Genomic DNA, 57671 nt, shown 5'->3' on the forward strand with positions numbered 1-57671 from the left:
AGATGAAAATCCGTTCTAGAGGTACCAATGTCAGTGGTTCCGTTTGATGAGGAGCCGGATGATGTGAAAATGTCACGTCCGGTTCTGAAGACGAGTCGGTGAGGCGACTCACCGGCTTAGTTTAATAGTGGTTAGAGTATTTCGGCCAAAAGTTTGGTCGGATAACTGTCGCAGTTAATCCAGGCTACACAAGCCAAAATTGTTCCAGCTGTGGTGAAGTGGTCAAGAAATCTTTATCGACTAGAACCCATGCCTGTAAATGCGGGTGTCGGCTGGATCGTGATGTTCCTTCGGAACCGCTTCGCGAACACAATGCTGCTAAAAATATCCTAACCAGAGCCTTGGGTACCGTGGGGCACACGGGAACTTATCAAAACGCTTGGGGAGATCTGTCCTCTACTCTTCCTGGTTCCGGCCTGGTTGAGCAAGACGGGTCTGTGAGCCAAGAATCCCCTGCCTTCTAGGCATGGGGAGTGTCAAGAGATTTATTCCGCTGCCTACGAGAAGATCTGATCAGTAATGCAGAAAATTCCAGGGGCTTCTTCAAAATGGCGTGAGTTCACTAATATCTAACGACTAAAATAAACACAACAAGCAGTGACTTGCTAGAGCTTGTCAGCTGGTAGCGCCTTGTCTTTCGTAGTGATCCTGTAAAACATGGAAATTTTCTGCACCCGTCCTGGCTGCCCAAATCCCCATAATTACTTTGATGATCTAGATAACAGAACCACTCTAACCACCACGGAGCAAAGGTATTGTAATAGCTGCGGCATGCCCCTGATTGTAGCAAGTCGCTACATTCCCTCCCAGCTGCTGCGCAAAGGAGGATTTGGAGCGGCATTTCTAGCACGCGATCGCTATACCCCTACCTTGCGTCAATGTGTCGTTAAGCAGTTCCAACCGTCTGGGAGAATTAGCCAGAGGGAACTACAAACTGCCCACAGATTGTTTGAGCGGGAGGCAACGGTTTTAGAGAAATTGGGCAGGCGTCACCCCCAAATCCCCGATTTGTATGCCTACTTTCCGTTGACGGTGCCGAGTCGGAAACCGGGTAAACAAGACCAGTTTTTCTATCTGGTACAGGAATATATTGATGGACAAAACTTGGAGGAAGAACTCAACACCTTAGGAGCATTCTCTGAAGCCAAAGCCATAGAAGTGTTAACAGAAATTCTCAAAGTCCTCCAATTTGTCCATGACAATGGCTCCATTCATCGCGATATCAAGCCTTCCAATATTATGCGCGATCGCAATGGGCTTCTCTATCTATTAGACTTTGGTGCAGTTAAGCAACAGGTAAACCCAGGAACAACAGCGGCGAGGTCTACTGGTATTTATTCCATCGGATTTGCACCACCGGAGCAAATGACCGGTTCTCAAATTTACCCTTCAACGGATTTGTATGCTCTGGCAGTGACTGTGATGGTTTTGATGACTGGCAGAGAACCTAATGAACTCTACGAACCTGTTACCCATGAATGGAACTGGAGAAGTTATATCCAAATCAGCAATGAACTTGAGAGTATTTTCAATCGACTACTTATGCCAATGCCCAATCAACGCTTTCAGTCTGCTCAGGAGGTTCTTGATGCCATAAATAGTTTAAACATTGCTCAGACAACCCCTCAACCCCGTCACGGATCAGTTCTACCAGTATCCCCACCCTCCCGGCCCCACACCAGGCAACCACAAACCCACTCACCCCTATCCAAACCCCTTAGAGCAAAATTCTCTCTACTTGAGGTACTAGGGGCGGCTGCTTTTACTGGATTTGAGGGAGCTTTATTATTCCTTGCGGCAACTGCTTTTGCTACGCTGGTCTCCTCCAACCCACTCGGTATGCTTTTATGGGGAATGAGTTTGGGAGGGCTAATTTATGCTCAATATCGCAGGTTTATTGAAAAAATTGACCTAGTGATTATAGGAGGCATCAGCTTGGCACTGTTGATACTTTTCCCGGTGTTGCGAGTCCAGCAGTCAATCCAGTTAGTTATCATAATATCAGTTCTAGCAGCAGCAGCAGCGATCGCTCTGACGGCACTTTTCCGGCTGGTATATCAACTGTTATCTCGAATACTATAGCAGGGGCGTTGCTGATTAATGGAATGATGCAGGGTAACTGACAACGGAACTTATGTCCGATGAAAAACGAAACGAGTGTTCTTTTGCTATCGATGGTGATTACGGTAGCTATGGTGTTGGGAGGCTTATGGTGGCTTCAGAAAAGTCAGATAATCACACTGCCATTTCCGGAGGAAACGGAGGAAGATGAACCTAGGGCTAAGGTAACTCCAAAAACTACAAACATTAAGCCTGAGATAATCATCGCAGAGCACCTTAGTGCCGGAGATAGAACCTTAATATCAACAGAGGTAACACCAGCCAAACAGGCAGCAGTCAAAGCATTTGCTTCTGGGAATTATGGTAAAGCGGCTTCCTTACTGGAGGCATCGCTCAAAGCTAAGAAAAACGATCCAGAAGCTGTGATTTACCTCAATAATGCTCGGATCGGTACATCTAAGTCTTATACAATTGCGATCTCAATACCTATTGGTGTAGAGGTAAATGCAGCCAAAGAAATGTTACGGGGTGTTGCCCAAGCCCAACAGGAAATCAATGCTACGGGTGGTATTAATAATGTACCCTTAAAGGTGCTAATTGCTAATGATGACAATGATACCAAGGTTGCTAAAAAAATAGCTAAAGCTTTTGTGGATAATCCAGATGTTTTGGGGGTTATTGGTCATTTTAGCAGTGAGGTCACCCTGGCAGCCGCAGAGGTTTATCAAGAGAATCAGTTGGTGGTGATTTCTCCGACTAGTACCTCAGTAACTATTTCAAGACTGGGTAATTATGTCTTTAGGACTATCCCTAGCGATCGCTTTTTTGGTAGCGCCCTGTCTCGCTACATGCTCAATCAATTAAATGTACGCAAAGCAGCTGTCTTTTTTAATTCCCAGAGCAACTACAGCCAATCTCTTGCCGATGCATTTACCACTGCCTTGTTTGCTGATGGTGGCGAGGTAGTGGCAGAGTTTGACTTTGCTAAACCTAACTTTAATGCTGGTGTTGATGTCAAACAGGCGATCGACAACGGTGCAGAAGTGTTGATCTTAGCTCCCAATTCCGCCACCCTTAACCAAGCGTTACTAGTCGTGCAGGTCAATGATGGACGTTTACCCATGCTAGCAGGGGATAGTCTTTACAAACCCAAGACCTTGCAAATCGGTGCTAAGGATGCGCGTCGTATGGTGTTGGCAGTCCCCTGGCATATTTTGGGCGCTCCAAATTCCCCCTTTCCCCAAGCCGCCACGAAATTATGGGGTTCAGATGTGAACTGGCGCACTGCCTTAACTTACGATGCTACTCAAGCTTTAATCGCAGCCCTCAAACAGCAGCCAAGCCGTTCCGGTGTACAAAAAGCCCTATCCGGATCAGGTTTTCAGCCCCAAGGAGTATCCAGCAAAATTCGGTTTTTACCATCAGGCGATCGCAACCAGGCTGTCCAGCTTGTCAAGATTGAAGCAGGTAATCGTTCCAGCTTTGGTTATGACTTTGTGCCGATTCCTAGCAAGTAGAAACCGGGCAATATAGAAATAAGAGCGTTGCCCAATTTTGGAATAACTGATCAATATTTTTGCCATTTTGTCACCTGATCAGTGGTCAAATCTTGTACCATAAGTTATTTAGCTAAGTTATTTAGCTAAGTTATTTAGCTAAGTTATTTCCCTAATCAGGAGTATCCAACAAGGGCTTTTGTTAACTAGTTGTATTTAATTGTATTCAGTTGTATTCAGTTGTATTCAGTTGTATTCTACAGGGTCACTATGTGAACCACCGTTGATGGTTTTTCGTTGACCTTCAATTGTCAACGGTTAACCATCAACCATTCCACTCATCAATTACCTTGAAAGATTACAAAACAAATTAGTATTAAGCATTAGTCCGGGTAATCAACAGGGTTTGCCTGTATAAAAATTAGCACTAGCGTATGTATCAGAACAACGAAACTAAGCTTCTTGGGCTATCATTGATGATCTCCTTAGCTTTGGTATCTGGGTGTCTGTGGTGGTTTAAAGTGACCACATCTCCCTTATCTATGCTGGTATCGAAAAATACATCTTCAGAGAAAGCAAGCATACCAAATTACCTTAGTAGGGGAGACCATATTTTATTTTCTGATTCAACAACACTGGAAAAACAGCTAGGAGTAGAAGCGGTTACTGCTGTTAATTACGACGAGGCAGTGGTTAAATTCACCGAATCCTTAGACCTCCACGCTGATGATCCAGAAGCTCTCATCTACCTTAATAACGCTCGTATTAGGGACAAACCCTCTCACACCATTGCTGCTGTTGTGTCCATTAGTGATGACTTAAATACTGCCAAAGATATACTTCGGGGTGTGGCTCAAGCTCAACAGGAAATCAATCAAGCTGGTGGAATTAAAGGTATTCCTCTCAAAGTACTGATCGCTAATGATGATAATAATCCAAAGGTGGCAAAAAAATTAGCATCAAAGTTGGTGAGTAATCCAGAGATTTTGGCAGTTGTTGGTAATTTCACAAGTAAGGTGACCCAAGCGACAGCAGATAGTTATGAATCCGGTAAATTGGTAACAATTTCTCCCATTAGTACCTCAGTAAAGTTATCAGGAATTAGCGACTTTGTTTTTCGTACTGTCCCGAATGATTTCCTGGCAGGTAGAGCATTAGCTAAACACATGGTGCAAGACCTCAAGCAGCATAATGTTGCTGTTTTCTACAATTCTCAAAGTGAGTCTAGTCAGTCTCTTAAGTCAGAGTTTGTAACCGCTGTCTTCTTGGAAGGAGGACGAGTAGTTAGTGAGTTTGACGTGTCTGAGAAAAATTTTAGTGCTGCTAAAAGCTTTAAACAAGCGATTAATCGTGGTGCTCAAGCGTTGATGTTAGGTGCTGATTCTAGCAGCCTTGATCAGGTACTAAATGTGGTTCAGCTCAATAGCAAACACCGCAATAGTTTGGGTCAACAATTAGTTATTTTGGCGGGAAATCAAGTTTACAGTACCAAGACATTGACAGTAGCAGGTAAAGATGCTGAAGGTATGGTAGTAGCATTACCCTGGCATCCCCTAGCCAAGCCTGGTTCTGAATTTCCCAAAACCGCTTATCAGCTTTGGGGTATTGATGTTAACTGGCGCACAGCCATGGCTTATGATGCTGTGCAAGCCTTAAGTGCTGGGATTAGACGTAATCCTACTCGCACCGGAGTTCAACAAGAACTTTCAGCACCGAACTTCTTTGCTAGAGGTGCTGCTGCTCCGATTCGTTTTTTTCCATCAGGCGATCGCTATCAACCGGTCAAATTGGTGACAATTGAACCAAGTAATAGTTCTAGCTTGGAGTATGAATTTGTGCCAATTCCTTAACCCTGATACCAATTTTATTTATGCCTGCTAGGGATGATGATGGGGAGATGGGGAGATGGGGAGATGGGGAGATGGGGAGATGGGGAGATGGGGAGATGGGGAGATGGGGAGATGGGGGGATTATTAATCTGTAGGAATATTTTTTATAATTGGTAAGCTGATGTGTATTGAAATTGGTTATTTCCCGTTCCCTGTTCCCAGCTCCCCTGTGTGGAACGGGCATCTTGTGTGGAACGGGCATCTTGGTGGAACGGGCATCTTGCCCGTTTCAATTTATTGTTTATCTCAACTCCCCAATCTCATACTTAAATCCAACCAACTAGAGCGAGTAATGGGAGCACTGCTGGAGATGTAATCTACTCCTGTTTCGGCCACTGCACGAATCGTCTTTAAGGTCACATTACCCGATGCCTCAATTTTAATGTTGTTGTTGCTTACACGAATTAGCTTAACTGCTACCTCCATCTGCTCAACTGGCATATTATCCAACATGATAAGATCAGCATTGTGGGCGATCGCCTCTTCTACTTCCGCGAGAGTTGTTGTCTCTACTTCTATGGTCATAGGATAGGGAATAGTATTACGAATTCGAGCGATCGCTTCCCCAATTCCCCCAGCGGCTTGAATATGATTATCCTTAATCATCACCGCATCATCCAACCCCATGCGATGGTTAATGGCTCCTCCCACTTGAGTTGCATATTTTTGCAATAGTCTTAAGCCTGGAGTAGTTTTGCGAGTATCCACCAACTGAGTAGGCAAATCAGCAATTTTTTCGGCATACTGACGGGTTAGGGTAGCAATGCCACTCAGACTCATAGTTAGATTTAAAGCTACCCTCTCTCCCATCAACAAAGCATCAAAAGGTCCGTGAAAACGAGCGATGGCTTGGCTTGGCTGACAACTTTCTCCTTCTGCTACTAGCGGGATAAAGCTGACCTTTTCATTTAATAAATAGAACACCCGCGCTGCTATTGGCAATCCCGTGATTACACCTGCTTCCTTAGCGATCCATTGTCCGTTTCCAGAACTAGCTTCTTGAGTGAACAAACCTTGGGTGGTGCGATCGCCTCTACCAATATCTTCTTTGAGCCATTGATGCAGTAGAGGGTCTAACACTATTGGGGGAGGTAATATCGCCATAAGTCTTACCAAAAAACCTGGTTATTTTTTTTAGTTTTTAGTTTAACGAGTTATTATCTCAAGTTATCCAATAAATCATTTAATTTAATGTTTTATTAACTTCATCCTTGTTTTTTAAAATTTTTTCTACCCAAATTGTATCAGCTTTTGATAAACCAGGAATATTTTTTTGTTTGTAGTCAATCATTAAATCATAGCGCCCTTGGTCATAAACTTGATGTAAAATCATTTGTAAATCTAGAAGCATTTCTGGATCTTCTGGACATAAAGGTAAAGGAAAAACAGGAATCACATCTTGAAGGTTAAAAGCATATAGATAGGCTTGAGGCCGTTGATGACTAGGACTAACTAAAATGTGATAGTCACGCTCGATATTCTGATTTAAATTAATCAGTGAATTACCTTGACGTAGTAAATCTATTTCTACGAAATTTGTTTTACTATTTAAAATAAGCTGACGTTTGTTTTCATATTTTTTCCGACCTTCTCCTACATTTTTATTGATAGGAGAAATAATTTCAATAGCCGTAACCACTTTTCCGGTACCAACTCTCCTAACTTCTAGATATCCTTGCTTAATAGTTTCTGTCAGAGCAAGTTCTATCGTTAAAGGTTCGGTAGAAGGAACTGCAACAGCTACATTAGACTCGGGATATCTGATCGTATTTTCAGAGCTTTTAGCAATGACATTATCAGGAATACCAATAAGCGTGGACTTTTCTCCACTAGTTTCGTAGATTCGCACTTCTACCGCAACTACATATTTAGGGGCTAACTGTTGGTTTAATAAGCGAGCAATTTCCGTAATTAGCCAATGATGTACGCTTGACCAATAGGCTGAATCTTCTAAATAGGGATTCATTCCAGGGAATGGTGAGGGCATGGTTATTTATACTTAAACTTACGGGGTAACATAGAAGCTAAAAGGAAGAAGATAAAAAGACATGAAGGCTGTTAAAAAAAGGTTAGTTTTACTTAGTTTTGAACTTGGGATTGGTCACATCAAAATTGTAGAAGCAATGAACGCTCCACGCTCTGCCATAGTGTATAAACCAACGTGATGAGCAATTTTCTGGGGATGAATTGCCGTCTTTGGCAAACCCTGCTGGGCTGCCATCTCTGCCGAGAGGTCGAAGGTGGAACAGCCTTCGGTATAAACGGTAATGTCTTTTAACGTTGGTACCATATCATGATTGCGTGCTGATAGCATAGTAACCACGAAGTCCATGACGCAAATATCGGTACAGATTCCTACGACTACTAAGGCTTCCAGTTTGTGCTGGTTTATCCAGCTAATTAAACTATTGTTGCCAGTATCTACATCAATGGAACCGATAAAACCATTGATGCAGTCTTTTTGAATTAAAGTAGCGTGGGGATGAGTTTCTAGCCATTCCAGTTCAGGAACGAGCTTTTCTTCCCCAGACCCTTTTTCACAATGAGGAGGATAGGGAGGTTCTGGTTTGCCTGGTTCGTGGGTATCTAGAAAAGCTAAGACTGGCCAACCTTTGGCGGTGAAAGCTTTTGCTAGGCGATCGCTTTCTGATACCATGGTGGCTATTTGCTGATTTGGTTCTGTTGGAGCCAAAGGACCAAAACCAACAGTGCAAAAGCCATTGAGCACATCCACAACGATCAAACCGGTGGGACGATCGCCAATAGTATAGGGCTGAGGGTCAATGGGTAAGGCGGCTTCAATTGCTGCTAAGGTGGCATCGGGAGTAGTTAAAGAAGTTACCATCAAAACCTCCTGGTTATTCTTGGTATCGACAATTTAAAAAGCTAAGTTATGATTTCTTACCCTACCGCGAATTCAGTAAATTTCCTAAGGTAAGGGGCATGATAGGCCAGAACAATATCTTGGTGAGGGACACCGCGTTCAACTAAGACGTTGGCAATCCCAACTTCTGTACCATCATTTTGAATCCAAATCTTATTATCTTTAAGGTCAATGTGAATTGTGGAACCATAAATACGGCGACGATTACTCCATCCGGCATGGACAAGCTGGTAGCGGTCTCTTTCGGTATCAAAGATTAATTCCACTTCTACCTCACCATAAGCGGGTTTGTGGCTGCTGTATTCGGTTAGAATCTCTTTGACGAATTGCCGATATTGCTCTAGTTTTGCCATTGAACAATTTCCTCCTTAGTTGGCTCGAATACAATCAATTTTAGTTGATACTCTTGGGTAATAAGTTGAACGAAGCGACGGGCAAAGAAGGTCTCGTAAATTTCAAGAGGAATAGCTAAATACAAGAATCTATCTGGTTCTTCTGCTTTGAGGGCAAAGCGATAATTAAGGAATTGTCCCAAAACCGTATGGAATTCAGAAATTGCCGAAGGCTTGAGAAAGGTTTTAATTTCAACAGCTATTTTTGCTTCATCTTTTTCGGCTGCAATGAGTCTTTCGGCACCCAAATCGATGTAAATTTCAACTTCAGCAAAATTGATGTAGAGAGGATCGTGAGTAATACACCAGCCGTCCTTCTGTAAAGCTGATTTTACGGCTTCATGGAAGGTATCTCTGGCTGCCATTGTTGACCTCTACTTTAAAGTTGTGGGAATTAGCGATCACTCTAAATTATATCAATTAGATAGAGCCTCTTCTTGACTTATTACTTATTACAGGGTGACTTTAGGCAACTGCAAACCCTGTGTGCTTCCTGACTCCTGGTGATTTGAAGCCTAGAACAATACGCTCTTTAGGAATGCCTGCTTGTAGGAGTTCCCCAGCGATGCCATCCTCTGTCCCATCCCGATGAATCCAGATTTTGCCATCGATAATTTCCACATGAATGATACAGCCGTGAACTTGACGTACTCCCTCCCAACCAACTATCATTAATAGGTAGCGATCGCGATTAGAATCAAACACGCTATTTCGTTCAATTTCTCCATAAGAATAAGGAATTTGTGCGTAGTCAGAGATAATTTTTTGAATAATCTGCCGGTATCGCTCTAAAGTGTCCATCTAATAATATCCTCCGCTTCAGAATCAAAAACCAAAAGACGAACTCGATTGTTTTTTATCAACAGCTCACCAATAGGTTCTTCAAACAATCCACTGGCAACCTCTTGGGATACGGCTAAATAAAGCTCTCGGTCCGGTTCAACTTCGGCGAGAACGTCATGATATACAATATACTGACCAATTGCTTTCTCAAGATCGTTCATTTCCGATAGACCCAGAAAACTTTTAATTTCAACAGCGATTTTGCGTTCGGCTCTCTCGGCTGCTAAGAGTTGCTCTGCTCCCAAGTCAACATACATATCCTTCTTACCCCATTTTAAACTGAGGGGATCGTCGGTAATTGTCCAACCATCTTTAATGAGAGCATTTTTGACACACTCGTGGTAAATGTCTTTAGCTGGCATATCTCCTTAAACACCTCATCCACCTTCATATTACAGTGCGATCGCGTAGCGTAGCCCTTCGGGCTAATCGCCTTTGGCGCGCTCTGAAGAGCGATCGCTAATAGTATTGGGATTAGGGTCAATAGGATTTTATTTTTTGGATCGATTAACCAAGCTACAGCGGTTTTCAATTCGGTGAGGTACAAACTTCTGGGTTTTAGGGAGCAGGGAGCAGGGAGCAGGGAGCAGGGATGTATTCGGGGGCATCTCACTTTTGCAAAAATACGACCATTGAAGGCTAAAACACAACTCCTGTTCCCTGAGTTATAGATTTACAACTTTGAGATTCACCCTCTGTATTCTGGCATCAGCTTGATTTTTGAAAGTAAACGGCTCTGGAATTATGACTTAGATACTGTAAACTTTAAAGCTGCATAATCTCCATCTCTATTCAATCAGCGTTAAATTATCAATTAAGATTTCGCATTGATTTAAAGCCTACTGGCTGGTTATTTTGTTACTAATTTTCCAAGTCCAACAACGTTACTCTCACTTTAACAAATACTTTTTTGCTTCATCAAAACTTTACGAAAGTTATCCTGATATTTGACTGTGTATTGTGAAAAAGTAACTAAGTAAACATATTAAATTAAATCTGAGAGATATTTTAAATGCCAGTACCACAAGACTTACAAAATTATTTAACAGAGATTCAAGATTTCTTGGAATCACAGAAAAATAGATTAGAGGAAAAATACAAAAAAAAGAAAGGAAAGTCACCAACAAAAGATACATTCAAGGAATTAACTCAAGCTATCAACTGTGTCAACAATCTAAAAGAAATCCAAAACCAGATTTATAAATATTTGAATGATCTAGAAAGTTAGTTATTGTCCCTTTACCGAACTTGCTATGTAAAACTTTTATAAACTAATCATAATTAGTGGGCAATAAGTGTGTTTTTAGGCATACTAGATTCGGTATATATGTTAGTATTATTATACAGTATTAATTATTACATTAATTAATACTGTAATAACTTATTTCAATATTAGTCAGCAAAAGATACTGCTATTATTTTCTTATAATAGGGATCAATAAATCTATACAATTTTGAAGTTCCTTATAAGCAGAATGGCTTATTTGACCGCCAATGAGTCTGTCCTTAATATATATGAGTACATCCACATATTCTTTACTACATACACTCTTTGTATCTTCCCTAAAAGAACGATCAGATTCAATACCCCTTCCTGATTCTAGCATTATAGTTAAACGTTTTAAATACTGTTCTGTACTCTTTTTAACTTCCTTTTTAACTTCCTCATCTGTACTATTTTTAACTTCCTCAGGAGGTGCATCTGTTCTCTTATCCAAGATATATTCTGCTACTGAAGTTACTAAATAATCACATTGTCTGTCTAGCCAATCCGCTGCTTCAAAACGAAACTTCTGGCTATCAACTAAGCCCACTTTAATTTCCATTTCCAGATATTCTTGCATCTTTTTTACCTCTTCACTTAAAGCATCATCCTTATCCCGGACTCGATTTTCTATATATTTCAGTAATAGTTTAAGCTTTTCTAAGATAGTAGTTCCTTTGTCTATATCTGCAAAGTTTATAGCATAAAAACTCTCCATTCTTTTGATTCTGTTTTTGAGATGTTTTATATCAAATTCTTTTTGTTTTAATACCAGTTCAAGAGCTCTTTTTTCTGCTTCATAAGATTTTTTTACACTATCCAAATTTCTATCAAATCCTTTTGTGTACTGGTCAAGACGAGCCTTATACACATCTGATTGGTTTTTCCATGCCGCAATAAGTCCAGTAAACACACCCATCAAAGCAGTCACAGCAGGAACAATAGCACTATATTGCGTAGACTGTGTAGCTTGTGATGCAACTGCCTGCGGAGTTTGAGTAGACTGACCTAGAAATAAAGTAAATAAATTAATATATTCGCCCATAAAACTTTCATTAGAATAAAATTTATCTCTCTTCTGTCACTGTCGGAACTAGCGATCGCCACAACCATTATGGTAACAAGGATTCAGTGATTTGAGCCTAGTTTTGATTTATTATTAGGAAATAATGTTGCGTTCGCGTAGGGTCACCTACGGTCAATCCCTTGTTGTGTAAGAGTTACAGAACCAAAGAAATTGCCAGGGTTATACCCAGTTTGACAGAAGAGGGATAGGTTTGCACTGTTATCAGTGCTTTTTAATAAGTGCTATTTATACCGCTATTTCCTTGGATTCTAACATTAGAGAAAGTTGTGCAGATTTCCACCAACGCTCCCCCTGTACTAAGGTATGAACTTGCCAACTGGGTGAAGTTTGGGGATAATCCCTGCGGTAATGTCCGCCCCGACTTTCAGTACGCAATGCTGCACTTTTGAGAATTAAATGGGCGATATCCAGGAGATTGAATGTTTCTGCAGCCGTTCGCAATTGCTGCTCCGCTAATGGTGACTCAAATTTAACGGTTTGGTTGGGCAGTAAATCAAGCAGGTATTGACTCACTTCTAAGCCAGCCAATTCAGAGCGCCAAGAATTAACTTGGGCAAGGGCTGACTCTAAAACTTCCTGGGAGCGACAAATTCCTGCACTTTGCCACATCAGGGAGGGCAAACTTTGCCTTACTGAGGCTATCTTCTCGATGTCCCTTTCCCAGTCACCTTTCTCTTTTATAAAGGGTAGGGATTCCGCCAGAACTGGATTAGGAGCTGTTTGAATCTCAGCTAATTGAGCCGCAAAAACCAAGCATTCCAATAAGGAATTACTCGCTAAGCGATTGGCACCATGAACCCCTGTACTAGCCGTTTCGCCAATGGCATATAGCCCTGGAATTGAAGTGCAACTGGTCAGATCGCAAGCCACTCCTCCCATCCAGTAATGGGCAGCAGGTGCAACGGGAATGGGCTGCTTTAAGATATCAATGCCCCAATGTTGACATACGTTAATAATATTGGGGAAACGATAGCGAATTCGCTCTGGCTCAATGGGTTGCAAGTCTAAATAAACATGGGCGTGGCTAGGATCGCCGGAGGTTTTTTCTAAGTGACTAAAAATTGCCCGACTTACCACATCTCTAGGAGCCAACTCCCCGGCTGGGTGGTAATTAAAAGCAAAGCGATCGCCTTTGTGATCTACTAAATGTGCCCCCTCTCCCCGGACAGCTTCTGTAATCAAAAAGCGAGGTGCCCCTGGTTTGGTTAAAGCTGTGGGATGAAATTGGAAAAACTCCAAATCTCTGACAATTGCGCCAGCCCGCCAAGCCAGTGCTACTCCATCTCCTGTACTTACGGCTGGGTTAGTGGTCTGGGCAAAAACTTGACCGCCACCACCTGTGGCTAGGATTACCGCAGAGGCTTTTAGCCAAGATATCTGACCTTGATAGAGGAGGCTAATCCCCTGACAATGACCAGTTGCTGGATTGAGCCATAAACTCAAAGCCACTGCGTGAGAAAGCACCTTAATATTGGGACGCTCTAAAACTTTGGCAGTGAGCGTATCTACAATTGCTCGACCTGTGGTGTCTGCCGAATGGAGGACGCGGGGACGAGAGTGAGCTGCTTCTAGGGTCATGGCTAGCTTTTTGCCTTTGCGGTCAAAGGCTACCCCCATCTTGACTAGAGAGTCAATGGCAGCAGAGGCATTTTCTACCAGAAACGTTACCGCCTCGCGATCGCAAAGACCAACACCCGCTCGCAGGGTATCCTCTAGGTGAAGCTCTGGGGAATCTGATGGGTCAATCGCCGCCGCAATCCCTCCTTGGGCCCAGTTGCTAGAGCCTGTTTTCAGAGTGTCTTTGGTAATTAAACCTACCTGCAAATGAGCAGGTAGACAAAGGGCTGCATATAGCCCAGCCGCACCACTGCCCACCACTATGATGTCAAATTGGGAGGGAGTGTTGGCAGATGGGAAAGACTCGTCAGGGGATGATTTAAACTCTTGCACGATAGGTCATATTTCACTAATCTGTGATTAATTCCTAAGCAGTTCTTAGTTTTAACAACACAAATTGCTTATAAACGCTCCAATATAACTTATAAAGGATATTTTTGTCAAGTAATTGTGTCAAGCTGCTCAGGGGCAGTACAGCACTACACTGATAACTCCAACATCCGTTGAATTGGTCGCAAGGCGGCTACTCGGATGTCCTCGGGCATAGTAATTTCTGGTGTTTTCTGCTTCATGGCTAGATACAGCTTCTCCAAAGTATTGAGCCGCATGTGAGGGCATTCGTTACAGGCACAATTGCTATCCATACCTGGAGCAGGGATGAAATTTTTCTGGGGTGCCCTCTTTTGCATTTGGTGAATAATTCCTGGCTCAGTAGCCACGATAAATTCTTCCGTTGAACTTTGCTGGATATACTTTAATAAACCTGTTGTGGAACCAATGTAACTGGCATGACGCAATAGAGGGGGTTCGCATTCTGGATGGGCAATAAACTCCGCTTCAGGATGCTGTATTGTGAGTTCCACGATCTTTTTCTCAGAAAAGGTTTCATGGACAATACAACTCCCCTCCCACAGGACTAACTCCCGTCCGGTTTGCTCCATGACATAGCGACCTAAGTTCTTATCTGGAGCAAAAATAATCGGCTGGTCTTCCGGAATTTGGTTGACGATCTTAACTGAGTTAGAACTGGTGCAAATGATATCGCTCATCGCCTTAATTTCAGCGGAGCAATTAATGTAAGATACCACTAGATGGTCAGGATGGTCTGCTTTGAAGGCGGCAAATTCTTGGGGAGGGCAACTGTCAGCTAGGGAGCAACCTGCGTTTAAATCGGGGAGTAGTACCAATTTATTGGGGTTAAGGATTTTGGCAGTTTCTGCCATAAAGTGAACCCCAGCAAAGACGATAACATCTGCATCTGTAGCCGCCGCTTGTTGAGAAAGACCTAGAGAATCGCCGAGATAGTCAGCAATATCTTGAATATCTGGCTCTTGGTAATAGTGAGCCAGAATAACTGCGTTTAATTCTTGTTTAAGGTCTTCAATCGCTTCAAAAAGGTCTTTGGGCGGATACTCCAACTCTAGGGTTGGTTTTGGGAGTACATTTGTAAACATCGTATTCTTTCCCTATTTATGACTATTTTAGTGCTTTTTGAAAATTTTATTTCTTTAATAATTATTAAATCTTCGGTAGCCCACTGGGTGTTGTACTACTAAACTTTACTTAAGTTATGCTATTTTAATCCTGTCCTCGACTAGGCTGACCTCATGGGATCGCCAAATCAAATGATCTAGGGCGGTTTGCATAACTATCAGGTACACAGGATTGTTTTCCCACTTCCCTGCTCCCTGCTCCCTGCTCCCTGCTCCCTGCTCCCTGCTCCCTGCTCCCTGCTCCCTGCTCCCTAAAAACCTAGAACTTTGTACCTAACTGAATTTAAAACCGCTGTATGTGCATAACTTCAGCAGCCAGCTCGATTAGGTTTGGGTGCATCTCAATGATGGAAATTAGGCAAAACTGAGATGCACCCGATTAGATTTAACTATTATTATCTCCTATATGTTTTGTCCGAATTGGTTGTTCGTTAATTTTCAATTACCAATTTACCCACCTAATTTAAACCTTATTTCCTTAACCCCTCACCAATAGTATGACCCTTGGATTTGAAAACACTCTTCATTAACACCTCATGCACCAACACGGCTACAATAAAGCCTGGACAAACTTCGGATAGGATGTTATTAAATCCTAAAACTCGCCAGAGGATAGCAGTACTCAATCCCGCCAACATCATAGAGTTCAAGGCTAAATAATGAGTGCGCCTTTTCAATAAGATAATCAGCATGGCTGGACCGAGGGAACTGGCCACAGATCCACTAGCAAAAAGAACCAACGAAAACACTGTGGAGGAAATAGAAATCGCCGCAATTACAGCGAGTATTCCCACCACTAAGGTCATGAATTGCTCGTATTTCACGCCATATTTCCGGGACATCCTCCGATGCAAACCCGGGGAAATATCTCTAGCGATGGCACTGGAACAAACCAGAAGTTGGGAATCTGCTGTAGAGGCAATGATAGAAAAAACACCAGCCAACACAATACCGACTAAAAAGGGATTAAACTGTTGTGTAGCTTAGAAGGGCAAGGCTTGTCCTCCCGTTACGCAGTAGACTAGAATCGAAGCTGCTGCGATCAAAGCTCCAATCGTAGGGTCAACTCCAAAAAATACATCAAGGGTCTTGGCAGCTGCAGCAAATTGTGCGGCAGTATAGGCTCCAATAAATACAACAGTGATCACAGCAACAATCAAGGTGATTATTCGTCTGCCTTGAGGTTTTTTGACTGTAAAGCCTAGGAATTCCGGAATAGTTTGGGAGTTTTGCTCTCTGGACATCTGGTTAATTTTATCAGGAAAAAAAGTCCAAAAGGTTAAATCACCTAAAAACCAGGCAATTACCATCAGCAGAGCAGAAACTCCGATGGAGTAAGCCATTCCCACGGCTCCGATCATAATCCATCCACTGTTTCCCGTTGCGCCAGCACTCAGACCGACAAAGACTTTCCCAAAAGAGCGTGAGCCAAGTAAGTAGTCTGATTCTGTATTATCGGAAGATTTAGCAGCTAGAGCCCCAATCCACAAAAAAATTACTATAAACAGTCCAAAACTGAAAATTGTAATACCTGATTCCATTAGTTTTTATCTAAGGTTTTTTGAGGTTTAACTGCTCCGGTTGGCGAACTACCAAGCTATGAATACCATGTATGAATACCATGGAATCAAACTGATTCGAATTCTCCAGGGTGTCTGCCACAAATTTTTATTCGCTTTTGGTAATGGGTAATGGTCGTCCAATTAACGATTAGCCATGACGCCATAATCAGCTCTCTAATTTCTTTTATAGAAAGGGGATTAGAGAGCTTTAAAATTTTAAGGCGATACCGTTTCCTACAAGCTATTACACCGATCAGGAAAAAGTTTTTCCTATAGTATCATATTCGATTAAATACCGATAATTTCCGGGGGTTCCTTAATAATGGAATGATTTTAAGAGTGAGGTGGAATAGGCATCTTGGTGGAACTGGCATCTTGCCAGTTTCATGCTTATTTTGGGGCGGGCAGGATGCCCACTCTACTCCTATTCATTCAAAGACTGACGCAACGCCATAATTTCTGGGGGTTGCTTATACCAAGTTGTGTTCTTGCCATGTTAATCCCCTTGTTACTCGCCTTGGAATAATAAGATGATTGCAAAGCTTAGTGTTCAATGCTTAGTGTTCAGTGTTGTGCAGGAAGCGTAAAGTAAAACGTACTTCCGACTCCAGGCTCAGACTCTACCCCAATCTGTCCCCCGTGATTTTCCACAATCTTCTTGCAGGTGGCTAGACCAATACCAGTGCCAGGATAGTCTTTATTGCTGTGCAGACGCTTAAATATTTCAAAGATATGCGATCGCTGATCGGGTTCCATGCCAATGCCATTGTCATGCACCCCAAACAGCCAGTAGTTACCACCATGCTCCAAACTATTCCGCCCATTCTCCTGAAACCCAGTTGCATTGATACTAGAAACTCTTCCTACCTCTGGCAATATCCCATGCTCACTGTCCCTGGATTCGAGCATCCCCCTGTCTTCCCCACCACAAACATCACTGTTGTCTACGGGCTTTACTGAAACCTTGACTTGGGGGGATTTCCCTGGTGCTTGAAATTTAATGGCATTGCTGATCAGATTTTGAAGACTGTGGGTGCATTAATCAAGCCAATCCTATTCTTGATCCCAATTGAACGCACTATTTGGTCTGTACCACCGGTATTTAGATTGTGGCAGCTAGCACAGGAGATAGTGTTATCCTGTGACAGTTGGGGGTCATGAAAAAGCGTCTTGCCCAGTTTTACCTTTTCTTTGTTTAGTTCTAATTTGAGTGGTATTGGCTGAATTTGTTTATCAAATAAAATACTATATTCAGAGTATTTTTGCATATATTTGTTTGATTAATCTGGTAGGTTATGATGGTGAAGCTTGGAAATTATAACTATTAAGAAAAGCAATAAATTTTTTTAAAAATAACTAGTAAATTAATTTTAAATTGTTGTTATATTACAGTTTACAATTGTCCATGGATTACAATCGATTATGCCAATTTAAAAAACTATTGCTACACATTAATTTGCTTGTTCGCCGGATAGGGTCCCTTGTAGGGTAGGTTGTTCGCGTAGCGTGGCCGAAAGGCCAAGGTTCAGAAGATAACCCGAGCACCGGCTAACCGACTAACCGAATAACCTACACCTGTTCAGCATCTGTAGCTCGAATAAATTAAATTGGTATTAGTTAGTATGTATGCCCTATTTTAAGTTCATCAAATAACAGAACCACAACTCAACCGTAAGAACACTTATAATTCGTAAGTTTGAATTCATAATTACGGAAAAATTACCGATTATACCCAATGGGTTTGACTAATTATCATATCTCTTCTCGGGGAATTGGTACTTGGTAATTGGTACTTGGTAGTTGACGATTATCAATTACCGATTGCCCATTTCCAAAACAGGAACTATTTAGTAAGTGATTAACCGGACTTGATCTAACGACTAACCACTAACGACTAACCACTAAAAAAAAAATTACCCGGACTGACTATAATTTTCCTGGTAGAGATTAGGCGAGATCATATCAAAGCTATATCCGATTTTATTATGGAAACATCTGAATACACTCAGCTCAATCCATTTCTCCAGGCTCGTGAGTACTTTGAAGAAATTCTTAATTGGCTCTGTTCTGAGGAAGCGCACCGTCTCACCTATTACCAGATAGAAGAAAACCTCTGGATCAATGGTATGGAACTGTTGCGGCAACTGCTACAAGGTTATCTGGATTGGCGGGGAGACAATCAGCCAGAAGCACTGTACCCAAGAAGGCAGGGTAGGTACTCTACCCAGGTCAATCCCCAGCCTGGAAGTGATTGGGGTATTGTCCACAATAGGGATAATTTGTACTCCGATGCAAGAGGGGGAACAGAGGGCATCAGGGGAGAAAGGGGAGGTAAACAATGGTCATCTTATCCCACCAGTAGGCAACCCAGCCTAAGGACTATCTTCGGAACAGTGAGACTTAATCGTTTTAATGCTAGTTCCCAGAGAAACTCACCTCCGGATAATTCCCCACTCAAGGTTTACCCACACGGGTACTGTCAGGTGAGCGGTATTCCTTTAGCATCAGAGGTGGACACCAGTTGCTCCGACCCCACTATCCTAGCCCAACCCCAGGCCAAAGCTGCTGGAGTTTCTCAGGAACAACAGGAAGGATTTTGCATAAGAGATATGGGAACTTGGTTTAGACGCCAGTGGTGGCTTAAGCACAATAGTTATCAATCCCTATGGCAGCCAAGGCGTTCTGTTCCCCGGTTGTTAATTAGTGGCACCATTGCGCTAGTGGGAACAGCAGCTTTCACCAGTTATTGGGTGGTTCGGAGTCTGATTCTTGAGAGTCTGAAGGATAATGCTGAATTGAAGGTCAAGATGGCGGGACATCAAATTGATGAATGGTTGGCGGTTCTGATGGCGAAGGTGGAAACAATTGCGAATACTCCCCAAGTTCGGTCTTTGGACTGGGAGGTTGCCCGACCCTATCTGCAACTCGAGCAAGAACGATTGCCCGATTTTCATATGTTTGTCATGGCTAAGGGAAATGGCTCTTACTACACCACTCGTGCAGGTTTTATTGAGGGGAAGAATCTTAGCGATCGCACTCACTTTCAACGAGCCATGCAAGGAGAAACCTTTGTGGATAATCCGGTAGTCTCTCGTTCTACTGCTATTCGCCAAGTCAATATTGCAGCTCCTATCTGGTCAGTTCCCCCCAAAAATGACACGGAAATTATTCCAGAAAAACTGGCTTTGCCCAACCTAACCAACGAGAATGTGGAACTCGGGGATACTTACCAGCCAAAACCAGGAAAGTTGCCTGGTCTATTGTCTTTCCCCATAGGAGAATTTGCTGGACCGGTTTCCTTAGACCGAGTGTCAGAGGTAATTACCAATACTACTTTGGGAGAAGGGAGTTATGCCTTTGCTTTGGACTCGAAAGGAGTACCCATTGCCCATCAAGATCCAAAGGTAATTCAATTTGGTAGGAGTTTTTTAGACTCCCCTAACCCCAATCTAAAGCAAATTGCTCAAGAGATGATGGAGGCTAGGAAAATAGCCAACCCGCAAGAGTCGGTAAGGCTACTGGAACTGGATGGTCAGTGGGTGTATGTTGCCTATGCTCCTCTGCAAAAGGCTGATTGGTCTGTGGCTTTGGTGATTCCCCGGGCTAATGTGGAGCGACAACTCAATTCTCTCAATCTGTTGGCATCGGTGTTGGGAGTGATGCTGATCATCGCCATGGTTATTGCTTTACTACAGATTCAAACTTTCGAGCAGGCCAACGCCAGAGCTCAGCAGGAGGCGCTGCTGAATCGGCTTACTACTCGTATTCGTGAATCTCTGGATTTGGAAACAACTGTGCAAACTACTGTCAATGAAATTGCTACCCTCTTGCGTCTCGACCGAGTGACTTTTGGCTGGTATCACCAAGACCAACAATGCTTGGAAATTCTGTGTGAACATCGAAAAGCTGATTTACCGTCCCAAGTGGGATTAATACGTATCAAATCTTGTAATGATTTATGCGATCGCTTAAGCCAAGGACAGATGGTTCACTTCCATGATAGTGGTGATCAACTCATCTACTGCCAGACAGGGAACTATCTGGCGTTACCAGTCATGATTCGGGGGTTGCATCCTCCTGGCTATTTAATTTGTATGCGCCGCAAGCCTTGGAGCTGTAGTGATTTGGAATTGGAGCTATTACAAGCCGTGAGCAATCAGTTAGCGATCGCCATCAACCAGGCACATTTATACACCACTACTCAAGAACAGTACAGAATTGTCAGTGAACAAGCTCAGTGTCTCAAAACCACCACGACTCAATTACAGCATACTCTGGCTTACGTGGATGCGATGATTAGAAGCTTAGCAGATGGATTACTGGTAACAGATACCAAGGGCAAAATTACTCGCATCAATCCAGCTTTGGTGAGCTTGTTTGATTTGGGGGAAATCGAGTTAATCGGTCAAGGGTGTCAGGGAGTGTTGGGGAATGCGATCGCAAACCTAGTCACTCTTACCAAGACTAACCCTCAACAAGTCTTTACCGCTGAAGTAGAACTGACCAATCAACGGATTGGCAAAGCCGTAGCCACTGCTATTCTAAAAGATACTAAGGCGACAGATAACCCTGATAGTCAGGACGGCTTTATGGGTTCGGTCATTCTGATCCGAGATATTACCTTTGAAAAAGAAGTAGACCGGATGAAAACAGACTTTATTTCCACAGTTTCCCATGAATTGAGGACTCCTCTAACCTCAGTAATGGGTTTTGCCAAACTGATTCAGAAAAAACTGGAAAAAACCCTATTTCCCTTAATTCCTACCAATGACCACAAGATTCAGCGCACCCTGAAGCAAGTGTCAGAAAATGTTAACATCATTATCTCCGAAGGGGAGCGTCTCAAAGCTTTGATCAATGATGTCCTGGATCTGGCTAAGCTAGAAGCTGGTCGAGTAGAGTGGAAAATGCAACCCCTCTCAGTTGTAGATGTCCTAGAACGATCAATCATTGCTACGACTGCTCTGTTTGAACAGAATGATGTGGAATTAATTAAGAGTATAGACGAGGGCTTACCTCAGATAATTGGTGACCGAGACCGACTAATTCAGGTGGTGATTAATCTAATCTCTAATGCAGCTAAGTTTACAGATAAAGGGTTTGTCTACTGTAAAGTAATGCGAACTAGTTCAGAGATTACCGTTAGTATCATTGATAGCGGTATAGGCATTTCTGAAGCGGAGCAGGCCCTGATCTTTGAAAAATTCAAACAGGCGGGTAATACTCTAACTGACAAACCTCAAGGTACCGGGTTAGGACTCCCTATTTGTAAGGAAATTGTGGAACATCATGGAGGACAAATTTGGGTCGAAAGCGAACTGGGCAAAGGGAGTAACTTCTCCTTTAGGTTACCCATCCCGGTTGAGTCTGAACCTGGAGTAAAAACCATAGCTGCTGAAACCCTGCTCACTCAACTAAAGTCATCTATGACCACCTCAACAATTACCATAAATTCCAGGAATAAAACCATTTTGATTGTGGATGATGAAGCTCCGATTCGAGAACTACTCAAGCAGCATCTTAGAGCAGAAGGTTACAGAATTCAGGAAGCAAAAGATGGTTGGGACGCAATTGAACAGATCAAACAAGAACGTCCTGACCTAATTATCTTGGATGTAGTGATGCCCAGAATGAATGGGTTTGAGACAGCAGCGGTGGTTAAAAATGACTTGCACAGTATGGATATTCCGATTATCATTTTGTCCATCACTGAAGAGCAAAATGCTCTAGGAGTTGAGCGATGTTTGAGCAAACCGATTAATCTCGAAGAACTGCTCAAAGAGGTTGTTCGACTGACCTCTCAAGAAAAGCCGACTAAGCAAGTTTTGATAGTGGAGGAAAATCTCCCTCAAGCTGAAATGATTACTCAGGCATTACGGAAAAGAGGAATCGGTATAATTTCTGCCAGCAATGGGCAAGATTGTATTTCTAAGGCAATTTCCTTAAAACCTGACATGATTCTGGTTAACTCAGGGATTGTGAAAGAACAATCGTTGGTTAAAAATGTGCGTTTTGAACATAAATTAGCCACGACATTTTTTATTTTATTATATTATTAATACTAAACTAATACATGCATGGCCGCTATTAAAATTAAAAAAATAATTGCAAAAAAAGACATCTCGTCACTGCTCAATAACCTGATAACTTCCCTGGGAGGAGATATTAGTATTCAAGACATTGATGAGCAACTGTTATTCGGAGATGAGCCTGATGATTCATCTGGAAAATACAAGATAGACCTGAAAGGAACTACTTTAGGGTGGGTTAGAGGAGGAGAGAATGCTCGTCCTATTGCCGCTCTAATCAATTATTTAGCCAATCAAGAACTAGAACGCCGATCAATTGCTATAGAAACCTTAGATAACTATCGAGAAATAAACTTACTCTACAATCTATCGGGGAAATTAACTGCCAACTTAATGCCTCAAGACGTTGCTCAAATTGTGATTAATCAAACTAGGGAATTAATTCCAGTAAATCGGGGATTTCTCTTTTTGCTAGACCAAGACCAATCCCAACTGGAAGTACTCGCTAGCTTTGAGCCAAAAATGGGGTATAGACCCCAGAAGCAATCGATAGCAGGTATTGTTCGCAGTGTGATTATGACTGGTGTAGGAGAAATCGTTAACGATGTCTCATCGGATCCCAGGTTTGTGCCATCTGATTATCCGATCAGTTCCCTAATGTGTGTCCCACTCAAGACCAAAGATCAGGTAATTGGTGTGATTCAGCTCAGTAGTGAACAACCTGTAGACTATACAGCCAGGGATTTGAAATTGATCAGTGCTTTAGCATCTCAAGCCACATCAGCCATATCTAATGCTATCCTCTATGAAAATATGCTTCGAGAGGAACGGGTGAGGAGTAATTTGAATCGATACTTTTAAGCCAACTTATAATATTACCACAAAGTATGGCATCTGTCAGTCTCAAAAAAATTATTTCTAAGCCAAAAGCGCTAGGGGTCATAAGTCAACTGATTGACGCCATAGACACCGCTGTCCAGATTGAGGATGTCCACGGAAAGTTGCTGTTGGATAATCCTAGGAAAATTCCGGTATTGGGACGTTGTAACTTAGCTAATAAATATCCCGTTGAAGCAAGAGGTCAGGTGATTGGCTGGGTCAAGGGTGATCAGAAAGCGATCGCAATTAAAGAACTCCTGAATTATTTGGCTAATCAAGAATTAGAAAAAAAAGATCTAGGCAGTGCTATCTTAGATCAATACCGAGAAATTAATTTACTCTATAGAGTTTCGGAACGGATTCCATCCTGTTTAGAGCTGTCCGCTATTGCTCAGCTTTTCCTGGATGAAGCGAGAAGACTGATTCCAGGAGATTGTGGTTCAGTCTTGTTAATTAATTACGAAACTGAGCAACTAGATATAATCTCAGCCTTTGGCAAACAGTATAATCCAACAGAATTTTTTCAGCTGAGCAATAGTAAGACCAAGAATGGGTTAGGAATTGGTAAGGCTGAGATTGTAAATCAGGTTCAAGATGATACCAGGTTTATTGCTACTGTGAAGTCCATCAACTCTCTGGTTTGTGCTCCTCTAAAAACCCAAAAGGGTCTGCTGGGGGTGATTAACTTTTGTAGTGAGAAACCGGTTAATTATACAGCTCAAGACTTGAAATTTTTAACGATTCTTGGAGCTCAAGCAGCAGGAGCTATTGAAAATGCCTTGCTCCATAGAAATAAACTACAGGAGGAGCGGATTAAAAGCCGACTGGAACGCTATATTCCTTCCCAACTTGTCCAAGCTATTATTGATGCCAAGGGCAATATCTCCCTGACTCCAGCCAAGAAGCCTATTACTATATTGTTCTCTGATATTCGGAATTTCACAACTCGGTGTGAAGAATTAGAAGCCCATAAAATTGTTGAATACCTGAACGAATATTTTACCTCCATGGTGGATGTCATCTTCAGCCATGAGGGAACAGTCAATAAATTTGTGGGGGATATGATTGTGGCTATGTTTGGTGCCCCCTCTAAGCTAGACGATAATCAGGGACAAGCGATCGCAGCTGCTATTGCTATGCAACATCAACTTAAAACTATGCCTACCCCCTGGATCCGGGAGAATTTTCTAACCGGTATTGGGATTAGTTCAGGAGAAGTCGTGGTGGGAAACATTGGTTCTCCTCAGCATATGGACTATACAGCCATTGGTGATGAAGTCAATATCGCTGCCAGATTACAAGCTATGGCCAACGGGGGTCAGATCCTCGTCAGTGGTAGTGTCTATGAAGCGACCAAGCACCAGTATACCTATCGGGAATTGGGTCAGGTTTCAATCAAAGGAAAACGGCAAACAGTAGATGTATTTGAGCTGATTAACTGATACGATGTTCAGCATTGAGTTTGGGATATCTAAATTACTCAAAGGGAACAGGAAACAGGGAACAGGGAACAGGGAATGACCAATTTAAAAGCAGATCAGTTTACCTAATATCTCCGATAGTTAATCATTTCGTATTTAGATAAATTGTTACTTGTTACTTGTTATAGCGCTACGCGCAAGTCAGAAGTCAGAAGTCAGAAGTCAGAAGTAAGCTATGACTAAGTTTCGGAGTTTAGGAATGTCCTAATCTTAATGCGTAGTGCTATATCAGTACTTAGGTAGTAAATATACTTCTAGGGGGTGTTATTAAGGGGCTGCATCTCACTGTTGCAATTAGGCAAAAATTATAATAATATTCCCACACTTCCCACACTTCCCACACTTCCCACACTTCCCACACTTCCCACACTTCCCACACTTCCCCTTCTGTTTTACAACTATGAGATGCACCCTCCGATATTCCTGCTCCTAGTTACTGCCTGGGACATTTTCTGTGTTCAAGTTCTGATTTTTTGCGATCTTTTCCAACAGACATCGGCAAAAATGATTGCTTAAACTATTCACATCTCCTGCCGTACTAGAAGCCTTATTGATGAATCTATTGAAACCTGAGAGCCTTCCCCCTGCTCTAAGTCAGGGTGTCATCTTCCAGAATCTGGTTGCTGAACAGAAGCTATTCTACCAGGGAAATTCCGCATCGTCTTTTTTTGTAGTGGAAACAGGGCGATTCAAACTTGTTCACTACACTGAATCAGGGAAAATGGTTACACTTCAGGTGGTTAGAGCCGGTGAAAGCTTAGCTGAAAGTGCTCTTTTCTCAACGGTCTATCCTTACACAGCAATTGCTAAGGTAGCTTCACGAGTAATTGTTTATCCCAAGCAACTTCTTTTGTCAAGCCTTTGCCTTTATCCTGAGTTGGCAGAGAATTTCATGACCATTTTGGTTAGACACATTCACTCCCTCAGAGTCCGTTTAGAGTGGCGAGAAATTCGGACTGCTCACGACCGGGTACTTCAATATCTACACTACTTAGCTCAGTTCCGTAATCAAACGGTTCTCAGCTTAGACCAACCCTTCAAAGAAATTGCTGCTGAGCTAGGTTTGACTCCCGAAACTGTATCACGAGCTTTGATGCAACTGGAGAAAGCAGGAGCAATTACTCGTAAGAGGCGTTTGATTACCTTAATTGAAAATTAAAAATTGAAAATTAAAAATTGAAAATGGTTAATTGTCAAGAGTCAATTAACCATTAAGCATTAACTATTGCCGTGAATATGAAGTGATTCACCGGACAAGCTATGACCTGTGTAAAACTTGATTTGAATCAAGTAAGTCTAATTTGTTTATAATTTTTATCCTTGAATAAGAATTTATAATCGCTCCGTATAACACTTGATTTTAATCAAGCAAGTCTAACTTTTTTATAATTTTTTATAATTTTTATTCAATTATAAAAAATTATAGTTGATATCAATTCCGGTTAAACACTCATCCAATCAGGTAGTATTTGAGACTGTTTACTCATAGTTAATTGTTGATGGTAACTTCCATTAATTCCCATTAATTCCCATGAACTACCATTAACAATTAACGATTTACCTGAATACAACGTGATTAACCGAGATCTTGCACCATTGTCATTAATCGTAGGGTGGGCAGTGCCTACCAACGCGCTTTGCAAGCTTCATTATCTGTCTGGTGCACTGCCCACCCTACATCAACTGTTAGAGAAAATTCAAGCTAAAACAAGGAGAGAATTAAATGGCAGCAACATTAAGTCCAGGTAGCACAGCTCCGCTATTTATAAGCGACTTTGAGGGTGCAATGTTTTTTGATAGCCCTCAAGAAGGTGGAGGTGTATTCGCCGTAGGACAAGAAGATCAAACTAACATTTTTATTTTTGGCGACGGTAATGATGTAGCAGCTGGCGGCGATGAAGTAGATATACTCATGGCTGGAGCAGGAGACGATAACATCATGGGTGCTGGAGGAACTGACTTTGTCTTCGGCGGTCTGGGAGATGATATTGTTCGAGGCGGCTTAGGAGATGATGTTGTTGTTGGCAATGAAGGATCCGATGTTCTGATCAGTGGCGGCGGCAGCGATATCTACGAGTTTTTCGCAGATCAGTTCTTAGAAGGAGACTTGGATATTATCCTCGACTTCGAGGTAGGAAGTGATGCGATCGTAGTTGTAGGCAGCACTGATGTAAGTTACGATGCCTTCACTGGCTTTTTATCGGTTGATGGATCGGAAGTTGCAGTGTTAAATAGGGGGTTAGATATAGACGTCTTTACCAGAACCAATTCCGCTGTAGTCTTCTAAAGTAGTGTTATAAAAAAGTTTTCCTCAGATGCAAGGGTTGTGTTTTAAACACTGAAAAGACTGTTGGCTTGATCAGGTTTTTATACAGGGTATTATTAGCTTCCGGCAACTAGAACAACTCCAGTATGTCCCCATTACCATTTGGTGTGGGGACTTTTTTGTCCTACTTTAGCTACAGCTACTCTCACATCCTGTCCGCTTGAATACTTATTTTTAATTAATTAATAAATGCGTAAATGCTCTAACTTAGCAGCAAAGCATCCGGAATAGCTAACTTGATCAAGTAAATTAATTGGTGTAGAAACAGGTAATGCTTTACCCAGCAGACTGCTCTATGACTAAAAAAATCTTGATCGTTGATGATGAACCTTATATGAGACTACTGATCGAGCAAACCCTGGAAGACCTGGAAGATGAAGGGGTAGAATTACTCACCGCTGAGGATGGTGAAGATGCTCTAGAGCAAGTTAAGTCAGAGCAACCTAATCTGGTATTTCTGGATTTAATGATGCCGAAAATGAGTGGGTTTGATGTCTGTAATCAGATCAAAAATGTTCTGTATATGAACGATGTTTATGTGATCATGCTAACGGCTAAGGGACAAGAGTTTGATAAACAAAAGGGCAAAGAAGTCGGCACAGATATGTACCTCACTAAACCCTTTGACCCTGATCAAGTCTTGGAAAAATCTCAAGAAATACTTGGTATCACCGCTACTAGCTGAAAGCAGGACAGATTTCCCGAGCCATCACCAATTTATCAAAAACTAATCTGTAAGCATATGCGCTACGCGCAGGCTACGCCAACAGCCGTCAGCCGTCAGCCGTGAGCTAAAGGCTCACGCTGCGCGAACAGCAGACTTAACTCAGATTAAACGAATGCTTACCTCTTTTATTCAAAATGCTTTCCTCATCAATAAGCGTGCCCATAGCCCATAGCCCATAAGCTGATAGCTGATAGCTGAATGCTTACACTAATCTACTGTCCCGGCTTAAGTGGATAGCAGTATAACTAAATCCATCATCCTTCAGCTTCTGAGTTCACCGTAAGCACGGATCATTGCTTGAGTTCCCTGTTCACCTCCTGTACCAGTGTCAAGTTGTTGAACAACTTTGAAAAGACGGTCAGCTAATTCAACTCCAGCTAAATCCAGACTAGAAGACTGGAGGCTTTCGAGTACAAGCCTGAGGTCTTTGACCATGTGCTTAATCATGAAACCAGGCTCAAAGTCAGACTCAGCGACTTGTTGCCCTAAGTTGGATAACGCCCATGACCCAGCAGCACCTGTGCTACAAACCTCAATAACTAAATTAGGGTCAATTCCTTGATGTTCTGCCAACTTCATTGCCTCGCATAGCGCTACCATATGGACAGAACAAAGCACCTGGTTGCACAGTTTAACTGCTTGACCGCTGCCCACCGGACCACACAGGCGAATGGTTTTGCCAAGAATTTCCAGTAGGGGTTTACACTGCTCGAAGTCCGTCTGCTCACCTCCAAGCATAATTGTTAGGGTACCATTTTTGGCTCCGATATCCCCACCGGAAACTGGTGCATCGAGAAAACGTAGGTTGTGCTTCTTTAGTTCCCCACTGATTTCCTGGGCTGCATTTGGTCCAATGGTGGTGAAATCCACAATTAGGGTACCGGGTTTGGCATACTCAGCCACTCCCTCAGCTCCCAGCATAACCGCTTCCACATCTGGGACATCCCCCAAGCAAGAAAAAATTATGTCAGCTGACTCGACGGCTTCCCGGATCGATGAGACTACCTTGGCTCCAGCATCAGCAGCAATCTTGACTCCTGGACGATCGGGGGTGCGATTCCAAGCCATAGTGGGGTAATTACTGGTGGAGTAATCACTACGGGCAAGATTGGCTGCCATATATCCACCCATAACGCCGAGACCAAGAAAGGTAAGATTGGTGTTCATGCTGATTCCATTAAGTCCGCTTATAATATTCTTACCTGAAAGAAGACGGGAGTTTGAAAGCCCGTGTACTTTAGCGGGGGATGAAAAACGACTCGGCGAAACGGTAGTGGTACACAATTCGTGATTTTAGCTCCCGTTACCTTGACCAGACCAACGCCTACATCACTACATCTTTACCACTACCTTTTTTTTTACACATATCTAAAGCTTGTTCAAAGGTAATTTTTGGAAAAATTTGTAGTTTACCATCAACTGTAGCATCATAAATCTCTCTACCAGATCTATTAAAGTTAAATCGAGCCATATGATAGGCTAATTCAGAGCCTTCTAGGTCTGGCAGATGCCATTCTTTATTCCCAAAATCCCCAGGGGTAAAATGGTTTGGGTCATCTCCTTTTAGGAACTGTTTTTCGTTAGGATTACCTACAGCAGTAAAGTTATGATCGACTCCTATCAAGAAAATTCTCTTAAAGCCCATATAGAATGCTAGCTGCATTGCTACATAAGTTACAGTGTATCCTTCGCAAATTAACTTCGATGCATCTGTCTGAAAAACGAAAGGACTACCTGCTGTAAAAATTTTAGAAATATGATCCCTTTTATCTACCACATTATCAGCGGATATAGCTGATAAAAAAGATGGACAGTTTTACTTTTAAAACTATCTCGCGCTTTGCTCGAAAACCAAATGGTTTACTGCAACATGATAGCTAATATTTAAATTTACTTTATCAAATATTAAGTATATTTTGTTTAAACCAAACGTATAATAATTATTCAGTAATGATAAATCAATTTTATTAAGGTAAGGACCATTGCCAATAATAAAACAGTCCTCTTTTTTATGAAGATTTTTAAATTTTAAAAGGCGCTTATAATCATTAAAAGACCATTGAATGTACACTGGATATGAGTAATTATTAAGATACTCAACAATTGAATCTATTGCTACTCCTAATTGTTTTTGAAGCATAATCAATTCAGCCGTAAAAGGGTTAATTAGCTGGTTAACTAGTTTGGGCTTTAGATATGCGGATAAATCTTTATTGTTAACCTATATAGGATCGTGTAAACGTCCTCCAATGCCACCATCAACGCTTAAAGTTGCACCAGTTATGAAACTTGCTTCAGGCAAAGATAGAAACAATGCCACTTTTGCTACTTCTGCTGGTTCTGCAATCCGCCCTAAAGGATGCATTTGAGACAAGTTCTCAAACTCTTCCTTCTTCCCTTCAAACCCAGCCATTAACATTGGTGTCGCTACTGCTGCTGGACAAATCGCGTTTACCCGGACTCTTTCCCTAAGATCCACTGCCATACTTTTGGTTAAACCCACCAAAGCTGCCTTACTGGTTGCATAACACACAAACCCAGGCTTGGTAAGGCTTGCGTGAATACTGGCAATATTTACTACTGAGCCGACCGCTTGTTCCAACTCTGGCAGCAATGCCTGAGTTAACACAAAAGGAGCTACCAAATTAACATCTAGTGTCTGATGCCAATCTTCTACTGTGAGTTGGTTTGTGGGCTTGAGGATTTGCACTGCTGCATTGTTAATTAAGGTAGTCAAACCTCTGCTTTGCAAGTGCGATCGCACTTGCTCAACAATTTCTGAACAATAAGCTGCATCACTGCACATTTTCTGCAAATTGCCGACAATCATAACATCGCAGGATGCAGCCGCTGAAACTACATCAAGACCAATCACAAAGTGATTAGCTTCTTTAAAAACCTGGCACAAAGCTTGCCCAATGCCACCCGCAGCTCCAGTAATTAAAGCAGTTTTCACGTATTCAATTCCTAAGCACATCCAAGAAAATCAAATAGCAAATGCATTGCCTGATAACTAGCACGACGCACAGCATCCACCGTATTAGAAGCATTATGGGAGCCAAAAATACACTGTTCAAAAGGCCGTAGCGCAGAGGCTTCCGGTAATGGTTCCATTTCAAAAACATCTAAGGCTGCCGAATGCACCTGTCCAGAGGACAATGCCTCCACCAATGCTGCTTCATCAATCAATGGACCTCGGGCAACATTGATCACCCGCACCCCTCGCTTTGCGAAAGCAAATGTTTCTGAATTCAGCATATGACGATTTTCACTAGTTAACGCACAGGTCAGCACAATCAAGTCGGCTTCTTCCAAGCGTGCGGGCCAAGTAGCAGGTTGTACTGCTTCTAATCCCTCCACTGCTTGGAAATAAGGATCGTAAGCAATTACCCGCATGTCAGCTGCTAACAGCCGCTTCGCCGTATTGCGCCCAATATCCCCAAACCCAACTAAAGCAACCGTCTTATCCCCTAGAGAAATGCCTGCTGGTTTTAGCCATGTTCCTGCTCTAACGGCTCGGTCAATCATGAAAGTCTGTCGTGCTAGGGCAATTACATAGCCCATGGCAATATCGGCTACTTCCGCACCAAACATACGAGGGGTATTTGCTACTAAGATACCATTATCATTCGCTGCTGTAAAGTCCACATTATCAACCCCAACACCCCACTTGACTGCTGCTTTTAGCTTCCCAGATTTCCCGTTCTCAAACACTTCGCGAGTGGCAGGATCATCGCCAATAATCCAACCGTCATACTGAGGAATGAGGGACTTTAGTTCTTCCACGGATAGGGTTTGCACTACTGGAGGACAATCAACTTCAATGGCTTTTGCTGCAAAAAGTGGTTTGAATTCATCCATCAAACCTAACATGGGTGGACAGGTAATTAATACTTTCATTGCTCATGCCGCTTGTACAACAGAAGAAGGGTAGAGATACTGGGCAACTGCTTCAGCCATTTGCCAGTCCACTTGATCGTCAATATCAATCGACTCTAAGGGAGGAGTTTCAAACATCATAGGTTGCTTGCCAATCCTAGCTTGGGTGGCAGCGAAGCTTAAAGGTGTAAAAATGTAGAGATTAGAATTTTATTCGTACCAGGGTTCCAAGTCCTGAGTTCTAATTAGGTTATTGGGATTGTGGTTAATGGCAGAACCATCTTGACGGTAGAAGCGAGTTTGGAAGCGATTAACTGTAAATAGCGAATCAGCAGTTCCCCTAGCCCTAGCCTCCAGAAACTGCTGAAGTGCCTTGCGAATTGTTGTCCCACTGAGGAGGGGATTTGTAGTGTGGGTCATCAAGTAAATATCGGCAGGTTCATTTGCTATGTCATCTGCCAGAATCCGGTTCATGCTGACGAAATCACCACACAATTCTGGTTTGCGATCGCGAATCTGAACTCGATCTGAATCGACCAATCCGTGTTCTGCCAGAATAGAGCGAGCATCTGTATTTATAATCACTTTTGAGACTTCGTTTAGCTCAATAAGTGCATTTAAAATTCACTTGAATAAAGGGTTACCATTCAATGGCTTAAAATTTTTACCCTTGACTCGCTCGCTGTTAGCTTTCATTGGCAAGAGAGCAATAATTTTCGGTTCAGTATTAAAATAATTCATTAAAAACTAATATCTAAAAATTTTGTAGTAAAATGTAAATACTTAATCAGATAAGTTACGTAAAACTACCCTAGCTGGAGCTCCTTCTACTCCCTTGAGCTTAATTGGAAACATAACAACTCATACTTTCCAGTTGAAATATCCGTTAAATTCAAGCCTTCAATAATAACAACCTCGGATTTTAGCAGAATTTGATGAGTTTCCGGACCATCATCAAAACGTTGGACTGACAAATAATCCACCCCAATTAACCTAATTCCCCGTTCAACTACCCATTCAGCCGCATCTGCTGTGAGCGCCACAAAGTCCGGCTGAAATTCCCGCACTTGCGATCGCCACAGCCGATAGTTTCGCGTGTGCAAAAGCAAACGCTGTATGTTGGCAGGTAGAGTTAACTGCTTTAATACCTCTGCGGTGATTACATCGACATCATCGGGCACAACTACAACGTAAACCTCTCCGATTAGAACATCCAGAGGTAGCTGTTCCACACTTTCCCTGGGATGAAATGCATTGGAGCATCAACGTGAGTCCCCGTATGTACACTAAAATGCAGTGTTGTATCGGTAGCAATATCACCATGTTCTAAATCGAGGTGACGGTGAAATTCAATTGCTGGGCTACCAGGCCAGGTGGGAAGGTATGGGGATACGGGTACTGAAATGTCAATATACTTGCTCGGAGGATTTTGCAGAGGAGCCATAGTCAATGAGTCGTCGATTGTCATAAGAAAAGGTGTTCTGGTAAGGTGATAGGCTGCGTGGATAATAAAAGGTTTGTCGCAGGCGGTTGCTGACTAGTCCCCTTTGGGCAAAGCCTTGGTAGGTACCCCAGAATTGCATTAAGCGGAATATAGGAATTGAAAGCAAATTTGGCTTGAAAACACCGTCATGGAATGCATGATAGTAGTCACTGACAACATTTGTGGTGAACAGGCGCAAAAAATCCCAAAAATGGAAGTGTTCTTGGGGATAAATCTGTTTAAGAGCAATGGCTTCTCGTTGATAGCGGTTGTAAATGCGTTTGGGGGTTTCCTCATGAACATGAATAATTTCAGCTGCGGGAACGTAAGCAATGCGGTAGCCTAAGGGCATAATCCGTTTTGCCCAGTCCAAATCCTCTAAGCCTGTGAGGGTTTCGTCGTAGGGAACGTCTTCCCACAATGATCGCCGGATCGCAGCATTAGCATTGTTACAGAAAGGATAGTCTTGATTCCTGACATGAACCGACTGATCGGGAAACCAAGTAGCAAATATCTGGTGTTCTGAATACTTGCTTGTTTCGTTACCGCGTTGTTTTCCGTAGGTTAAAGCAATCTTAGGATCTTTAAAGGGAGCTAACAGCTTTTCAATCCAATCTTGGTAGATGGGATAAACGTGAGCACTGGCAATAACGATGAATTCCCCGGTGGCAGCCTGACATCCAAGGTTGAGCGCTCGGCCAAAGGAAAACTCTTCCGGTTTGATGGATAATAGTTTGACGGGATAGCGGGATGCAATGGATGGAGTGGCATCAGTAGAACCTGAGTCAACAACAATGATTTCTACATCTTGGATTGTCTGCTGCATGATGCCACTGAGCAGACGACCGATGTGTTCTTCTTCGTTATAGCAACGAATGATAATGGATATTTCAGGCACTTTGCTTAACTATAATGGGGTTTATAGTACAGCGTTGAGTATGTAGCAATTCTCAGCGACGTTTGAGGTGCTTTCGTCCTGGGTTTTAGGGAGCAGGGAGCAGGGAGCAGGGAAGAGGTAAGACGGAAGAGGCAAGAGGCAAGAGGCAAGAGGCAAGAGTGAAAAAATGCTGTGTACCTAATAGTTATGAAAAACGCTGTATAGTGTTTTTTTAATCCAACAAACATTAGCATAATGGTTATTTTTGTATTGGTATTTTTAAGATAAACTTACTTTTTGTTTAGGTAAAACCGGTTGAGGTTTATTGGATTTTTAAACTCAAAAATTCCCCATCACCAGTAGAACAATCTCACTGTAAGCAAATGTGCGCAAGGCATCTTCTGGTGTATTCACAATTGGTTCACCCCGTAAATTGTAGGAAGTGTTTAAGAGGACGGTAATTCCAGTTGCCTCACCAAAATTTTCGATTACTTGATAATAGAACGGGTTAGATTCTTGGCGAATAGCTTGTAGGCGACCTGTGCCATTATGACAGACAGCTTGAATTTGCTCTTGCTTATCTTCAAGAATTGGTGCCACCATCTGCATATAGCGAGGCAGATATTGGTTTTGTAAGTTAGAACCGGAAAAATACTGATTTACCTGTTCGGCTAAGATAACTGGTGCAAAAGGACGAAATGCTTCTCTAAATTTAATTTTGGTATTGACAATTTCCTTCATTTCTAGTTGGCGTGGATCGGCTACAATCGAGCGGTTTCCTAATGCTCTTGGACCCCATTAACCACGCCTTTCAGGGGTAGGTTTTTAATAAACTGGAAAAAAACGCGATGCTCTTAAACAGCGGCTAAGGGAACACAGCCATGAAGAAGAATCAAGATTACCAAAAATGGTTGAGGACAGTGACTAAAAAAATGCCCCATCTGAGCAAACCTCAAGCAGAGGTTTTAGGGATGTGGAGTTTTGGCATTGTGATGACCGGCTCTTGTGGACTGACCACAGTGGCAGTTTTTCTAGCGGCCTTGCTCGGCAAAAAAGAAAACACTGTACGTCAACAGTTGCGGGAGTGGTACAGAAATCAGCAAGACAAAAAAGGGGATAAACGAGCTGAACTTGATGTCACCAGCTGTGCAAGCCCCACTCCTGCAATGGGTGTTAAATGGATGGCCTCCCCAGAAAAAATCGATGGTTTTAGCTCTTGATGCTTCGTTCCTTTTGTTGCCGATTTACCCTCTTAGTTGTGAGGGTTGTCTATCGCGGCTGCGGTATTCCTGTGGCTTGGAAAGTGATCGAAGCCAAGGCTAAAGGCAGTTGGCAACCCTATTGGCTGGATTTACTCTCCCACCTTACAAACACAATTCCCCAGGACTGGTTAGTTTTGGTGATGGCTGACCGAGGACTGTATGCCAAGTGGCTCGTGCGTTGCAATTCAACAACAGGGTTGGCATCCGTTTTTACGAATTAACCAACTTCGACAGTTTCATCCGGTGGGTCAACCCAGCTTTGTTCCTTTAACCACAGTGGTGACCCAGAACGGTCAAAGCTGGTCAGGTCGAGTAACTTGCTTTTCTAGCAATCCCCTCAGTTGTACCTTGCTGGCTCGATGGGACTCTGGGTACTCAGATCCTTGGTTGATTGTCACCGATCTCGACCCAGATCAAGCTGAGGGTTGATGGTATCGAATGGGTTCTTGGATTGAGTGTCTCTTCAAGGATACGTTGGCGGGGAGGTTGGCAATGGCACCAGACGAAAATGACTGACCCCCAAAGGGCTGAGCGTCATTGGTTGGCAATTGCCATCGCCACCTTTTGGGTCGTCAGTGTTGGAGGGGAATCTGATCCTGATCTATCCTTCAACGACTCACAACAGTTACCGGCAACCCCTGTCGAGAGTCAAAACTCTGACACCGGTACACCGAAACCCCGTGTTTTGAGCTGTTTTCGTCGGGGCAAGTTAGCTGATTCTTGCTGCTCTACTCAATCATCTTCCGTTACCTATCGGTCAATTTTTTCCCGATTTTTCTCCAAGTATTCCTTTTCTATCCTCAGCCCTTTATCTTAAAAACCTACCCTTGAAAGAAGGTAGGGTCGCCTTAATCAATAAGTTTCAACCAAAGGTGCCCTTGACCCGTAATTAAATTCGCCACGGGTCGCACCTCTTTTATGCATAGCCTGCCAACCCTAAAGGCGACCCTATCCTTACGGTAACTTCAAGACGCTCACCCTACCGGGTAGAGCGCGGGGCTTCTCGCGGTTCGGCTAACGAAGGCACCAGCTTAATTTATATCCCACAAAGCGCTAAAATAAGCCAGTGACCCTCCCCGTCCTATTCATAGGATTGGGAGTATCAAGCTCGAAATTGATACAATGCCCAAGACTTACACCGTCGAATTTAATCACAAAGGCAACACATACACTATAGAGGTGCCAGAGGATCAAAAAATTCTTGAAGCTGGCCATGGGGCGGGGATAGATTTACCCAGTTCCTGCACCGCTGGAGTCTGTACCACTTGCGCTGCCAAACGAGTAGCAGAAGGCAGTGTAGACCAAACCGATGGGATGGGTTTAGGGCCAGAACTCCAAGCAGAAGGCTATGTGCTGCTGTGTGTAGCTTATCCCCGCTCTAACCTGAAATTTGACACCGAAAAAGAAGATGAAGTGTACGACCGGCAGTTTGGTCAGCCGTGATCAGGTCAGTGCTGCTATATAATCTTAAGTATTTAGCTGTCAGCTATCAGCTATGAGCTATCAGCTATCAGAGGCTTTAACTGCTCCGGGTTTGATGAGTAAAACAAGCAGGGATTTTCAAGCAGCCGTATCAGCAGCCCCAGCTTGTTTACTACCGACCGTTGATTAGCTGACGACTGACGGCTGATAGCTGAATGCTTAAATATAATCAAATACCATTAGCCTAATAGCGAGAAGTAATGGTTAGATAGATTAGGATAGCCAGATTATCCTAATTAGAATTAGGGAGAAAACTATGACAACCCATTTCATTACTGCAGAAATTGACCTCCAAGAGTCCCCTAAGGAACTGCACCAAGCTATTGAAGCAGAACTACAAGAACGGGGAGAACCCCTGCGCTGGGCAGTTACCCATGTAGACCCTGAGCAGGAGAAAGCTACGGTAGAGGCGATTGTGACTAAAGAGCGCAAATAGTAAGTGAATCAGCGTGCCTATACCGTTGTTTTAATCATTCCTACTGGTGTAGGAGCGTCGATTGGTGGGTATGCCGGGGATGCCTTGCCAGTAGCTAGAGCGATCGCACAAGTTTGCGATCGCTTAATCACCCATCCCAATGTCCTCAATGGTGCCCAGTTGTACTGGAACTTACCCAACGCCTTCTATGTAGAAGGCTATGGACTTGACAAATTTGCGGCTGGATGCTGGGGATTACGCCCTGTACATCAGAACCGAGTGGGATTACTCCTGGATCAGGGGATTGAACCGGAACTACGTTTGAGACACCTACAAGCAGCAGATGCCACCAGAGCTACCCTAGGACTGAATCTAACCGACTACGTAGTCACAGATGCTCCCTTAAATGTAGAACTGCGCACAGCAGCATCTGGAGCGAGTTGGGGAACAATTGGAAATCCCGATAGTTTATTGCGAGCAGCCCAAGTCCTGATCGAGCAAGCCGGAGCAAATGCGATCGCAGTAGTCGTGCGTTTTCCCGATGACATTGATAGTCAAGCATTGCAAGATTACCGTCATGGTCGAGGCGTAGACCCCCTCGCTGGTGCTGAAGCCATTATCAGTCACTTGATTGTTCGTACCTTTCAAATTCCCTGTGCTCATGCACCAGCATTGATGCCTTTACCCATCGATCCTAATTTGTCACCTCGTTCAGCAGCAGAGGAATTGGGCTATACCTTCTTACCCTGTGTTTTAGTAGGATTGAGTCGCGCTCCCCAATTTGTCGTTAACCAAACAAATGCCCCCTCCTCCGTTGCTAATCCAGATTCTCAAACGATTTCCTCAAAACCAGGGGACATCTGGCCTGATGATGTAGATGCGATTGTCATACCAGCGACCGCCTGTGGTGGTAGTGCAATGTTAAGCTTTAGCCAGCTGCAAACCCAGATCATTTCCGTTGAAGAAAACCAAACTACCATGGAAGTACCTCCAGAACCTTTGGGAATTAAAGCAATACGAGTAAACTCATATTTAGAGGCTCTAGGCTTGCTGGTTAGCCATCGTGCTGGGATCAGTCCTAAAGCTCTGAGTCCATCCCTATCATCCCTGCGTCGCTTAAATTTTTCCTAGTGACAAAACAAATTCCCGATAATCCCGAACTTGAACCCCTAACCCGCATCCAAGTACTAGTGGCAATGGGTATAACTGCCGTAGTCTTACTAATCTTTGCCAAGCTATGGCTGCAACTAGGCAAGCTGACTCTCCTGCCCATCAAATTTACCCCCAATGCCCTAGTTATAGGACTAGCCATGGGGTTGGGAATTACTGCAGCCAGTGGCTTAGTCTATCGTCTTTGGCCAGCTTATCGCCAGAGTGCAGAAGTATACCTAAAGTTAATTCTCAAGCCCCTAATCATACCAGATTTAATGTGGCTAGGACTGTTGCCCGGTATGAGTGAAGAATTACTGTTTCGGGGTGTCATGTTGCCAGCAGTAGGGTTGAATGCTATCGGTATCATAGCCTCCAGTATGCTATTTGGGATTTTGCATCTAAGCGGTATCCAACAATGGCCCTATGTAGTTTGGGCAACCCTTGTTGGTTTGCTTCTCGGGTATAGTGCAGTAGCAACAGACAACTTACTCGTACCAATTGTAGCTCATATCGTGACTAACTTTGTCTCTAGCTTGGTATGGAAATTAGGTAATCTAGAAAATACAACATAGACTAGAAAAGACTATTAAATTTAATTAAAAATTAAATAAAAATTAAAAATTAAATAAAAATTAACAACTAAATAACAATTAAATAATAATCCTCAATAAATTGTGATAATTTTTCTGCCCTGTTCCCTACTCCCTACTCCCTACTCCCTACTCCCTACTCCCTACTCCCTACTCCCTACTCCCTGCTCCCTTTGCTAAATAACAATTAACAATTGATTAATGCGATCGCTTCGACTAGAATCCGATGTTCTTGGACTTGAATCCGGGCATGGAGGGTTTCTGGGGTATCATCGGGTAGCACAGGAACAGCTGCCTGGAAAAGGATTGGACCACTGTCAACATCTAGACTGACCACGTGAACCGTACACCCTGTAATTTTTACCCCAGCCTCAAGGGCTTGTTCCACAGCGCGCACACCTTTGAAAGTAGGTAATAAGCTGGGATGGATATTGAGAATCCGATTAGGGAAAGCGTCTAGGAGTACCTGTGTCACCACTCGCATCCAACCAGCCATCACGACCCACTCCACCTCATACTGTCGTAAAGTTTCGACAATTTGTTGATCGAAATCTTCCCGTTTTTTGGTGTGCCGGTGATTATGTAGAACCGCTGGAATGCCGTATTTTTCAGCTCTAGCTAACGCTTTAATGCCTGGATTATTGTAAATGAGCACGCTGATTTGGGCATTGAGTTGGCCGTTTGCGATCGCACTAGCTATCGCTTCAAAGTTACTGCCACTTCCGGAAGCCATCACTCCCAGTTTCACAGGGGAAGTAGTCGGTAAGGAGTCTACGCTCTGTTGGGAGGAAATGTTAGGGGAAATCAAGCTAGGGCTGGAATCTGGAGAAGTTATATTGGCAGTCATATCGGGAAATGCGATCACACCTTCATAAGCATTACCTTATACATACCAATTTTATAGGAATGTTGAGATAAATGAGTTTCTGTAAACTTCCTACACCTCTGTTACTTGTAAGTGTAGGCTGTCAGTAGCTGTGAGCCAAACATGCACCGGCACGCCTAATTAATTGCATACAAAGCTTAATTTCCGAGTCAAGGTATATGAGAGTCATACAATAAGTAATTTTACTTATTTTTTGCAATTTTGTCTGAGTAAGGCTTATAGAATTTAGATGGGTTTGCCATGATTTCCGAGTATAAATTCCTATTAGCTTGGGGTAGTCAAAACCTTTGCTAGGAGAAGATTTAAGCATTATCCTCACTCTGGGAGCCGAAACCTAATAAAAATTGAAATTTATCATGAATATGCGGATTTTGAATGATATGATCGCGGTGAAATTAAGAGTAGGATAAAAGGCGATATGATGAGGCAAGCACCTGTTTCTCCTGTGGTGCTAGTTATCTTAGACGGTTGGGGTTACCGCGAAGTAACTGATGCCAATGGGATAGCCCTAGCAAACACCCCTGTAATGGACAGCCTCTGGGCGGCCTATCCGAGTACATTAATTCGCACCTCTGGAAAGGACGTGGGACTCCCAGAGGGTCAAATGGGCAATTCGGAAGTGGGGCACTTGAATATAGGTGCTGGGCGTGTGGTGCCTCAAGAACTTGTGCGCATCTCTGATGCGGTGGAAAATGGCACTTTAAACGATAACCAAGCTATTGTGCAAGTATGCCGAGAGGTTAAATCTCGGGGTGGGAAGATGCACATCGTGGGTTTGTGTTCTGAGGGTGGGGTACACTCCCATCTCAATCACCTCCTAGGATTGCTAGCGCTAGCCAAAGCCCAAAATCTATCTGAAGTTTATATCCACGCGATTACCGATGGTCGTGATACTAAACCGACCGACGGCATTGAAGCAATTCAAAAAATTCAAGATTATATTGATCAAGTTGGCATTGGATGCATAGCCACCATTAGTGGTCGCTACTACGCCATGGATCGAGACCGACGCTGGGAAAGGATTTCAAAAGCCTATGAAGTTATGACTCAGGATGGTCCTGGAAATGCTATCTCAGCAGTACAATTCCTCAAGGAGTCTTATGAGTCAGAAATTACTGACGAGTTTATCTTGCCCACACGGCTTACTCCTGGAGCTGTGACAGCAGGAGATGGAGTAATTTTCTTTAACTTCCGCCCAGATAGAGCCAGACAGCTGACCCAAGCCTTCGTGGATCCTAACTTTGATGGCTTTGAGCGGGAACAGATCAAACCCCTAACCTTTGCCACCTTTACCCAGTATGACCCCAGTTTTCCGGTATTGGTCGCCTTTGAACCTCAGAACTTGACTAATATTCTGGGGGAAGTTATATCCCAGCATGGGTTGCGCCAATTCCGAACTGCGGAAACAGAAAAATACGCCCACGTCACTTACTTTTTTAATGGTGGTCTAGAAGTTCCCTTCGAGGGTGAAGACCGGAAATTGGTGCAAAGTCCGATGGTACCAACCTATGATAAAGCACCAGCCATGTCAGCTAAGGAAGTGACCGATGAAGTGATCGCAGCCATCGAAAAACGCATTTACTCCCTGGTAGTGATTAACTATGCCAACACTGATATGGTGGGCCATACTGGCAATGTGGAAGCCTGCATAGAAGCAGTGGAAACCGTAGACCGCTGCCTAGGACGCTTAATTGATAGGATTATTAAAGTTGGTGGCACTACCCTCATTACTGCTGACCACGGCAACGCCGAGACTATGCGTGATGAGACAGGTAATCCTTGGACAGCTCACACGACCAACCCAGTACCCTTTATCCTAGTAGAAGGGGAAAAATTAAAAATCCCTGGACATGGTACAGAAGTTGCATTGCGCTGTGATGGATGTCTGGCAGATATTGCCCCGACCATCTTGGAAATCTTGCAACTTCCCCAGCCAAAAGAAATGACTGGGCGTTCTATGATCCAACCCGCTAAGTTGGAAGTCCGTAATAATCGGACACCCGTGCGAGTTTCTCTATAACACAGGAAGTTGAGAACCCCTTTGTTTTAACCGAGGGAGAGTTCAAAACTTCTCAATGCCGTAATATTGTCAAAAGAATGGTTAATCAAATCCTGCAAATTATTTGGGTTTTATCTGGCTTGGGTCTGATTATTTTGGTTTTGCTCCATAGTCCCAAGGGAGATGGCCTTGGCGGTATCGGTGGTCAAGCTCAGCTGTTTACCAGCACCAAGAGTGCTGAAAAAGCCCTGAACCGGGTGACCTGGATCTTGGCGATTACCTTTATGAGCTTGACAGTGATTTTAAGTGCAGGTTGGTTAAACCAGTAAATAATTAGAGTTAAACCTTGGGGAGTAGGTGGGATAAAAACGATCAGCAGCTATGGATAGCCCTGTTTCTAGGGGGTGTCACTTGTCTGTTAGTTATGTTGATTCAGTCCAGCACCGCAGCCGGTTTATACCTAAAGTTTAACCAATTAACAGAAGCCTCCTCTGCTATCGTGGCTTCGATGCCAGTCACCTCACCTGCCCTACCAGCTCCTAAGCCTCACCCTCTACCAAATCCCCTTGCCCAGTGGCAAGACCCTACCGGCAGCGGTGATTATTTTGCTGAAATCAAGGGGACTCCCTTAGGTTATCTGATCTGGTCTCAGTTTCCCGTGAAGGTTTATGTGGAACACCCCCAAGCACCTGCTGTGGTTGATGCTAAGCACCAGCGCTTCCAACAATGGGTTGATGCGGTGTTAAAGGCGGTGGCAGAATGGGGGGTGTATTTGCCCCTAGAACTAGTTGACCAGCAGGAATTAGCAGATATATCGATTTTGCGATCGCGCCCTCCTCTAAAAGTCTCCTTGAATCGTGAGACTGGAACCTTTGATTGGTCTCGCGCTCGCTCAGCCGTTACTCGCTATGAATTTTACCTGGGGCAATCCATCAGGGCACCAGAGCAAATAGTAGATAATCTATTATTACATAAGTTTACCATACTTCTCTCCCCTGAGCAATCCATTGACTACACCCTTGCCACTGCCCGTCACGAACTCGGTCATGCACTAGGTATTTGGGGTCATTCTCCTTTAAAAACTGATGCGCTATACTTTTCCCAAGTTCGCAATCCCCCGAGAATTTCTGCTAGAGACATCAATACCCTCAAACGAATATACGAACAGCCAACTCGGTTGGGATGGCCTTTGATTAAGATAAAAGGTAAAAGGTAAAAGGCTTGCATCCATAGGACAAGCCCCAGCTAATATCAAGTCAGGTTGAATACCCATAATTAGAGGGAGGGTGGGACCCACCCCTAACCCCTCCCAGGAGGGGAAGTGTGGGGAGGGTGGGAAGTGTGGGGAGATGGGGAGATGGGAAGATGGGGAGATGGGAACCCACCCCTAACCCCTCCCAGGAGGGGAAGATGGGGAGATGGGGGAGATTTTTATTAAGGGTAATTATCCCGACATGATATAAAACGAAAAATCAAGGTTTTTACTAATAGGTTTTTACTAATAGGTTTTTACGAATAAGTTTTACTTAATAATTTTAAACGAATAGGAAAAAGCGAACTTCGGATCACAGAACTTCAGATTTACAGAGGTTGTACACGGAAAGGGTGCATAAGTCCTGATCCAAACGAGAGTGCAATATAGATTCGTTGTCAGGTCCTACTTTCGGCGAGTATTGGGGAAGCTCGAAGCTAGTGGCTGTGAGCTTCAGTCGGTAGGAATACTTACCACTGTGCCAATAGCTCGAGCAATTGTCTGGTTTTAAGGGATTACACTATACTAGTAAGTTTTTAAGAAATGGCACAATAGTAGTTCGAATACTATGCTATAACACTCAGTTATGGGTATGACGTTTTCATAGCCATCAGCATCTGAGTTAGTTACTTAGCTTTACCAGAGTGCTCGTACCAAGTTGCAGCTTAAATCGTAACGAGAGGAAATAAGGACTTGGGAATTTTCACCATTGTCCGATAAGTAAATTGCACTTGAAAAACGCAACTTGGTCTTAGCTTTCAGCCCACTTGTCTGATTCATTAGTATCGGAGATTTTTGTGGGTAAGATTTTTATTTTCGGTCGTCAGGTGTACATTTACTATTCGGCAAAATACCGTAACCCTAAACTAATAGCCTGAATGTGTCAATCTAGCATCATGCAGACTACCGAAAAAACTCAACCGAAACTTCTCAACCTCAAAAAACGCCTTAGTGAAATTAACGACTTAGAAGCAGCCGCATCTTTGTTGTACTGGGATCAGGCAACCTATATGCCTCCCGGTGGTGCAGCTGCTAGGGGACGTCAGCTGGCTACTCTACAAAAAATTGCCCATAGTAAATTTACTGACCCAACCATGGGCGAACTGCTGGAAGGGTTACGCCCCTATGAAGAAACTCTACCTTACTTTTCTGACGAAGCTAGCTTAATCCGCTGCACTAGAAAAAATTACCACAGAGCCGTGCAGGTGCCAGCGGAATTTATGGGAGAATTCTCTGAACATCGGACAGAAACGTACAGTGTTTGGGTAAAGGCAAGAGCTACCAACGACTTTGCAGCGGTGCGTCCTTACTTAGAAAAAACCCTTGACCTCAGCCGTCAAATGGCTTATTTTTTCCCTGGTTACGAACATATCGCTGACCCGTTAATTGACTTTGCTGACTATGGGATGAAAGTCTCTATTTTGCGGACGCTTTTTTCTCAGTTGCGAGAGGAATTAGTGCCAATTGTGGAGGCTATTACTGCCCAAAGTCCCACGGATGACAACTGTTTACACCAACGATATCCTGAAGAGCAACAGTTAGATTTGACTCTCAAGGTCATGAAGCAAATGGGATATGACTTTGAGCGGGGAAGGCAAGACCAAACCCATCACCCATTTATGATCAACTTCTCTACCGGTGATGTGCGCATTACGACCCGTGTTGATGAAGATGACCTGAGTCAAGCTCTATTTAGCAGCATCCACGAAATGGGTCATGGTCTTTATGAGCAAGGAATTAGACGAGATTTGGAAGGCACTCCTCTTGCCTGTGGGACATCTTCGGGTGTCCACGAGAGCCAGTCCCGACTTTGGGAAAATATAGTTGGGCGTAGTCGGGGCTTCTGGAAATTTTTCTATCCCCAAGTACAATCGTACTTCCCCTCTCAACTGGGTAATGTTTCCCTCAATGCCTTTTATCAGGCCATCAACAAGGTGCAGCGGTCTGTAATCCGCATGGATGCTGATGAGGTGACTTACAATCTCCACGTCATGATCCGCTTTGACTTAGAACTGATGATGCTTGAGGGTCGGCTGCAGGTGAGGGATTTACCGGAAGCCTGGAATGAACGCTATCGTGAAGATTTAGGGGTTGTTCCCGAGAATGACAGTGACGGGGTGTTGCAAGATGTTCACTGGTACACTGGTCAGATTGGGGGAATGTTCCAATGCTACACCTTGGGTAACTTGATGAGCGCCCAGTTTTTTGAAGCTGCAGTAACGGAACAACCTGAAATTATACCAAAAATTGAGCAAGGAAACTTTAGTACGCTCCATAATTGGTTGAAGGACAACATTTACCAACACGGTTGCAAATACACAGCAGCTGAATTGATTAAGAGCGTCACTGGTACTGCTTTACGCATCGATCCATTCATCAGCTACATCCGGCAGAAGTATGGGCAGCTTTACATGCTTTAATATTTGTTTGTGCCAAAAAAGTGGTTTTGCGAGAACGTTGTCCATATATCTAAAAGAATATCTATTCCTGATCTGTAGTGCGCGGGAATCACTATTCTTTAGAGGAATTTTTTATAGGGTTGTTGGTTTAAATATAGTTGACTTGTATTTGGGGAGTTTCAATGCTCAACCTAATTCAGGATGTTCTCGAAAGTGACGAAAAGAGCGATCTACGTCACTTTACCAGCCAGTTAAAAACCGCAGAACCCAGGTATTTACTGCGCAACGAAATTCTGGCTGCTTTTAACAAAATAGGGGGAGTTTGAGGGGGCGAAATTCTCCCACCTGGCCGTAGGCCACGCTACGCGAACGTTCAGGTGGGGGATGGATAGCCCCTTGGCCAAAGGCCACGCTACGCGAACAAATACTAGAAACCTGTTTCCTGACCCAACTCTCTATATATTCTCCAACGCTTACCCCGGAGTCTTTAGCTGCGAGCTGTAACCATTTCCAAGTAGTGTCTGTAAGCCAGATTCCGTGTTGTCTTTTTAGCTCGTCATAATGAGCAGGTGCTCCTCTCATTCTTTTCTGAGGTTTTTTCCTTCTTGTACTTGACATTTCTATTTATCATCAACTATACTAATAGTATAACAAACAAAAAACACAAGATTCAAGGGGGTGATTCCACTTATGGCGACTCTCAGGCAGACATTCCGTCTATATCCCAATAAAACGGCTGCATCAAAGATGTTTTATGCAAGAAAACTTCACCAATTACTCTACAATGCCGGGATAGCTGATCGCCGCTATGAGTGGAAAGCAAACAAAAAATCTATTGGATACCTTGAGCAACAAAATTGTTTACCCGATTTCAAGAAGTGTTGGCCGGAATACAAGGAGTTGTATAGCACTTCTTTGCAGGCCACTCTGAAGAGAGTAGATTTTGCCTATAACCGCTTTTTTCAAGGGTTAGGTGGAATTCCAAAATATAAGCCAATCCGAAAATACTCTGGATGGACTTATCCCAGTAAAGCTGGGTGGAAAGTTAATGCTGATGGGAAGAATGGTACCTTAACTCTAAACGATCTTGACCTAACTATAAAAATGCGTGGTCAGGCAAAATATTGGGGGACTCCAACGACCTTAACTATCACTTACAAGCCTGGTGTCAATACTTGGTATGCTTCAATAACTGTCAAGACAGAAACTCCTAATCCTAAATATGGGTCAAAATCTGACTTAACTTACGAGAAGATTGTAGCCTATGACCTAGGAACTGAGACAGCTATTACAGCTTTTAATGGCAGTGAGTTTGAGGAAATAGCTAACCAGCGCTTCACAAAGACTCTAGAAACCAAGGTGAAGGCAGCCGGGAAGGAGAAACGGAGGAAACAGGCTCCTAATTTTAAAAAAGGCATAAAAGCGTCTAAGCGTTGGAAGAAAGCGAACAAAAAGGAATCTCAGCTAAAAAGAAAAGCTGGATTAGCGCGCAAAGATTGGCAACATAAGGTTACGTCAGATTTATCTAGTCGTTATGACATCGGCGTAACTGAAAAACTCAACACGAAAGGGATGACCCGAAAAGCAAAAAAAGGGTCAAAAAGAAAGAAGCAAAAAGCTGGATTGAACAAAGCCATTTTAGATGTAGGATTTGGCACTCTAAATAAAATGCTGACCTACAAAATCAAACTAAAAGGTGGAATTGTCCTTCAACTACCGACCAGAAAATTAAAGCCATCTCAGCGTTGTCCAGAGTGCGGAAAAGTTCACAAATATTGGGCTGAATTGTCAAACAGATACCATGTTTGTAACGCTTGCGGGTTTGAGTTTGACAGGGACAAGACAAGCACAATGGTAATGTTCAATGCAGCTAATGGAAAGCAGCCGGGGTACGGGACTGACCTCGAAAAACGTGGATTTTCTAGCTCTACTTCAAAGGCCAGTAAGCATACTGGATCTATGAAGCAACTAGGAAAGATGAAGCGTCAAAAATCACGCTCTAAAGACGGGTCTGCTGACACCCCGTCCTGGCCGTAGGCCACGCTACGCGAACGTCCAGGGCGGGGTAGTTCATTGAATACTGCACTAACCACAAAAAATCCGAATACTTTTATCATTCTTCTCATTTAGGGAAGCTGATTTATTACACCCAAGAAATTATTCTGGAAGATGAAAGTCTATGCTTGATTATCCGACCAAAAATTGCGGCTAAAAGAGCTTTCCGTCTGTTTGAAGACTTAAGGGCGCAAGAGGTTACACCAGAGGAACTGCTGAATATACGCGATCGCTTTGTCAATCGCTACAACCCCAAGGTCGGGGAGGTTCTCCAGCTGGATTTTCAGCCGTTTTATGACTACAGCCCAGTCATTCGCGATCCCAAGAATATTGGTAAGGGAGTCCGCTTCCTAAACCGCTATCTCTCCAGTAAACTCTTTCAAGACCCTGAGCAGTGGTTGGAGTCGTTGTACGGTTTCTTGAAAGTGCTTTATTTCCAAGGAAACCAGCTACTGATTAACGAGCGCATTCACAATCACCAGCAACTCTCAGAACAGGTGAAGTTGGCCTTGGAATTTGTAAGCGATCGCCCAGACAGCGAATCCTATGATAAATTCCGCTTTAAGCTGCAAGAGATGGGTTTTGAAGCAGGCTGGGGAAACACGGCTAGTCGGGTGCGGGAAACCTTGGCAATGCTGGATGAATTGATTGATGAACCGGATGATAGGGCATTGGAACAGTTCCTATCCCGCATCCCAACGATTTTCCGGATTGTCCTGGTATCGGTTCACGGCGTTGTTCCATCTGATTTATAAGCCTCGGGCTAAAAAGCTTTTGGAGGAGCATATGCGTCGATAATAGGATTAAGTGCGTCAGTGCTCAGTGTTCAGAGTAAAAACTCACCAGTGTCAACTACCGCACACTGAGCCATTGATGGCACTTATTTCAGGAAACAGAGAATTGAACATCGAATGCAGCGATCGCATAACTATACCCAGCAGCCAAAGGAAGAAGACTACAGCGAAATTATTGATGTGCGCTCCCCGAGTGAGTTTGCTGAGGATCATATGCCAGGTGCGATTAATCTACCTGTGCTCGATGATCAGCAACGGGCTAAGGTAGGGACTATCTATAAACAAGTGTCTTCCTTTGAAGCTCGTAAAATTGGTGCCTCTCTAGTTGCTGGGAATATCTCTAGACATCTGGAAAGTCACTTTGCTGCTAAGGATAAAAATTACCATCCCTTGGTCTATTGTTGGCGGGGTGGACAGCGTTCCCAGAGTTTGGCAGCAGTGTTAGTTCAAATTGGCTGGCAAGTTACAGTTCTCGACGGGGGATACAAAACCTATCGAGCTTATGTAAGGGAAGAATTAGAACAGTTGCCACAACAGTTTACTTACCGGGTATTGTGTGGACTAACCGGTAGTGGGAAAACCCTGATCTTGCGGCAACTTGCTAAGCGAGGTGTCCAGGTGCTGGATTTGGAAGAGTTAGCCAATCATCGAGGTTCCCTGCTGGGTCAAGAGTGGGAAGGTGAACCATTATCTCAACCGTCACAAAAATGGTTTGAATCCCTGCTATTGGAAAAATTGCAACGCTTTGATGTCGATAAGCCAGTATGGGTAGAAGCAGAAAGCAATAAGATTGGAAAAATTTATTTGCCTCATTCAGTATGGCAAAATATGAAGGATGCTAGGTGTGTGGAAGTTGAGTTACCCCTGGCACGTAGAATTGAATGGTTGTTGCAAGAGTATCCTCACTTGCTTACTAACCCTGAGTTTTTCAAAAGTAAGCTAGAGTGTCTAAGGTTTCGCTATGGCTGGAAAAAAATTAACCAGTGGTATGGGATGATTGATGGGGGTCAAGGTCATGCTTTGGTAGGAGATTTGCTTGAAAGTCATTATGATCCAGCTTACCGCCGCTCGATTAGTAAGTGTTATGGAAATGTAGTATCGACGTTACCGATTGTGGATTTATCAGAGCACAGTGTTCAGACTTTTGTCAATAGTTTAGTGTCTTGGACAGAATTATGCTCAGGATAGTTAATCAGCAAGTCAATATTTTATGTCCGAGGACTTATCAAATTCGGATGATTACTTACTGATAAAAAAGAATGATATCGTGTCCGGTTGTTTCGGTTAAGTTCATAGTTGAAGTTTTTTACTCATTACCCTCAATTATTGCACAATTGGGCAACGCTAAATTATGACTCATGTAACGCTTCTGCCCGTTCCCAGTCCTCTGGCACCCCATAGTTTTGAGACTTTTGGCAGCGTTTGACATAGAGCATGGCTGCTTTATCCTGGGGATTAGTTTGTAAAACTGACTGAAATATCTGTTCAGCTTGGGCGAAAGCTTGCCGATGGTAGAGAAATGCAGCTTGTTCAAAGTTACTCTTAGTTTTTATCTTTAACTGCTTCAGTTGCGGCTGATCTTGATCAAATAGCTCAAATACTGCCACCGGTTTATTTTTTACTTTAACTTTGACTCGATCCAGAAACCTATAACTGTACTTTTGAAACTCATTCAGGTTATAGAGGGTTTGTTGGCTAATCATAATCCCTGCACCATAAAGTTTGGTTAATCCTTCCAAGCGGGAAGCAAGATTCACTGCATCAGAAATAACCGTACTTTCCATCCGCTTTTGTTCACCGATTGTTCCTAGCATTAAGCTACCTGTATGTAAACCAATACCGATAGTAATCGGAACATAATCACTTTGGCACCGATGCTGGTTGTAGACCGCCACTGTTTGTTGCATCTCAAGTGCACCTTGAACCCCATCATCCGCTGACTCAGGAAAAAGTGCCATCACTCCATCTCCAATGTACTTATCAATAAACCCGTTGTGAGCCCGGATTGCTGGACTAACTCGACTCAGATAACTATTAATAAAATTAAAGTTTTCTTGAGGAGATAACTGTTCTGATCAGCTGGTAAAAGATCGAATATCAGCAAAAATAACAGTCATTTATTTTTGAACATAGTTCCCTAATTTAACATCAACAATACTGTCATATCCCAGGAAGCGCAAAAAGTCATGGGGGACAAACTTACCATAAGCAGAGGTAATTTTATAAAGCCGTAGATGACTTTTAATTCGGGCTAACAATTCATGCTTATAAAAAGGCTTAGTCAGATAATCATTTACCCCACAAGTAAACCCTTCCACCAAATCAGAAACTTGATTGTTGGCGGTTAACATGATCACCGGAAGTTCACTGGGCAAAAACTTCTGGCGAATTTTTTCACAGACTTCATAGCCGGTCATGCGGGGCATCATCACATCCAGTAATATCAAGTCAGGCTGGAAACGACTTGAGAGAATTTCTAAAGCTTCTAAACCATTAGTGGCTGTAGCGATCGCATAATTTTCCATGGAAAGATAATTGCTAATAACCTGGCGGTTGACTGGTTCATCGTCCACAATCAAAATTTTGATATATCCACTGTCTGCTGCTAAGGCTCCAGTGAAGTTCGGGGTTTCATTGGTGAAGTCGGGGACTGGAGCGATGGATTCAATTGGTGGAAACTCTTAGTATCAGTGTACCATCATCTAATCGTTCTGCTCCTAGGTTGTCTTTATTCTCTAAGCCTAATCCAGTAAATGTAAGGGTATTAAAGATCTGAAGCTGCTGCCAAAAGTAACGCTCTAATTCAGGAATATCTTGCAAATTCAATTGACCTAGATTAATGGCAGTGGCATTAATCTGATTAACTAGATGAGGAATGGTTAGGTAAGCCTCCAAATTCTGCTCAACCCGAGCATTGACTTCTTCAAGCAGTTGAGTCGCAACATCATTAACCGCTGTCTTGCCGTTTCTATAGGACAGATATCCCACAAGTCCCACTGCTGCGAAGATTTGCAGGACAAATGGTATGACCAAGATCAGGGGAAGGGTAACTTTCCCAGAAACCTTGGAAACCCCTTGGGCTAAAGATTTGAATAACATTTGCTTGTGCCATCCTGCTTGACTGACAAATCGTTAGGAGTTACATTCACAGAATTCCCAGAAATCAAGAAAAAGTAGCGTCAGCACCCTTGACTGAAGTAAGGAGGCTTAAAGTCCTTTATTTCCTGATGCCTGAATGCTTAAAAAGGACTTAATAAATCTTTATCTGGAGTATTGCCTTTTTTGTGATAAAATTCTCTCACCGAAGTATAATAGAGTTATTTTTACATTAACTCTAATGTTAGTTTTGGTTTGGAACTATTAAAATGCTTACTTTAAAAGGGTTCTCAGTGGCTACAGTTGCCGTCGTTTTGAGCAGTTGCTTAATACCTGAAAAAGCCTTGGCTAGTCGTCTTGATTTCACAGCTGAAGCGATTGGCAGTTCAACTCCTTCTACAATACTAAATGCCAGTATTGGTCAAACCCTACAAAACGGCGATTTTACCATAGAAAGGACTGGGGATAACACCACCCTTGGTAATGGGATTGATGAAGATACCAGTTGGAGCTTTGATTTTTCTGACTTGGCGACATCAATCAATGACTTATCGCAAGCGGAACTAATTTTAGACCTGACACCACACAACGCCCTGATTACTACCGATTTATTTGGTATCATAGGATTGGATACTATTACTATTGATCTGATCCGCAATCTCCCAGTAGGAACTAAGCAATCGCTGTCTTTAAATTTACTGGAGTTTTACGACTCAGGAGAAATCGTGAACGTCTTTAATGCCAATAGTGGCAAAATTCCGGTATTTTATGGAGATGATGCCATTGTATCTCGTGCTGAGCTGTCATTGTCTACAGGTGAAAGAGTTCCCGAACCTGCTTCTACCCTAGGAATTTTCGCTTTGGGGGCTTTAGGAATTAGTTCAGTATTGAAGCACGAACTCAAACAGCAGAAACAAGCAAAGCAGTAATCTTCATCAAGATTGATAACTAGTCAACCGGACACAATATAACTAAAAATATAATAAAAATATAACTAGTGTGTTGTTGACGGTTGATTAGTGAACTGTTAACTGTTAACTTTTCACTTTCAATCGTCAACCATGGCCTTAAGGCCGTAGGCCACGCTGCGCGAACGGCCACGCGTGCGCGTTCAACAAAAATTTCATCAACGTAGCAAAGCATTCCAAGTAGCAGGACCAACAATGCCATCAGGTTCTAGTTTGAACTTGCGCTGAGCCGTTTGTACTGCGGCTTTCGTAACCTCTCCAAATACCCCATCTACTGTGGCTTTTAAAAAACCAAGAGATTTCAGTCGCCTCTGCAATTGCTGGACTGCTGGACCACGCATACCTTGTCGGAGAATTGGTAAGGTTATAGCGCTAGGCTTAGTTCTCTCAACAGTGACCGCATTGCCTGTTGTCGTAGTGCGATTACCAAAGCTAGTGCTGGTTGCTGGGGAGGAAGGGTTGGAACTAGTTGTGGTGGTTTGGGTAATAGCTTGTGTGATGGAAGGCGTCGGAAAGGATGAAGCTGAGATGCCATCAGAGGTGGTCGGGGGTCTTATACTTGCTGAGGGTAAGGGATTTGAAGTAGAGGTTGAGGATGTTGGATTGGGTGGGATGCTCGGAAACAGAAGATTCCATTCAGCAGCTCCCATGATGCCATGGGGAGTCAAACCCGCTTCTTGCTGCAACTTGGAGACAGCCATCGCAGTATTATCTCCATAAAACCCATTTACCTCTCCTGTGTAATACCCTAATAATTTAAGAACTGCTTGTAATTCAGATACTCTTTCCCCCTCACTACCAATATCGAGAGTTGGTCGGTTGATTTTGACTGGGGTAATTGCTTGAGCCAGTTTTGGGACAACGCCATTGGCTTCAAGGGCAACTGCTGGCAAGTTCCCTAAGCTAAGGGCTACTGATCCAAAGATAGTTATACCGATGATGCTGTTAGTGGTGTGTATAGAATCCATATCTTTACAGCCAATTAAATCTTGTCACGACTTAATTTAACTTTATCGATTCAAGCGGATTTATAGACAACAATATATTGAGATCTCCCCCGGTTAAAAGGTAAAACACGGGAGAGACCTCAAGTTTTTAGTTTGCTCTGTTAACCGAGGAAGTTGATTGCTTCAGCAGGTCCGACTAGAGAAATATAAGGTTCAATGAAATAACGATTAGCTGCTGCTTGAGCCATCTCTGGAGTAACCCTTGTCACATCCTGTTGAAACAGGGTATCAAACTCAACTCCTAGCCCGATCGTCTCATACCAGCCATAGACTTGAGCTAGCTGACCATTAGTTTGTTTACCTAGTGCATACTGACCAAGAAGCTTATTTTTGGCAACTTGCAATTCATCCTGACTCAGTTGTTGAGAACAAAGACGTTCCACTTCGGTAACCAGACCAACCAGGGCAGTTTCTGTATTTTCCGGTGCTGTCCCCATGTAGGCTATAAACGTAGAAGCCGACTGGCGTGTCGGAAACAATGCTGAGACATCATAGGCTAAACCCCGTTTTTCTCTGAGTTCTACAAACAAGCGGCTAGAAAGACCATTGCCCAGGTAGGTATTCAGGAGTTTCAGCGTAGCAAAGTCAGCCTCTTGTACGGCTGAGGTAAGATAACCCAGCATCACAATGGACTGCTGCGTCTCTTGGGCAGTGGTCACTTGGCAGGGTTTTGCAATCGGGGAGGGTAAGGAGGGTTTGCTCAGGGGTGTATCGGGAACTTGCCAATCCCCAAACACTTGCTCCACCTGCCCAATCGCATCTTCTGAGTTAATACGACCTGCAATACTAATTATGAGGTTATCAGGGCGGAAATAAGTCTGATGATAGTGTTCTAAGTCAGCTCGACCCAGTGTAGATACGGTAGCTTCTTCTCCCAACACTGAAAAGCCGTAGGGATGGTCTTGATACATTGCTTGTCGCAATTGCTTATAGGCAATGTTAAAGGGTTGCTCCTGTTGCGCACGAATAGTTTGAATGGTTAGGTACCTTTCTAGGTCTACTTCAGCATCTGGGAAACTAGGCGATCGCAAAATCTGCCCTGCTAGCTGTAACATTTCAAACCAGTCAGCTGCAACGGTTTTCAGGGAGAGTAGAAAATAATCGTTAGCCGCATCAGCACCAAGTTGAGCCCCCATAGACTCGACCCGTTCGGCAATGTCTATAGAGGATAAGTCTTGGGTTCCCTTGGTCATAACTGCTGAGACGAGGTGAGATAGCCCAGCTTGGTTTGGTGGATCGAACTGACTACCTGCCCGAATAAATAGACGGCTGGCAATGATATCAGCAGCAGCATTTTCAACTACAATCACCACGATGCCATTATCTAGCACTGTGCGATGGATATTCTGTTGTTGCTTTAGTGTGATATTAGGCATGATAGTCTTAAGTCTTAGGCTGGATAGTTTTAGGTTTTAGGCAAATTTCAAATTTCAAATTTTCAATGCACGAATTTCAACTTTGACTACATGCCTTTGTGAGGATTTACTACCTTTAATTAGTTACAATATAAGCTATCCTGTTGATGATTGTGATAGCTCAGGCGATAGATATAAATATACCGCATCGGCTAAGTGCATTAGGTCTAAATCTCTGAGCTTTTGAATCTCAAAATGAGTTACGATTTCAGCTATACTTTAAGCCATACTGTTGAGGATTGTGATAGCATAGCGATGGGGAGAAAGATACCGCTGGGCTAAGTGCATTACGTCATTAGCTGTTAGCTTTTGAATCTCAATCGGATAACTATAGGCTGCTTCTGCTGTAGCAATAATGTTGTAGTAACCATACAAACCAGCAAGTTGACCAGCAGATTCTGTGGAAAAAATATAGTCGTTATAGAGCTGACGTTGACAGCGTTTGATTTCTGTGGTTGACACTGGTGTCTGTTGCAATTGCCACAGGTGTTCCCTAATTATTGCTTCTACCTGTTCTAGGTACTCGGGTTCTAGGTAGGCGGTAATAGTAAACAAACTCGAATCACGCTGTAGAGAGAAGCTACTACCAATGTCTTGCACTAATTGTTTCTCTTCCCTTAATTCTCTTACCAAGCGAGAAGAGCGTCCATCAGCCAGGAGCACAGAGAGTAAATCCAAACCACAAGCATCCCCAAGCTGATCTATCCCTGGTCCGTGCCAAGCCATCAATAGACGTGAGTGCTCCAGGCGAGGCAAGTTTAGTTCCTGACGCCTAATTCCGATAAATGGTGGTTCAGCTATCACCTCTGGTTTAGGACAATCAGTGGGGGAAGGAAAATCTTGAAATGACTGGTTAACTATAGTTAATGCTGATTCTTGGTCAATATCACCTACAATCACCACAGTCATATTTTGCGGCTGGTAATGGCATTGGTGGAAACAGCGCATTTGTTGGGGAGAGTGAGCCATCAAATCCGCTTCAGTACCCAGAATCGGTCTGCCATAGGGGTGACGTTGGTAAACGCTCTCAGAAAGAGCCTGAAATCCAACCCAATCAGGATTATCGTAGCTGCCACGAATTTCTTCTAACACCACACACCGTTCCCGGACAAATTCTTCTTCAGGAATAGCAGGATGCAAGAGTAATTCTGCCAAGGGAGGCAGGGTGTGTTTTAAGTACTCAGAAGCACTGGTTACGAAAAAATGAGCAAAGTCATGGCTAGTAGCCGCATTCGTTACACCACCGTGGCTTTCAATCACATAGTCAAACACACCAGGAGCAATGGTCTCGGTGCCTTTAAAAATCATGTGTTCCAAGAAGTGAGCCATGCCATACCATTCATCTGGTTCTGCGATCGCACCAGCACCAACCCACACATCCGCCACTACTACTGGTGTAGCGCTTAGGTATTGATGAATGACATTCAAGCCATTGGTCAGTTTGAAAACACTAGCAGGAAACTTTACTTGAGGTAGGGGCTCAGATAACAATGCTTCTAATCTCAATGTGTAACTTCTTACATCATATTACTTAACGTTAATTTTGATTAACCCAGTGTTAAAGATCATGATTACTACTTGAAACTTCCCCTAACTAAGTGCCAGGACTGTGTACCTGAATCAGAGCCCCATCAGCGGTATAGATTTCCATAGGGATATCGGAATTATAGCTAATCCCTTTGAGGGCATCTTCTAAAGTCAATACGTGATTGACGATGCCAGCGTGAGCCTCTACATCACCTCTGACTTGAGCCGTAATGGCTGTTTGTCTGACCTGATACATATAAGTAGGTGTTAATTCTACTTTAATCAGACTTTCATGAATGGTGTAATTACAAACTCGAGTTTCCCCAGTACAGATTTGTTCAAGATCACCACCAATTTGTTTTAACTTTACCTGCAACTGCAACTTGCTTTGAACTGCCTTAAGGGCGTTTTGATAAGGCTCAATTAAAGACTGTGCATTTTTGTGGTAGTACGTAGAGTTTGGAACTTGCTTCACGTAAGTTAAAGCGTTGCGCCAATGAATCGCAGCCACCGACCATTGCTGCTTTCCCTGAGCTTTTTGAGCCAACTGAGCCAAACGTAGTCCCTGATTGTAGGCGTTGGTAGCAATTTTTTCCTGGGTTTTGCGATCGCGCGCCCTGGCCAGATTATTTTTATAGAATTCCTCCAGTCGTTGCTTGTCCTCTTCAACGGTTGTTCCTTTAGGAATTTTGTTCAGACGGTCTAATGCGGTTTTCCAAGTACTATAGACTAGTTGCCATTCCTCTAAAGTCTGGGCTACACCCTGACGAGCTTGGGCAATCTGAGCCGCTTTCTTAGCTGCTTTCATAATCTGATTACCCTGTCTTTCTTTGAGTAATCGCCGATTAACTTCCTCTAAATTGACCTTATATAGCTTAATTTTCTGTTGCGCTATAGCATTCAGGCTACTCTCCTTAGGCATTTGTTCAAGGCGGGCAATTGCCTCTCGCCACAGTTTTTGAATTGCTATCCACTTTGATGCCTTATGGGGAGGATTTTTCCCTTTATGACCTGCCCTAGCCGCCATTTGCATGGCTGTCACTAACTGATCTAGGTCTTTACCTCTGACTTGATAGGCTTGAAGCAACTCTTGTGCTGTGTCA

At 43.2% G+C, this 57671-nt stretch carries 58 protein-coding genes and 4 pseudogenes (1 of these 62 running past the window's edge); 29 read left to right on the top strand and 33 right to left on the bottom strand.

The genetic code is table 11. From position 1 onward, the window contains the following. Positions 1–128: 128 nt before the first annotated feature. From F6K57_RS01460 to F6K57_RS01475, 4 genes and pseudogenes are all read left to right on the top strand, one after another. A pseudogene (locus F6K57_RS01460) lies at positions 129–464 on the top strand (transposase); the annotation flags it as partial. Positions 465–657: 193 nt separating this feature from the next. After that, positions 658–2082 (top strand): serine/threonine-protein kinase, encoded by a 1425-nt coding sequence (locus F6K57_RS01465; protein WP_293064161.1) that lies wholly within the window; start codon positions 658–660, stop codon positions 2080–2082. A gap of 59 nt (positions 2083–2141) precedes the next feature. Beyond that, positions 2142–3578 carry an ABC transporter substrate-binding protein gene (locus F6K57_RS01470; protein WP_293064163.1) on the top strand — a complete coding sequence of 479 codons (1437 nt, stop codon included), beginning with the start codon at positions 2142–2144 and terminating at the stop codon, positions 3576–3578. Between the two features lie 413 nt (positions 3579–3991). Then, positions 3992–5407 carry an ABC transporter substrate-binding protein gene (locus tag F6K57_RS01475; RefSeq protein WP_293064165.1) on the top strand — a complete coding sequence of 472 codons (1416 nt, stop codon included), beginning with the start codon at positions 3992–3994 and terminating at the stop codon, positions 5405–5407. Positions 5408–5692: 285 nt separating this feature from the next. Here the strand turns inward: F6K57_RS01475 and nadC are convergent, their stop codons facing one another. From nadC to F6K57_RS01515, 8 genes are all read right to left on the bottom strand, one after another. Next, a complete protein-coding gene (gene nadC, locus F6K57_RS01480) occupies positions 5693–6550 on the bottom strand; it encodes a carboxylating nicotinate-nucleotide diphosphorylase (protein WP_293064168.1) in 858 nt (285 codons plus the stop codon). Between the two features lie 79 nt (positions 6551–6629). Beyond that, the gene (locus F6K57_RS01485; protein WP_293064171.1) at positions 6630–7433 is read right to left on the bottom strand and encodes a DUF4058 family protein; all 804 of its coding nucleotides are present in this window, start codon (positions 7431–7433) and stop codon (positions 6630–6632) included. Positions 7434–7547: 114 nt separating this feature from the next. Then, on the bottom strand, positions 7548–8291 hold the full coding sequence (locus tag F6K57_RS01490) for an isochorismatase family protein (protein WP_293017618.1): 744 nt from the start codon (positions 8289–8291) through the stop codon (positions 7548–7550). A gap of 56 nt (positions 8292–8347) precedes the next feature. Next, positions 8348–8683: a XisI protein gene (locus F6K57_RS01495; RefSeq protein ID WP_075903795.1), complete on the bottom strand. Its 336-nt coding sequence runs from the start codon at positions 8681–8683 to the stop codon at positions 8348–8350. Next, a complete protein-coding gene (locus F6K57_RS01500) occupies positions 8671–9087 on the bottom strand; it encodes a XisH family protein (RefSeq protein WP_075903793.1) in 417 nt (138 codons plus the stop codon). The genes F6K57_RS01495 and F6K57_RS01500 overlap by 13 nt, the downstream gene beginning before the upstream one ends. 100 nt (positions 9088–9187) lie before the next feature. Further along, entirely contained in the window at positions 9188–9523 is a 336-nt protein-coding gene (locus F6K57_RS01505) for a XisI protein (RefSeq protein WP_293017614.1), read from the bottom strand. Further along, positions 9511–9927 carry a XisH family protein gene (locus F6K57_RS01510; RefSeq protein WP_293064175.1) on the bottom strand — a complete coding sequence of 139 codons (417 nt, stop codon included), beginning with the start codon at positions 9925–9927 and terminating at the stop codon, positions 9511–9513. The genes F6K57_RS01505 and F6K57_RS01510 overlap by 13 nt, the downstream gene beginning before the upstream one ends. After that, a complete protein-coding gene (locus tag F6K57_RS01515; RefSeq protein WP_293064178.1) occupies positions 9840–10178 on the bottom strand; it encodes a hypothetical protein in 339 nt (112 codons plus the stop codon). The genes F6K57_RS01510 and F6K57_RS01515 overlap by 88 nt, the downstream gene beginning before the upstream one ends. 399 nt (positions 10179–10577) lie before the next feature. Between F6K57_RS01515 and F6K57_RS01520 the strand changes: the two genes are divergently transcribed. Further along, entirely contained in the window at positions 10578–10793 is a 216-nt protein-coding gene (locus F6K57_RS01520; protein ID WP_293064180.1) for a hypothetical protein, read from the top strand. A gap of 187 nt (positions 10794–10980) precedes the next feature. Here F6K57_RS01520 and F6K57_RS01525 read toward each other — a convergent pair whose 3' ends face one another. The 5 genes and pseudogenes from F6K57_RS01525 to F6K57_RS01545 all read right to left on the bottom strand — a co-directional run bounded on the left by F6K57_RS01525 (position 10981) and on the right by F6K57_RS01545 (position 16567). Continuing rightward, the gene (locus F6K57_RS01525) at positions 10981–11874 is read right to left on the bottom strand and encodes a hypothetical protein (RefSeq protein ID WP_293064182.1); all 894 of its coding nucleotides are present in this window, start codon (positions 11872–11874) and stop codon (positions 10981–10983) included. Positions 11875–12141: 267 nt separating this feature from the next. Beyond that, on the bottom strand, positions 12142–13866 hold the full coding sequence (gene nadB / locus F6K57_RS01530; RefSeq protein WP_075903785.1) for an L-aspartate oxidase: 1725 nt from the start codon (positions 13864–13866) through the stop codon (positions 12142–12144). Between the two features lie 146 nt (positions 13867–14012). Next, positions 14013–14987 (bottom strand): quinolinate synthase NadA, encoded by a 975-nt coding sequence (nadA, locus tag F6K57_RS01535; protein WP_293064185.1) that lies wholly within the window; start codon positions 14985–14987, stop codon positions 14013–14015. A gap of 509 nt (positions 14988–15496) precedes the next feature. Next, a pseudogene (locus F6K57_RS01540) lies at positions 15497–15985 on the bottom strand (hypothetical protein); the annotation flags it as partial. Positions 15986–16009: 24 nt separating this feature from the next. After that, the gene (locus tag F6K57_RS01545) at positions 16010–16567 is read right to left on the bottom strand and encodes a hypothetical protein (protein WP_293064187.1); all 558 of its coding nucleotides are present in this window, start codon (positions 16565–16567) and stop codon (positions 16010–16012) included. Positions 16568–16946: 379 nt separating this feature from the next. Between F6K57_RS01545 and F6K57_RS01550 the strand changes: the two genes are divergently transcribed. Next, a complete protein-coding gene (locus F6K57_RS01550; RefSeq protein ID WP_293064188.1) occupies positions 16947–17114 on the top strand; it encodes a hypothetical protein in 168 nt (55 codons plus the stop codon). Positions 17115–17152: 38 nt separating this feature from the next. Here the strand turns inward: F6K57_RS01550 and F6K57_RS01555 are convergent, their stop codons facing one another. Together F6K57_RS01555 and F6K57_RS41800 are read right to left on the bottom strand one after the other, a co-directional pair. Continuing rightward, positions 17153–17497 (bottom strand): ATP-binding protein, encoded by a 345-nt coding sequence (locus tag F6K57_RS01555; RefSeq protein ID WP_293064190.1) that lies wholly within the window; start codon positions 17495–17497, stop codon positions 17153–17155. Positions 17498–17601: 104 nt separating this feature from the next. Beyond that, a complete protein-coding gene (locus tag F6K57_RS41800) occupies positions 17602–17856 on the bottom strand; it encodes a cytochrome-c peroxidase (RefSeq protein ID WP_364300761.1) in 255 nt (84 codons plus the stop codon). 717 nt (positions 17857–18573) lie between these two features. On the opposite strand from F6K57_RS41800, the gene F6K57_RS01560 reads away from it, so the two are divergent. The 6 genes from F6K57_RS01560 to F6K57_RS01585 all read left to right on the top strand — a co-directional run bounded on the left by F6K57_RS01560 (position 18574) and on the right by F6K57_RS01585 (position 27988). After that, positions 18574–22647 (top strand): ATP-binding protein, encoded by a 4074-nt coding sequence (locus F6K57_RS01560; protein WP_293064192.1) that lies wholly within the window; start codon positions 18574–18576, stop codon positions 22645–22647. An 18-nt stretch (positions 22648–22665) separates the two neighbouring features. Beyond that, positions 22666–23478, top strand: coding sequence for a GAF domain-containing protein (locus tag F6K57_RS01565; protein WP_293017598.1), 813 nt, complete (start codon positions 22666–22668; stop codon positions 23476–23478). 26 nt (positions 23479–23504) lie between these two features. Next, positions 23505–24938 carry an adenylate/guanylate cyclase domain-containing protein gene (locus F6K57_RS01570; RefSeq protein ID WP_293064195.1) on the top strand — a complete coding sequence of 478 codons (1434 nt, stop codon included), beginning with the start codon at positions 23505–23507 and terminating at the stop codon, positions 24936–24938. Positions 24939–25530: 592 nt separating this feature from the next. Beyond that, a complete protein-coding gene (locus F6K57_RS01575) occupies positions 25531–26136 on the top strand; it encodes a Crp/Fnr family transcriptional regulator (RefSeq protein ID WP_293064198.1) in 606 nt (201 codons plus the stop codon). Positions 26137–26700: 564 nt separating this feature from the next. Continuing rightward, positions 26701–27264, top strand: coding sequence for a calcium-binding protein (locus tag F6K57_RS01580; protein WP_293017592.1), 564 nt, complete (start codon positions 26701–26703; stop codon positions 27262–27264). 334 nt (positions 27265–27598) lie between these two features. After that, positions 27599–27988 (top strand): response regulator, encoded by a 390-nt coding sequence (locus tag F6K57_RS01585; RefSeq protein WP_293017591.1) that lies wholly within the window; start codon positions 27599–27601, stop codon positions 27986–27988. Between the two features lie 303 nt (positions 27989–28291). Here F6K57_RS01585 and F6K57_RS01590 read toward each other — a convergent pair whose 3' ends face one another. From F6K57_RS01590 to F6K57_RS01635, 9 genes and pseudogenes are all read right to left on the bottom strand, one after another. Beyond that, complete coding sequence (locus F6K57_RS01590; protein WP_293064202.1) at positions 28292–29197, bottom strand: NAD(P)-dependent oxidoreductase; 906 nt, start codon at positions 29195–29197, stop codon at positions 28292–28294. Positions 29198–29354: 157 nt separating this feature from the next. After that, a complete protein-coding gene (locus tag F6K57_RS01595; RefSeq protein WP_293064205.1) occupies positions 29355–29807 on the bottom strand; it encodes a hypothetical protein in 453 nt (150 codons plus the stop codon). Between the two features lie 444 nt (positions 29808–30251). Then, positions 30252–30986 (bottom strand): SDR family oxidoreductase, encoded by a 735-nt coding sequence (locus tag F6K57_RS01600; protein ID WP_198954210.1) that lies wholly within the window; start codon positions 30984–30986, stop codon positions 30252–30254. 11 nt (positions 30987–30997) lie between these two features. Next, a complete protein-coding gene (locus tag F6K57_RS01605; RefSeq protein WP_293064210.1) occupies positions 30998–31930 on the bottom strand; it encodes a phosphoglycerate dehydrogenase in 933 nt (310 codons plus the stop codon). A 189-nt stretch (positions 31931–32119) separates the two neighbouring features. Beyond that, positions 32120–32533, bottom strand: a complete 414-nt coding sequence (locus F6K57_RS01610) for a hypothetical protein (RefSeq protein ID WP_364300882.1) — start codon at positions 32531–32533, stop codon at positions 32120–32122. Between the two features lie 203 nt (positions 32534–32736). After that, positions 32737–33377: pseudogene (locus tag F6K57_RS41805) on the bottom strand (cyclase family protein). Then, positions 33316–34290 (bottom strand): glycosyltransferase family A protein, encoded by a 975-nt coding sequence (locus F6K57_RS01625; RefSeq protein WP_293064218.1) that lies wholly within the window; start codon positions 34288–34290, stop codon positions 33316–33318. The pseudogene F6K57_RS41805 and the gene F6K57_RS01625 overlap by 62 nt, the downstream one beginning before the upstream one ends. Before the next feature lie 5 nt (positions 34291–34295). Beyond that, a complete protein-coding gene (locus F6K57_RS01630; RefSeq protein WP_293064220.1) occupies positions 34296–34523 on the bottom strand; it encodes a hypothetical protein in 228 nt (75 codons plus the stop codon). 85 nt (positions 34524–34608) lie between these two features. After that, positions 34609–35055 (bottom strand): annotated as a pseudogene (locus F6K57_RS01635) (carbamoyltransferase C-terminal domain-containing protein); the annotation flags it as partial. Between the two features lie 95 nt (positions 35056–35150). On the opposite strand from F6K57_RS01635, the gene F6K57_RS01640 reads away from it, so the two are divergent. The 8 genes from F6K57_RS01640 to F6K57_RS01675 all read left to right on the top strand — a co-directional run bounded on the left by F6K57_RS01640 (position 35151) and on the right by F6K57_RS01675 (position 39152). Beyond that, positions 35151–35489 carry a hypothetical protein gene (locus F6K57_RS01640; RefSeq protein WP_075903757.1) on the top strand — a complete coding sequence of 113 codons (339 nt, stop codon included), beginning with the start codon at positions 35151–35153 and terminating at the stop codon, positions 35487–35489. Then, positions 35489–35752, top strand: a complete 264-nt coding sequence (locus F6K57_RS01645) for a hypothetical protein (RefSeq protein ID WP_143727837.1) — start codon at positions 35489–35491, stop codon at positions 35750–35752. Before F6K57_RS01640 ends, F6K57_RS01645 begins: the two co-directional genes overlap by 1 nt. Continuing rightward, complete coding sequence (locus F6K57_RS01650) at positions 35691–35960, top strand: hypothetical protein (protein WP_293024556.1); 270 nt, start codon at positions 35691–35693, stop codon at positions 35958–35960. Before F6K57_RS01645 ends, F6K57_RS01650 begins: the two co-directional genes overlap by 62 nt. 22 nt (positions 35961–35982) lie before the next feature. After that, positions 35983–36348 carry a hypothetical protein gene (locus F6K57_RS01655; protein WP_143727835.1) on the top strand — a complete coding sequence of 122 codons (366 nt, stop codon included), beginning with the start codon at positions 35983–35985 and terminating at the stop codon, positions 36346–36348. 305 nt (positions 36349–36653) lie between these two features. Next, positions 36654–36974, top strand: a complete 321-nt coding sequence (locus F6K57_RS01660) for a 2Fe-2S iron-sulfur cluster-binding protein (RefSeq protein ID WP_293064224.1) — start codon at positions 36654–36656, stop codon at positions 36972–36974. 295 nt (positions 36975–37269) lie between these two features. Then, the gene (locus tag F6K57_RS01665; RefSeq protein ID WP_075903751.1) at positions 37270–37449 is read left to right on the top strand and encodes a hypothetical protein; all 180 of its coding nucleotides are present in this window, start codon (positions 37270–37272) and stop codon (positions 37447–37449) included. Between the two features lie 3 nt (positions 37450–37452). Next, positions 37453–38559: a DUF3326 domain-containing protein gene (locus F6K57_RS01670; RefSeq protein WP_075903749.1), complete on the top strand. Its 1107-nt coding sequence runs from the start codon at positions 37453–37455 to the stop codon at positions 38557–38559. Continuing rightward, a complete protein-coding gene (locus tag F6K57_RS01675; RefSeq protein WP_075903748.1) occupies positions 38559–39152 on the top strand; it encodes a CPBP family intramembrane glutamic endopeptidase in 594 nt (197 codons plus the stop codon). The genes F6K57_RS01670 and F6K57_RS01675 overlap by 1 nt, the downstream gene beginning before the upstream one ends. 205 nt (positions 39153–39357) lie before the next feature. Here F6K57_RS01675 and purN read toward each other — a convergent pair whose 3' ends face one another. Beyond that, positions 39358–40017 (bottom strand): phosphoribosylglycinamide formyltransferase, encoded by a 660-nt coding sequence (purN, locus tag F6K57_RS01680; protein WP_293064230.1) that lies wholly within the window; start codon positions 40015–40017, stop codon positions 39358–39360. 460 nt (positions 40018–40477) lie between these two features. Between purN and gpmI the strand changes: the two genes are divergently transcribed. The 5 genes from gpmI (at position 40478) to F6K57_RS01705 (ending at position 45727) form a co-directional block, all read left to right on the top strand. Continuing rightward, positions 40478–42076 (top strand): 2,3-bisphosphoglycerate-independent phosphoglycerate mutase, encoded by a 1599-nt coding sequence (gpmI, locus tag F6K57_RS01685; RefSeq protein ID WP_293064487.1) that lies wholly within the window; start codon positions 40478–40480, stop codon positions 42074–42076. A gap of 77 nt (positions 42077–42153) precedes the next feature. Further along, positions 42154–42384: a preprotein translocase subunit SecG gene (gene secG / locus F6K57_RS01690; RefSeq protein WP_008191847.1), complete on the top strand. Its 231-nt coding sequence runs from the start codon at positions 42154–42156 to the stop codon at positions 42382–42384. 17 nt (positions 42385–42401) lie between these two features. Next, the gene (locus F6K57_RS01695) at positions 42402–43271 is read left to right on the top strand and encodes a peptidase (RefSeq protein WP_293064255.1); all 870 of its coding nucleotides are present in this window, start codon (positions 42402–42404) and stop codon (positions 43269–43271) included. Between the two features lie 107 nt (positions 43272–43378). Beyond that, positions 43379–43513 carry a hypothetical protein gene (locus tag F6K57_RS01700; protein WP_293024593.1) on the top strand — a complete coding sequence of 45 codons (135 nt, stop codon included), beginning with the start codon at positions 43379–43381 and terminating at the stop codon, positions 43511–43513. 690 nt (positions 43514–44203) lie between these two features. Further along, positions 44204–45727 carry a carboxypeptidase M32 gene (locus tag F6K57_RS01705; protein ID WP_293064258.1) on the top strand — a complete coding sequence of 508 codons (1524 nt, stop codon included), beginning with the start codon at positions 44204–44206 and terminating at the stop codon, positions 45725–45727. 282 nt (positions 45728–46009) lie between these two features. Here the strand turns inward: F6K57_RS01705 and F6K57_RS01710 are convergent, their stop codons facing one another. Beyond that, positions 46010–46288, bottom strand: coding sequence for a hypothetical protein (locus F6K57_RS01710; protein WP_293064260.1), 279 nt, complete (start codon positions 46286–46288; stop codon positions 46010–46012). 108 nt (positions 46289–46396) lie between these two features. Between F6K57_RS01710 and F6K57_RS01715 the strand changes: the two genes are divergently transcribed. The 3 genes from F6K57_RS01715 (at position 46397) to mnmH (ending at position 49743) form a co-directional block, all read left to right on the top strand. After that, positions 46397–47743: a transposase gene (locus F6K57_RS01715; RefSeq protein WP_293064262.1), complete on the top strand. Its 1347-nt coding sequence runs from the start codon at positions 46397–46399 to the stop codon at positions 47741–47743. A 35-nt stretch (positions 47744–47778) separates the two neighbouring features. After that, positions 47779–48516 (top strand): hypothetical protein, encoded by a 738-nt coding sequence (locus F6K57_RS01720; protein WP_364300886.1) that lies wholly within the window; start codon positions 47779–47781, stop codon positions 48514–48516. A 156-nt stretch (positions 48517–48672) separates the two neighbouring features. Beyond that, positions 48673–49743 (top strand): tRNA 2-selenouridine(34) synthase MnmH, encoded by a 1071-nt coding sequence (gene mnmH / locus F6K57_RS01725; RefSeq protein WP_293064265.1) that lies wholly within the window; start codon positions 48673–48675, stop codon positions 49741–49743. 161 nt (positions 49744–49904) lie between these two features. Here mnmH and F6K57_RS41810 read toward each other — a convergent pair whose 3' ends face one another. The 3 genes from F6K57_RS41810 to F6K57_RS01735 form a co-directional block, all read right to left on the bottom strand. After that, positions 49905–50594: an adenylate/guanylate cyclase domain-containing protein gene (locus tag F6K57_RS41810; protein ID WP_364300889.1), complete on the bottom strand. Its 690-nt coding sequence runs from the start codon at positions 50592–50594 to the stop codon at positions 49905–49907. 78 nt (positions 50595–50672) lie between these two features. After that, complete coding sequence (locus F6K57_RS41815; protein WP_364300783.1) at positions 50673–51128, bottom strand: response regulator; 456 nt, start codon at positions 51126–51128, stop codon at positions 50673–50675. Between the two features lie 91 nt (positions 51129–51219). Further along, complete coding sequence (locus F6K57_RS01735) at positions 51220–51654, bottom strand: hypothetical protein (RefSeq protein WP_293024599.1); 435 nt, start codon at positions 51652–51654, stop codon at positions 51220–51222. A 266-nt stretch (positions 51655–51920) separates the two neighbouring features. Between F6K57_RS01735 and F6K57_RS01740 the strand changes: the two genes are divergently transcribed. After that, positions 51921–52580: a PEP-CTERM sorting domain-containing protein gene (locus F6K57_RS01740; RefSeq protein ID WP_293024601.1), complete on the top strand. Its 660-nt coding sequence runs from the start codon at positions 51921–51923 to the stop codon at positions 52578–52580. A 197-nt stretch (positions 52581–52777) separates the two neighbouring features. Here F6K57_RS01740 and F6K57_RS01745 read toward each other — a convergent pair whose 3' ends face one another. The 4 genes from F6K57_RS01745 to F6K57_RS01760 all read right to left on the bottom strand — a co-directional run. Beyond that, the gene (locus tag F6K57_RS01745) at positions 52778–53587 is read right to left on the bottom strand and encodes a peptidoglycan-binding protein (RefSeq protein ID WP_293024603.1); all 810 of its coding nucleotides are present in this window, start codon (positions 53585–53587) and stop codon (positions 52778–52780) included. Positions 53588–53727: 140 nt separating this feature from the next. Continuing rightward, positions 53728–55002: a pitrilysin family protein gene (locus F6K57_RS01750; RefSeq protein ID WP_293040457.1), complete on the bottom strand. Its 1275-nt coding sequence runs from the start codon at positions 55000–55002 to the stop codon at positions 53728–53730. Between the two features lie 258 nt (positions 55003–55260). Then, complete coding sequence (locus F6K57_RS01755; RefSeq protein ID WP_293064270.1) at positions 55261–56547, bottom strand: pitrilysin family protein; 1287 nt, start codon at positions 56545–56547, stop codon at positions 55261–55263. Positions 56548–56635: 88 nt separating this feature from the next. After that, on the bottom strand, positions 56636–57671 hold the 3' portion of the coding sequence (locus F6K57_RS01760; protein WP_293064273.1) for a hypothetical protein. 362 nt of this gene lie beyond the right edge of the window; 1036 of the gene's 1398 nt are visible here — the last part of the coding sequence; its start codon lies beyond the right edge, outside the window; it ends in the stop codon at positions 56636–56638.

Source organism: Moorena sp. SIO4A5 (assembly GCF_010672005.1).
Classification (GTDB): Bacteria; Cyanobacteriota; Cyanobacteriia; order Cyanobacteriales; family Coleofasciculaceae; genus Moorena.

What these genes read in the sequence shown, in the direction of transcription:
- F6K57_RS01750 (WP_293040457.1), bottom strand. Translation starts at nt 55,002, where the DNA reads ATGCCTAATATCACACTAAAGCAACAACAGAATATCCATCGCACAGTG.
- F6K57_RS01575 (WP_293064198.1), top strand. Translation starts at nt 25,531, where the DNA reads ATGAATCTATTGAAACCTGAGAGCCTTCCCCCTGCTCTAAGTCAGGGT.
- F6K57_RS01705 (WP_293064258.1), top strand. Translation starts at nt 44,204, where the DNA reads ATGCAGACTACCGAAAAAACTCAACCGAAACTTCTCAACCTCAAAAAA.
- F6K57_RS01490 (WP_293017618.1), bottom strand. Translation starts at nt 8,291, where the DNA reads ATGGTAACTTCTTTAACTACTCCCGATGCCACCTTAGCAGCAATTGAA.
- F6K57_RS01735 (WP_293024599.1), bottom strand. Translation starts at nt 51,654, where the DNA reads ATGTTATTCAAATCTTTAGCCCAAGGGGTTTCCAAGGTTTCTGGGAAA.
- F6K57_RS01485 (WP_293064171.1), bottom strand. Translation starts at nt 7,433, where the DNA reads ATGCCCTCACCATTCCCTGGAATGAATCCCTATTTAGAAGATTCAGCC.
- F6K57_RS01605 (WP_293064210.1), bottom strand. Translation starts at nt 31,930, where the DNA reads ATGAAAGTATTAATTACCTGTCCACCCATGTTAGGTTTGATGGATGAA.
- F6K57_RS01640 (WP_075903757.1), top strand. Translation starts at nt 35,151, where the DNA reads ATGAAGAAGAATCAAGATTACCAAAAATGGTTGAGGACAGTGACTAAA.
- F6K57_RS41800 (WP_364300761.1), bottom strand. Translation starts at nt 17,856, where the DNA reads ATGCAAAAATACTCTGAATATAGTATTTTATTTGATAAACAAATTCAG.
- F6K57_RS01570 (WP_293064195.1), top strand. Translation starts at nt 23,505, where the DNA reads ATGGCATCTGTCAGTCTCAAAAAAATTATTTCTAAGCCAAAAGCGCTA.
- F6K57_RS01475 (WP_293064165.1), top strand. Translation starts at nt 3,992, where the DNA reads ATGTATCAGAACAACGAAACTAAGCTTCTTGGGCTATCATTGATGATC.
- F6K57_RS01565 (WP_293017598.1), top strand. Translation starts at nt 22,666, where the DNA reads ATGGCCGCTATTAAAATTAAAAAAATAATTGCAAAAAAAGACATCTCG.
- F6K57_RS01665 (WP_075903751.1), top strand. Translation starts at nt 37,270, where the DNA reads ATGACAACCCATTTCATTACTGCAGAAATTGACCTCCAAGAGTCCCCT.
- F6K57_RS01650 (WP_293024556.1), top strand. Translation starts at nt 35,691, where the DNA reads ATGCCAAGTGGCTCGTGCGTTGCAATTCAACAACAGGGTTGGCATCCG.
- F6K57_RS01710 (WP_293064260.1), bottom strand. Translation starts at nt 46,288, where the DNA reads ATGAGAGGAGCACCTGCTCATTATGACGAGCTAAAAAGACAACACGGA.
- F6K57_RS01590 (WP_293064202.1), bottom strand. Translation starts at nt 29,197, where the DNA reads ATGAACACCAATCTTACCTTTCTTGGTCTCGGCGTTATGGGTGGATAT.
- F6K57_RS01580 (WP_293017592.1), top strand. Translation starts at nt 26,701, where the DNA reads ATGGCAGCAACATTAAGTCCAGGTAGCACAGCTCCGCTATTTATAAGC.
- F6K57_RS01560 (WP_293064192.1), top strand. Translation starts at nt 18,574, where the DNA reads ATGGAAACATCTGAATACACTCAGCTCAATCCATTTCTCCAGGCTCGT.
- F6K57_RS01745 (WP_293024603.1), bottom strand. Translation starts at nt 53,587, where the DNA reads ATGGATTCTATACACACCACTAACAGCATCATCGGTATAACTATCTTT.
- F6K57_RS01525 (WP_293064182.1), bottom strand. Translation starts at nt 11,874, where the DNA reads ATGGGCGAATATATTAATTTATTTACTTTATTTCTAGGTCAGTCTACT.
- F6K57_RS01555 (WP_293064190.1), bottom strand. Translation starts at nt 17,497, where the DNA reads ATGCTCGAATCCAGGGACAGTGAGCATGGGATATTGCCAGAGGTAGGA.
- F6K57_RS01465 (WP_293064161.1), top strand. Translation starts at nt 658, where the DNA reads ATGGAAATTTTCTGCACCCGTCCTGGCTGCCCAAATCCCCATAATTAC.
- F6K57_RS01585 (WP_293017591.1), top strand. Translation starts at nt 27,599, where the DNA reads ATGACTAAAAAAATCTTGATCGTTGATGATGAACCTTATATGAGACTA.
- F6K57_RS01715 (WP_293064262.1), top strand. Translation starts at nt 46,397, where the DNA reads ATGGCGACTCTCAGGCAGACATTCCGTCTATATCCCAATAAAACGGCT.
- gpmI (WP_293064487.1), top strand. Translation starts at nt 40,478, where the DNA reads ATGAGGCAAGCACCTGTTTCTCCTGTGGTGCTAGTTATCTTAGACGGT.
- F6K57_RS01510 (WP_293064175.1), bottom strand. Translation starts at nt 9,927, where the DNA reads ATGCCAGCTAAAGACATTTACCACGAGTGTGTCAAAAATGCTCTCATT.
- nadA (WP_293064185.1), bottom strand. Translation starts at nt 14,987, where the DNA reads ATGTTTACAAATGTACTCCCAAAACCAACCCTAGAGTTGGAGTATCCG.
- F6K57_RS01495 (WP_075903795.1), bottom strand. Translation starts at nt 8,683, where the DNA reads ATGGCAAAACTAGAGCAATATCGGCAATTCGTCAAAGAGATTCTAACC.
- F6K57_RS01630 (WP_293064220.1), bottom strand. Translation starts at nt 34,523, where the DNA reads ATGCTAATGTTTGTTGGATTAAAAAAACACTATACAGCGTTTTTCATA.
- F6K57_RS01645 (WP_143727837.1), top strand. Translation starts at nt 35,489, where the DNA reads ATGCTTCGTTCCTTTTGTTGCCGATTTACCCTCTTAGTTGTGAGGGTT.
- purN (WP_293064230.1), bottom strand. Translation starts at nt 40,017, where the DNA reads ATGACTGCCAATATAACTTCTCCAGATTCCAGCCCTAGCTTGATTTCC.
- F6K57_RS01740 (WP_293024601.1), top strand. Translation starts at nt 51,921, where the DNA reads ATGCTTACTTTAAAAGGGTTCTCAGTGGCTACAGTTGCCGTCGTTTTG.
- mnmH (WP_293064265.1), top strand. Translation starts at nt 48,673, where the DNA reads ATGCAGCGATCGCATAACTATACCCAGCAGCCAAAGGAAGAAGACTAC.
- nadC (WP_293064168.1), bottom strand. Translation starts at nt 6,550, where the DNA reads ATGGCGATATTACCTCCCCCAATAGTGTTAGACCCTCTACTGCATCAA.
- F6K57_RS01545 (WP_293064187.1), bottom strand. Translation starts at nt 16,567, where the DNA reads ATGGAATCAGGTATTACAATTTTCAGTTTTGGACTGTTTATAGTAATT.
- F6K57_RS01500 (WP_075903793.1), bottom strand. Translation starts at nt 9,087, where the DNA reads ATGGCAGCCAGAGATACCTTCCATGAAGCCGTAAAATCAGCTTTACAG.
- F6K57_RS01505 (WP_293017614.1), bottom strand. Translation starts at nt 9,523, where the DNA reads ATGGACACTTTAGAGCGATACCGGCAGATTATTCAAAAAATTATCTCT.
- F6K57_RS01660 (WP_293064224.1), top strand. Translation starts at nt 36,654, where the DNA reads ATGCCCAAGACTTACACCGTCGAATTTAATCACAAAGGCAACACATAC.
- secG (WP_008191847.1), top strand. Translation starts at nt 42,154, where the DNA reads ATGGTTAATCAAATCCTGCAAATTATTTGGGTTTTATCTGGCTTGGGT.
- F6K57_RS01520 (WP_293064180.1), top strand. Translation starts at nt 10,578, where the DNA reads ATGCCAGTACCACAAGACTTACAAAATTATTTAACAGAGATTCAAGAT.
- F6K57_RS01470 (WP_293064163.1), top strand. Translation starts at nt 2,142, where the DNA reads ATGAAAAACGAAACGAGTGTTCTTTTGCTATCGATGGTGATTACGGTA.